This is a genomic window from Bacteroides sp. MSK.20.12 (assembly GCF_019052435.1).
GTDB lineage: Bacteria > Bacteroidota > Bacteroidia > Bacteroidales > Bacteroidaceae > Bacteroides > Bacteroides xylanisolvens.
In genome coordinates, this window is the sequence record NZ_JAHQVH010000011.1 from 57,672 (window position 1) to 115,342 (window position 57,671).

Genomic DNA, 57,671 nt, shown 5'->3' on the forward strand with positions numbered 1-57,671 from the left:
CCGTTCTTCAGCATTTTCAGTTCATTATATAATAAGGATGGATTACTGTATTTATCGGCAAACCACCACGAAGCCAATGCCGCGGTAGAGGAGGGAGCACAGTCGGAATAATTAAAGAACTTGCTGTTCAAGCCTGTCATATACAGCATATACTCTGCCGTTTTGGAGAATCCCGGTGTATCGGAAAGCCCGTTATCCGTGCCAAGCGTACTGTTGAGGGCGGCAAGCATCAATACCTGATAGAGCGTGCCGTAACACCAGTAACCGCTGCCCTCCGGATAGTTGCCGTCGGGAGAGTACATCACTTCCAATGCAGGTTTATTGGATTCCAATGCTTTTTCAATCATGTCCTTTGCTTCGGAAGGATTGTTTTCATAGGAAGCCAGTGCCGCACAGACCAGTCCACCATTACAAACCTGGTTCCAGTTGTTGGTGGCCTCGTAGAAGTTGAGGTTCCAGTTCTTATCCTGCGCCTGTTGGAAGGCAAACTTCAACAGTGCGTTGGCCGCTTTCGTACGGGTGGCTGCGCTTAGTTCGTTGTAGAGCCAATCGTAGCCGAACGCAACAGCCGTAGCCATTTCGCCCACATCGAGAAAGTGGCGTTTCGAGTTCCAGTCGGGAAAATTGCAGACAGCGTTCATATCCGTTTCCGCTTTAGTCAGGTATTTGGCATCGCCGGTCATCCGGTAGGCATAAGCACAGGTGAAAATACGCAGTAACGCGTCGCGGGACACATCGAGGATACGTTTGTTGCTGGCATCCAATTTATAAGTCAGTGCCGTGGCGTTCATCCCTTTACTGTTGCATACACTCATAATGGTATTATGGAGCAAGGTCAGATTGGCACTCGAATTGGCATCCACTTTGGCTTTCAACGCAGTGAAGGCCTCGGCGTTCATCAACAGGCGGGGATGATTGTCCGCAGTCAGTTTGGAATAATCCAGTCCGCCCTCCGGCTCCGTGGGATTCGGTTTCTCATGGGTAGATCCCGGACGGAATCTGTTCTCATCTTCATCGGAACAACTAACGGCTGTTCCTACAAAGAAAGCTATGATGATTGTTTTAAAAAGAATCGTTTTCATGGTTCAATGAATTTATTTGTATTACTACTTCAAAGGAATAAGTCGTACTTTCAGTTGCACGGCACGATTGGCAGGAATCACCGTCTCAAAGCCCACGCGGATGGTTCCCGGATTGCGGAAATCATATTCATGCGGGGGCACGTTCGACCAGGTTTTCATTTCTACTTCCGTATCGGCATCTACCGTCAATAGCATCCGTTGTCCGTCTTTGGTTAATTCCATCCGGTTCTTGCCTGTAATTTTGGCTTCTGCCGGAGTGACCATGATCCAGGATACGGCAGCTTCTTTGTCTCCCGTCTGCAACCGGTCGGTCACTTCCAGATGGTCTTTCTGATCCAATATCACGGTGCGGACGGCTTTCTTCACGCTGTTGGCAAACACACTCGACAGGTCCACTTCCGCCCCTTTCTGTTTCTTCGACTCGAAAGTACGGATGATCGGGGCATTGCTCTCTACCAAATGGCGTTCTCCGTTAATCGTCAACGTATTGTGAGCAATATTGCTTAGCCGGAATACTTCCCAGCGTTGTCCGTTCTGCGACATATTCCACAGGTCCACTCCCTTACTTTCGAGTGTGATATAACTCTGCATCCCCAAGTCCATCGCCCAACGCACTCCGTCTCTCTCGAAGATAAACGACCCGGCATCCATGTGTGCATGAGAGGTAGAGGGCGAACCTCCTTTCACTCCCAGATAGGTATCTTTCTTGCTGTCCCATCCGCCACGGTAGATAAACACAGGCGTATCTCCACGGTTAAACCAGAAGTTTTTCTTCGGCTTTCCGATCCGGTTCAGGTCGAGCTGTGAACAGAACACCATCAGGCTGGGCAGTAAACGGTCTTCGGCAAACTGCATATCCGGGCGGTCGAGATACTGACGTTCGATCCACAACAGGGAAAGGTCTTTCGCCTTGCCTGCAAACCAGAACATCATCATATTACACTCTGCCTCCACCGGAGAGTCCGAGAAACAGAAACAGTCTCCGCTCGGAGCTGTCATATACTGCATGAAACGGGCAGATTCCATGAAGCCGGGGGCTTGGGAGAGCCCATTGTCTGTGCCGAAAGCACTTTCGAGCGCAGCAATGAGCATTACCTGAAAACTTGTCCCGTACCCCCAATATCCGAACCCTTCGGGATAACCTCCGTCGGGGCCATAACCTACCATCGCTTTCGGATTTGTCTCCATGCATTTCTCTATGATGCCTTTCGATACCTCCGGAATCTCTTCAAAAAGAGCCAGCGCGCCATACGCCAATCCACTATTACATACGGAATTCCAGTTATTCTTGGCTGTATAGAACCAGGCATGACGGGTGTTCTTTGCCGCGTCGAACCCTTTCGCGATGATTGCTTCGCGCACCACCCGGCGGGTGTCGGGCTGCAAAGAGTCATACAGCCAGTCATAACCGATAGCCAATGCCATTACCATCTCACCCACATCCAGGAAATGAGTAGGGTTCCAGTCGGTGAAATGACTAACGGCCAGCATCTCCTGTTCCGCACGGAGAGCGTATTTCTGATCTCCCGTCATACGATAAGCGTATGAGAGGTAATAGATACGCTTCAATGCGATGCGCGAAATCGCCAGCAGGCGTTTGCCCTCCTTGATACGTTCCACAGGTGGTTCCGTAAGTGTCCGGTCGCAAAGTTCCATAATCCGTTGGTGAACAGTGGCCAACGGGGGATACTCCGCAATGGCTTTCCTGATGGCTTCTTCTCCTCCCGCCGGCAATAACAACCGGGGATGAGGCGCTATCTTGCCATAATCAAACTGTTGCGCAACTACACCCGTGCAACCGGATACAAAAATGAGTAATAGTAAAAGTATTTTCTTCATCCTTATTCAAATCTTTATGATTAATACGCCCAACCGCTTCGTTTAGTCAGGTTCGGGTTCTTTTGCGTTTCAACGATAGGAGCAGTCCACGGCCACATGTAATCGGTGTAATACCAGTTATACTCTACCAGTTCGCCCCACCAGGATTTGCCGCCATTGATGTCTTTCCCCTGGAATTTGGTTTCTTTGTAGGTTCCCCAACGTACTTCATCGAAGAAGTTGATTCCTTCCAGACAGAATTCCACGCGACGTTCATAGCGTATCCTTTCGAGCATGTCTTCCTTTCCGTTCACTGCGCACGGGCCGCTTCCGCCCTCTGTCAGTGCAGGCATGTGGGCACGGGTACGCACTTTATTCACCAGGCGGATGGCTTCTCCCAACTGATCGGTCTGCGCCAATGCTTCGGCATACTGCAACAGTACATCGGTATAGCGAATCAACGGCCAGTCGGTATGGCAACGGCTCCGGCTAATCAAACGGCCTTTCTCAAACTCATTGTACTTGCGATAGCAGTAGAAAGCAGAAGTACGTTTATCGAGCCAGAAGTCTCCACCATTCGTGCCCTGTTCCTTCAACGGCCAACGGAGTTGTTTACCGATTTGGTTGGCATCTCCTGCATAATTAGGTTTGTAGCAGTCCACTGGCACATAAGGAGTAACGACGGTCTGTTGCAGACGCGGGTCACGACTGTCATACGCCTTTTTGATGCGGGCTTCATTACCGCTGTTCAGGTAATATTTCTGATAGATATCTTCGCCTACCCGTTTGATAAGCGCATTCTTTTGTGAGGACATGGATTCCAGTCCGTCACGGCAGAAGAAGATTTCACGCTGTTTCGGAGTCAGCAAGTCCCAGTCTTGCAGGCCGTCTACTTCCGACCATTTGAAGTCCGATCCGTCTGCGTTCTTATAGTAATCTACAAAGTCTGCGGAAGGTTTTATTTCCGTCCAGCCATCATACGTATCGCGGGCGCCAGTCATTTGCTGAATGTTATCACAATAACCGGTTTCTTCGCTGAACTGGAGCGAGAAGATCATTTCTTTATCCTTTTCGTTTTCATATTTGAAGAAATCGGCATATTCGCCTGTCCACAAACCATAACCACACGTTTCCACTTCTTTGAAATCGTTGCCCGCTTCCTTGTATTGCTTCTTCCACATATATACCATACCACGCAGGGCATAAGCGGCACCTTTAGAAGGACGGCCGTAGTTTTCATTCAGCGTGTTATTGGGGAAGTCGGGATTGTTGATGCAATACGTCAAATCATCCAGAATCACTTGCCATACCTCATCCACCGAAGATTGGGCACGGGTACAGTCTTCGTTATTGATAGGTTCCAAATAAACGGGGACACCTTGATAAAGCATATTCAGACGATTGTACGCCCAGGCACGGAGGAAACGGGCTTCGCATTGGTAACGCGCCAGTTTATTAGCGCTCATATCCGCTTTATGCAGATTGGAAATCGCATCGTTACACGCATGGATGATGGTGTAACAGAACTTCCATTCATACCACACCTGAAAGTCATTGGCAGGTTTGGTGGCCAGCGAAAGCAGTTCCACCGGATAGTTGTTGGAATAATAATCGGTTGCAAAGCTCATAGCTTCGATTCCCTGACGGTTCAGTCCGTCGGCACGGCGAAGCTGGGTGGAGGAGAGTTGGGTGGCATAGAACGGGAAGTAGAGTCCTGCCATTCCCTTGTCGGCAAGCTCTTCCGTGGTCCACATGTTTTCACTTGCAATCTGGTCTTCCGGAGCCACATCGAGAATATCCATGCAGGAGGTAGCCGCCAGCGCCATCGTTAAAATCATTAATATCTTTTTCATATCAGATTCTGTTTTTTAGTTCTACATCATTAAAAGGTAATCTGTCCGCCAAAAGAGATCTGACGCATCAACGGATAACCGATAGCAGTTCCTATTTCCGGATCGAGTCCCGGATAACTGGTAATCGTCAGAATATTGTCCATCGACACGAAAGCACGGAGCTTATTAACAAAGAACTTGCTGGAAATCCGTTGCGGCAACGTATAGCCGATTTGGATATTCTTCAACTTGAAGTAGTCACCCTTATATTCGTTCCAGTCGCTCTGGATTCTGTTATTATAGGTAGTACCGTATGTCAGGCGGGGATATTTGCCCCACTGATTGGTACGCGGATCGTCCGGGTTGGAAGGATCGAAGAAGTAATGGTTATCGGCAATATGCTCGATAATGCCATATCCGTGGCTGACCAGTGTCGAGTTGTAGTAATCCGTATTCCAGTTGAGGTAATGCCCGAAAGCTCCCGACCATAACATGGAGAAATCAATGTTCTTGTAAGAGAAAGCACAGTTGAAACCCAGATTGAATTTCGGGACACTGGTGTGTCCGGAGAAATCCCGGTCGTTGGTATCGCCGTAGTTCATATCACCGTTGCTGTCGGCATAGAGTATATCACCATACCAAAGCTGGTCTTTGGCAACTGTCTTCATTCCTCCGAACGAATAACCGGAGTCAATCATGGCCTGCACCCATACCATATCTTCTTTCGTACGTATCATTCCGTCCTTCGGCCCCGCATGGATATCCACCGCACCTCCGGTATAGCCTTCGCCGGAACCTCTGTACACCTTATACATATAGGTTTCCCCAAGTTGGCGGCCTTCGCAGATGTAACCTCCGAAACCGGATTCAGACACATCACTAAAGTTATTGACATAGCTGACTTTGTTTCCCTGCGCATCATACGTCCAGTATTTCTGGAGTTCGCCTTTGAACTTCATTACTTTATTGGCGTTGAAAGAGAAGTTCATACCCACCCGGTATTCGAAATCTTTTCCGATGCGGTCGTTCCAGTTGAGGGTAAATTCAACACCACGGTTGCGCACTTCACCCAGATTCTCGGGAGCAGAGCCTACGACACCCATCGAAAGATAGAGTTCGGGATGGTAGAGAATGTCCGAAGTATACTTATTATAATAGTCTATCTCACCCGTCAGGCGGTTGTTGAAGAAGCCGAAATCAAGTCCGATGTCGGTGGTAGCGGTACTTTCCCAATGCAGCTTGTCGTTGCTTAGTTTCTTGCGTACCAGTCCTTTGGTTCCTTCACCGTCGATTACGACATTGCCTGTGGCGTAGTTTGCCTGCCAGTCGTAGTTGCCCGTTGAGTTGTTACCTGTCTTTCCCCAGGAAACACGCAGTTTCAGGTTAGAGAGGCAGTCCGATGCTCCCTGCATGAATGATTCTTCTGAGATACGCCATCCGCCGGAGAACGAGGGGAAATATCCCCAACGCTGGTTCACACCAAAACGGGAGGAGGCATCGGCACGAAGGTTGGCTTCGAAGAGATAACGTCCTTTATATCCGTAGTTGACACGGCCGAAATAAGAGAGCAATCCCCATTTGGCGGGTGCCGAGCTGGAAGAGCTGACGAGCGTCTCGTAAGTGCTTAATTCGTTCAGCGTCCAGTCCGTAGCGCCTTTACGGGAAACGGCAAAGCTCTTGCTGTAATATTCCTGTGCGGAATATCCGAGCAGTGCGCCCAGGTCGTGGTCTTTCTTGATGGTTGTATTGTAGCGTACCAGTATTTCGGCACTCTGACGCCAGGTGCGTGCACTCGTATTGGTGATGGAAGCGTTCTCCAACGCGCTTTCGCTGACACGCTGGTCGGTGACGTAGTCCCAATAACCATTTTGGCGGCTATAAGAAGACTTGTCGGTGAATGTCGGCGAATAGTTGAATGTACCTTCAATGTTGAGCCCTTTATAGGGAGTGATAATTCCGTAGACTGATGCGTTGAGACGCCAGACGGTATTGAAACCGGTGGCTCCTGCCATCTGACCAAAGATATTATTGGCATTGGAAGATTCTTCGCTGGCCAGTGCGGCACGTCCCCAGTAGTTCGGTTCGCCGGGGTATACACCCGGAGTGGTCTGATAGAGATACTTGAATCCGTTGCTGATATTAGCCATCCCGTAATCTTGCTTTTGTCCGTAGAGACGGGTGCCGACAGTCATCCATTTCACTATCTTGGCTTCCAGGTTGGTACGGAAATTGATTTTCTGCGTACTTGAGTCGAGGTTCCAGCGGTTCATGACTCCCTGATTGTCAAGATAGCCCAATGAAAGCATGTATTTCACTTTCTCCGAACTGCCGGAGACAGACAGGTTGTGCTCTTGCGAATATCCGGTGTCGAATACTTCGTCGAACCAATCGGTGTTGGGATAAGCTACGTAATTGGGTACTCCGTACTCGTTCAACCCGTTCGGATCGGCAGAAGCAGCCCTCCAGCGGTCAATGCTTTCCTGCGAGAAGATGCCTTTGGTATTCACATTGTCGCAAGCCTCGTTCACCAGTCCCATATAGCGGGCATAGTCGCTCACGAAAGAGAGGTTATTGTAAGGCATCTGCACAACTCCCGAATAAGAATAGGAGATTTGCGGTTTGCCTTTCCCGCTTTTGGTGGTGATAAGGATGACTCCGTTGGCGGCGCGCGTACCATAAATAGCTGTGGAGGCAGCGTCTTTCAGTACGGAGATGCTTTCGATGTCGTTGGGGTTCACATTGTCCATGCTCCATTCGATACCGTCCACCAGGACCAATGGGGAGTTGGTATTGAACGTACCGTTACCGCGGACGCGGATGGTGGCACCGTCCGAGCCGGGTTGTCCCGAAGCTTGTGTGACGTTCATACCGGCGGCGAGTCCCGAAAGGGCGGAAGAAACACTCATGATGGGCCGTCCTTCCGTCTGGTCGGCAAAGTTGATGGAAGTCACGGAGCCGGTCAGATTCACTTTCTTCTGTACACCGTAGCCCACTACCACTACTTCATCCAGCACTTTCGTCTCCACTTTCATCTGTACATCAAGTTTCGTACGTCCGTTCAGGGGAAGCGTGGTGGTCTGATAACCAATGTAACTGAAAGAAACAGAAGGTTTGGCAGAAGTTGTTTTTAAGGTGTAGTGTCCGTTCAGGTCTGTCAGGACACCGTTTGTTGTACCTACTTCGACGACGGAAACACCCGGAAGGGTTTCTCCATTCTCATCGATCACTACTCCATTTACCGTGGCAGATGTTTGTGCCCACACCACATCTGTCAGTAAAAAGAGCGAAGCCAATAAAAATAATAGATAATGCTTCTTTTTCATTTTATTAGATTTAATGAAACAATTAGGTTGTTAAATACTCACCCTGCAAAGAAATGGGATATTTAGCCAACCTAATAATACTGTTTAGGCGATTGATGCCACTAATTAAGAAAATTCGGCGGAGAATGGAAAGGAAAAACAAGCTTTTAAGATTTCGACCAGCTTTTATCAGAAAATGACTAGCTAGTTTTATTCCATATTTAAAAATAGGTTGTATTTTTGCCTGATACCTAATAATTATTCGTCGAATATCTAATAAAAACAGTATGAAAAAACATTTTCTACTTCTTATTTTATCACTTTTATTCCTGCCGATTGCACAAGGCAAAGTAAAACTCCCTGCAATGATGGGAGATCACATGGTACTTCAACAGAACAGCTCCGTTAAGTTATGGGGTTGGGCGGACGGCAAAAAAGTAACTGTCACCACTTCGTGGAACAACCGGACTTATCAGGCATCTACGGATAAAGACGGGGCCTGGCTGGTAAAAGTAGACACTCCCGAAGGAGGATATACTCCTTATTCTATTACGATCAGTGACGGCACTCCGGTCACTCTCTCGGATATACTGATAGGGGAGGTGTGGATCTGCTCCGGACAGTCGAACATGGAAATGCGTATGATGGGAAATGCAGCACAACCCATTGACCACTCACTTGAAACGCTGCTGAACTCGGGAAATTATCGCGACCGTATTCGTTTTATTACCGTACCGAGAACCAATGATACAGAACGCCGCACGGATTTCGAGAAAAGAAAATGGGAAGTATCGTCACCCGAAACGAGCATTGATTGCAGTGCCGCCGCCTATTTCTTTGCCCGCCAACTGACTGAAAGTCTCCATCTCCCGGTAGGACTGGTTATCAACAGTTGGGGAGGTTCGGCGATTGAAGCATGGATGGATGAACCGACATTGAAAACCGTGGAAGGTATGAACATTGAAGCTGCCAAAAATCCTAAAAGAGGGGTGCACCAGCGTTTGGAATGTCTGTACAACTCGATGTTATGGCCTGTTAAGAACTTCACGGCACGCGGTTTCCTTTGGTATCAGGGAGAATCGAATATATCCAACTATCAATTCTATGCTCCGATGATGACTGCTATGGTGCAGCTATGGAGAAATGTATGGGAGGCTCCCGATATGCCTTTCTATTATGTGCAGATTGCTCCTCATAAATATAAGGACAGCCGTGATACAGGGGCCGCTCTATTGCGGGAAGCACAGATGGAAGCACTGAAAACAATTCCTAATTCGGGCATGGTGCCTACTACGGATATTGGTGATGAATTCTGTATCCATCCGCCACAGAAGGATGTAGTAGGGCTTCGGTTGGCTACGCTTGCACTGACTAAAACATACGGTATTCGCCGATTGCCATCCAACGGTCCGACGATGACTAAAGTGGACTATGCGGACAAAAAGGCCATAGTGACATTCGATAACGCACCTGCGGGATTGTTCCCTACTTTCTCCGAACTGGAAGGATTCGAGATTGCGGGAGCGGACAAGAAGTTCTATCCGGCGAAAGCAAAGATTGTAGGACGTACCAACACAGTAGAAGTGTGGAGTGAAGATGTAGCCCAACCGGTTGCCGTGCGCTATGCTTTCCGCAATTATGTGGGAAATATCACGCTGCGGAATACTTTCGGATTGAGTGCTTTCCCGTTCCGCACAGATACGTGGGATGACGTGAAATAAAGGCTTCTATAAAGGGGATAATTACCCTGTTTACAGGAGCTATATATCCAATCTGTTGGGCATATAGATCCAACGTATTGGACATATAGATCCAATACGCAGGATATATAGCTCCTGCAAACAGGGGATATAAAGAAAGGAAATTATGAAACGATCCATCTTATCTATATGTATACTGCTGGCATCCGTTTCTCTGGTCTTCGCCAATATCTACAAGAAATATGACGTTAGATCGGGGTTATCGGGCAATTGTGTCCGGAGCATCCTTCAGGATAGCATCGGATATATGTGGTTTGCAACGCAGGACGGGCTGAATCGTTTCAACGGTATCGAGTTCACCAACTACGGACATTCGTCAGAAAACGGTGGAAACAGTTATATGAATATAGTAACTATCTGCCGCCATCAGGATAACAATCAGATTTGGGTGGCCAGTACGGAAAAACTGTATTTATTCGATTCGCGGGAGGAGAAATTCTCCGTATTCGATACACAGACGGAAGACGGAGTGACAGTCAACAGTGTCTTCGGAATGGCATACGACAATGACGGGCAGTTATGGATCGGAACAACCAACGGACTGTTTGTCTACAACGAGAAAAAAGGTACGTTGAGGCACTATCTACATTCTCTTTCCGATCCCCATTCATTGCCGGACAATCACGTATGGGTGATTTACAACGACTCGTTCGGGACTATCTGGATAGGTACCCGGAATGGGCTGGCGAAATACAACCAACGCACGGACAACTTCACAGGGTATATATCCGAGGACACTTCTTTCGGACGTCCTGCCTGCAACGAGATTATCTCTTTGATGGAAAGTTCGCAGGGAGTATTATGGGTGGGTACATGGTACGGGGGACTGGCACGGTTCAATAAGGAGACAGGGCAATTCCGCTATTACTTCGGAGAAGGGGACACGCTTACCATTCCGCGCATCCGCACCTTGTTTCAACGAACAGCCAACTCTTTCTATCTCGGCTCCGACGACGGACTTTATACATTCAACACCACGACAGGAGAATGTCTGCCTACCGACGACGAACAAAATAAAGAAAGTATCTATGCCTGTTATCAGGATAGGGAAGGGGGAATCTGGATCGGGACTTATTTCAGTGGAGTGAGTTACCTGTCTCCCAAGCATAAGGATATCGAGTGGTATTATCCCAATGGTACGGAAAATTCTCTTTCGGGAAATGTAATCAGCCAATTCTGCGAAGATCCCGACGGTAACATCTGGATTGCTACCGAAGACGGGGGGCTGAATCTCTTTGATCCCCGCACGAAAAAGTTCAAAAACCATCTGTTGAGAAGCAGTAACCCTAACATCGGTTATCACAATATCCATGCACTACTATACAATGAAGGAAAATTGTGGATTGGCAGTTTCTCACGGGGATTATATATCCTGGATACTCAAACGGGAAAAATGAAAAACTATCGCCATAACCGCGCAAACCCACATTCAATTCCTAACGACCATATCTACTCCATCTATCAAACGAAGGATGGCAGCATTTATCTGGGAACGCTTTCCGGATTCTGCCGGTATGACCCGGAAAGTGACTCTTTCCGAACATTGGAACCTTTAAGCCATATCTTTATCTACGATATGGTTGAAGACCAACATGGGGACATGTGGCTGGCAAGCAAAAGGGACGGCATTTGGCGTTACAACCGCCAAACCGGTAAATTGCACAACTATCGCAACGACCCAGTAAATCCTGATTCTCCTTGTAGCAACTGGGTAATCCGTGTGTATATCGATCATAAGCAGCATCTATGGTTCTGTACCGAAGGCGGTGGCATCTGCCGTTATCACTATCAGGAAGACCGTTTTGAAAACTTCTCCACCAAAGAGAATCTGCCGAACAATATCATCTATGGCATACTGGACGACCAATCGGGTAACTATTGGCTTTCTTCCAATAGGGGACTGATCCGGTATGAGCCGCAAAACAAACGGGCACAGCTCTATACCATCGAGGACGGATTACAAAGCAACCAGTTCAATTTCCGTTCTTCCCTGCAGGCCAGTGACGGGAAATTCTATTTCGGTGGAGTGAACGGGTTCAATTGTTTTTATCCGTTCAAGTTATCTATTAATAAGGTAAGACCTACGGCGTCTATCTCGGCGGTATATATGCACAGCCCCGACGACAAAGTAAGCCTTAGCAAGCGTATACCTGCTCTTAGCGGACAAGTAACGATTCCTTATCAGGTGGTATCGTTCGACATCGCATTCGAAAGTCTTAGTTATGTGGCTCCCAGCAAGAATTTATATGCCTACAAACTGGACGGTATTCACAAAGAATGGATATATACGGATAAACATAACGTATCTTTTCTCAACCTGCCTCCGGGTGAATATACTTTCCGTGTGAAAGCCAGTAACAACGATGAATATTGGAGCAATGACGACTGTTGCCTGCATATTGAAATTCTTCCTCCACTCTGGAAGACCATTTATGCCAAGATTTTCTATTTACTAATAGCGTGTGGCCTCGCATATTTCCTGATACAGCTTTATTTGCGTAAACAGCAGGCTGTGAAAGCAAGAAAGATGAAAGAGATGGAACAAATCAAGAATCAGGAATTGTTCCAGTCGAAAATTACATTCTTCACCCAAGTGGCACATGAAATCAAGACTCCGGTTAGTCTTATCAAAGCTCCGCTGGAAGCGATTTTGGAAACACATGAATGGAACAGTGAAGTGGAAAGCAACCTGTCTGTGATACAAAAGAATACCAACCGGCTGATGGAGCTTATCAAACAATTGCTCGACTTCCGCAAAGTGGACAAGGAAGGTTATACGCTTTCATTCAATGAAGTGGATATCAACCGGATGATAGAGGACATCATCGACCGTTTCCGTGCCATCTCCCTGACCGGAATCTCTTTCAGTGTCTCCCTGCCGAAAGAACATCTGCAATATAATGTAGACCAGGAGGCGCTGACTAAAATTATCAGCAACCTGCTGACGAATGCCATGAAATATGCCCGCACCCGCATTATGGTGATTTTGGACGAACATCTGTCTGCAGAAAGGCGTACGCTCTCCTTGTGTGTACGCGACGACGGTCCGGGTATTCCGCAAGAGGAATGCAGCAAGGTTTTCGAACCGTTTTATCAAGTGGGAAACACAGGAAACAACGGTTCGGGAGTAGGAATCGGATTGAGTCTCGTCAAATTGTTGGTGGAAAAGCATAAAGGAAAGGTTTATATCAATCCCGGCTATACGGAAGGATGCGAGGTATGTGTGGAAATTCCGTATTTGGAGAAAAGCATCTCTGTCAGCCCCTCCATTACTTCCATGCCCGACAAGGTTCCCGCTCTGGAGGAAGAGAGCGAACCCGCCGGTTACTCTCTTCTGGTAGTGGAAGACACGACGGATATGCTGGAGTTTCTGGCTAAGAATCTGGGAAATACCTATACCATCCATACAGCCGCCAATGGCAAGGAAGCGTTGGAATGTCTGGCGACAACGACAGTAGATCTTATTATCAGCGACATCGTCATGCCTCACATGGACGGATTCGAATTATTAAAGTCCATCCGTTCCGACAATATGCTTTGTCATATCCCGTTTATCCTGCTTTCGGCACTCGACAGCATCGATTCAAAAATTGCGGGTCTTGACTATGGTGCGGACGCTTATATAGAAAAGCCTTTCTCGCTAAGCCACATGAAAGCCACTATCAATAATCTGCTTGAAAACCGGCGCATGCTGTTCAACCACTTTACAACCGTTCCGAATATGTCATACGACCAGACATTAATGAACAAAACAGACGTGAAATGGCTGAACACGATCAATGAAATCATTACCCGCAATTTCACCAATGAAGAATTTACCATCGATAAGATGGCAGAGGAGATGGCTATCAGCCGTTCCAACTTACAGCGCAAGTTGAAAGGGCTGACCGGAATGCCACCCAATGATTATATCCGGTTGATACGGCTCAAAACAGCCGGAGAACTGCTGCGTGAAGGAGAATACCGGATCAATGAGGTTTGTTTCATTGTAGGATTTAATAATCCTTCGTACTTTGCCCGTTGCTTTCAGAAGCAGTTCGGGATATTGCCGAAAGATTATGTGAAAGGTGGTGACATAACCCATTCCCAAAAGGGAACAACTTCAATATCCCCATAAGTTTCCTTCTGGTTGTAAGTAAGCAGTATCTTCTTTTCGAGCATCACATTTTCCAGTTCGAATCCGTACAGTTCACGTTTCAGGTTCATGTCATTCAGTTCATAGCAAACCTGAAAGCCATAAGCTTTCCCGTTTTTATACGCCAAAAAATCACATTCCGTCTTACTATTGTCGAATGAAATATTCATATACCCTTTATTTCTCAGCTCATTATAAACAAGATTCTCCAAGGCACTACCACTTTGCGGAGAATAACGAAAGACATTGGCTGAAACCAAGCCATTGTCAATGAAATAACACTTATGCTGGGAACGGGAAGTCTCTTTCAAAGAATAAGAAAAGTTACGTACATCGACGCAAATATAACTGTCACACAAAAAGTTGAGATAGGACGCAACTGTATTTTCATTGCTTTTCAGTGCCTTACCCACAGCCGGTATAGAAAAACGGCTCCCCATATTGATCAAACATTTTGCCATTCCATTGGGCATTCTGGCGTATCAGAGTCTTTTCCATACCAAAATCAGTTTTTTAATAACCTTCAATTCATGCAAATATAAGAACTTTATTTTATTTACCTAACTATGTTTCGGTAAAATGAGTATTTACAGGAAACATAATTAGGTAAATAAGCCCTTTAATCTGGAAGGAGTGTTCTTTATAAAGAACGTTTTGCAGATAACACTTGGCGTAAATACCGGATCAATGAGGTTTGTTTCATTGTAGGATTCAATAATCCTTCGTACTTTGCCCGTTGCTTTCAGAAGCAGTTCGGGATATTGCTGAAAGATTATGTGAAGAAAGGAAGCATTATCAGGGAAGTACAAATTCTCAAGCATTCTCACTGCGATGAGAAAAAATACTCATAGTAATGAGAAAAAACTCTCACCGCAATGAGAACTTTTTCTCATCGCAGTGAGAATATACCCTTGTCAGAATAGGCTGAAACAGCTCATGAAGCCAATAAAAAGGCGAGCAATAGAATAGGAAGTATAAAACTTCTGAATTCTATTAGTTCGCCCTCTTATATTAACTCTCTTACGTATTATCAAGAAGAAATATATCCCTGTTTGAATTATATTTTAATAAGAAGCTGTTGCCGGAATACCTTCCTTTTCCAATAAAGCCACAATACGGTCTAACTCTTCATACGTAGCCTTTTGCAAATCGTGGTCGGGAGTCTCCCGGTCGATCGTATAAATCATCACTTGCCGGGGAGCGATTTCTTTCACTGCTTCTATCCAGGGGAGCACATACTTGTCGGATGTATTATCCATGTCTTTTCCCTGATAACCTCCTTTCAGAAACATCGTCTGTACGATGCAGTTTCCTTTGAACTCTTTCATTCTTTCGATAATCTTCTTAACAGAATATTTTCCGTTAGGACGGTCCAACAGATGAATGTATTCTTCATCCACCGTATCCAGTTTCAGGATATTATTATCTATCTTGTTCAGTGCTTCGAATACAGCAGGACGGTCGATAAATGTAGAGTTACTCAATACGCTTACTTTTGCTTTTGGGAAATACTTGTCGCGAAGCGCAAGTGTATCTTCTATGATTTCCGGGAAATAGGGATGCGCAGTCGGTTCACCGTTTCCGGCAAATGTCAGTACATCGGGAGCAGGGCCGTTTGCCTGCATGTCTTTTAGTTTCTCTTCGAGAGCCGTGCGGACTTCTTCACGGGTAGGAAGAAGTTTCTTCGTACGATGTTCGGCATTGAAACCACACTCACAATAAATGCAGTCGAATGAACAAACCTTACCGTCGTCCGGCAATAAATTGATTCCCAATGAAACGCCCAAACGGCGGGAATGAATAGGGCCGAAGATGGGTGAAGGAAAAATAATAGTCATCTTATTCTAATTATTTATTCATAAATCATAGCAAAGATAACCCAAAACTTATAGGTTATTCTATCTGTACGACCATTTTTTCATCATCCCAAACAAATTATTACTCTAACGCCACTCAAGAAACCACACGGAAATATTGCTCCATTCTTCTCAAAAGCAGAATATACATATCACGTACTTCCCTTTGGGAATGTGTCGTGCTAAGCTCCTCCAGTCTATCGTGCAGACTATGCAATTCGTTCGTTAAACGTTTCTTTATACTATTATGTTCAGTAGCTTCCTGCATAATATCCAGCCATGCTTCCAAACATATCAGCTGAATATCCATCTGTTCATAACTAACGGCTGACTGCGGATCAAAACCATTAAACAACCCCTTATAAAGATCCCGGAAAAAATCAATATCGTCATACCCCTTCCGGTCACTCTGCAACGCCTGCAATCGAAGAGCTGAAATTGTCTTTACACTCAACAATTGTTTGAACAACCTCGTCAGTTCCGGATACAGAAGATTGTTTCTTGTTTCCAACAAATTCTCTTTTACATAGGTACATTCTATCTTTTTAACAGAATGAAATAAATAGTTGTCCAAATCAAGCATTGCCTGACGCTGCGCATCTGCCGGTTGAGAACTACCCACCACCTTTGCCATTTCCATCAGATAACTCCCATACAGACGAATAGCTTTTCTGTATATATCAGTGAGCGAACTCCCTTTATCGTATTTCTTCCCCTTATACACAATCTTATCCAACCGACTCACTACAGTCTGTAAATCCGATATTTTGACCGCATAATCTTCTGGAAATGAAGAATTAGAATTCTCCTTCCCTGATGGTTGGAATAAACGAATGTGATCTGGTAAATTATGATCTATCCATTGGCGGAGCTTCTCCCGTTCATCATAACAATTTTGGTCTCCTTTGAAAGGATGATAACCAAAATAAATAGTCCGGCAATCATCATCTCCAACTTTTAAAGTCTTTCCACACGAGCTTTTCGATAAACTTCTGCGCAAACCTAAAAGATATCCAATTTCTTCCGTTATTTCATTTTGCAACAATTCTTTTTCCACTTCTTTAGAATAACGGTCAGCCAGAATACGCGAATCCGAGGCACCGCAACTTAACAGATAGTCGTCTAATTTTCCTTTTAGGAATCCATGTCCGATATTCAGACGACATGAAAGTATTTCTCCGGTACGAGGATGACAGATAAAGTCACTTTTAATCCCCGGTATTCTCAAATCATAAGATATAAAAGCACGTTGTTCCGCCGGAATTATCTTTCGGTCTGCATACCTTACTTGTAAAGCATCATGAATACCTGCTTTATGGAAGGCGGTATTCCATGCTTCCACTCCTTCCTTTACTGCCTGGAAGTATTCCTTCGGAAAAAGGGTATCTACATAGAAAGTAAGCGGTTGTGACATATCCCAACGAAGAATCAATGAATCTTCTACCATACAATAAGGATTTTGCGAGTAATCTTTGAAACTCAATGTCCGGTAAGGTATTCTGTAATCTGCCAGGCGGATCTGATCTTTTTTCAGAGGTAGCAAGCGTACTACACAAGTGACTTCCAAAGGCATACTACCTTCAGGCAATATAATGGCAGAACTGGACAGCATATATCTTTCCGCTTCAACTCCATGATAGCGCCTGACCGTAAACGACACACCTTCCTTAAAAGGATGTATTTTCATTATTTCCGACAGTTCCGGAACCAAGGAACGAATAAAACTATCATTATAGCTGAACCAGTCATCGCCAGTCATCAGATACTCTGTTATCCGAATAATAGCTCCCTGCTCTTTTGAATAGGCCACCACTGGATAACTTTTACCGGCAGGTTGCATATTTGACAACGAGAAAGATTGCTGATATGTGCTTTTTTCATCTAAAATACGCTCTGTATAAAACGGTTTTTGAAAGCAAATTGTAGCTTTATCCGGAGATATAATACGCACTACTCCCAGTCCGTCAACCGGACGATTCAACAAATCAAACCCTCGGTCTATCTGTCCACTGACTTCAATTTCCCGCCCGATATATTTTTCGGGTATTTCCAAATAGATTTCTTTTTCCGCTACATACACAGGAAACACACCGTCGATCTTATCCATCCCGGCAACAAAAAACTCGTCAAATGACTTGACGGAATCCTGTGCCTGAAGCAAAGCTGTGACACACAACAATATACCAATCACATATCTTCTTCTCTTCATGAATTTCTTTATTTACTTTTCATCATTAAAACAAAATACTATCTACAAGAAACATTGCCCGTTTTTTGGCAACCGGATCCGTAATCTTATGGCTATAATCAAGACTTTCCTCCTTTATTCTATTCAAAGCCTGCATGATGGAAACCAATAATCTCGACGAAGTTATCTTTTCTGATCTATCCAACAATTTAACAAGTTTACTCACATAAAGCAGCTGCACTTTATACTTGGCGTCACTTACAGGAATATTGTCAGCCCATTCGGTAAATAATTCTTTATGTATGCTTTCCAAAAACTCATCTACAGACAACATATCCTCACAAACATTCTCCGTTCTTTCCACTTCCCGGAGGGAACGAATCATTTCCGACATCAGCTCTTCATAAAAGCGATCGAACTCCCGACTACCATTTATTTCTAATTTAGCGGTAAGTTTTTCATCAAACATCCACACAGGCGGTTGTAATATATAAGCCTGTATAAAGCTCATAACCTTCTTATTGTAATCGGCTTTTTCAGGTATGTAAATATTCTCATCATCCGGCTCAGCAAGACGTTTCCCGCCCAAATGAGACAAAACGTGCTGTACCCACTGTTTATAATGCTCCAATACCGCTTCATAACGCCCCTGTAATACACGCAAAGACGTTTTATCCGTCACATTCCAGACATCCGGATGTTCACACAAATATTTCAAGTTCTCTATTCCCTGTGTATTAACCATAACATGGTCATTACCCAAATCTTCTGCCTGAGCCCTTACATCCATTCTGCCCGAAAAATGTAACGAGGGATCTTTCTGTTTTTCCTGATTCCAAAGGCTCCTGTTCTTTTCTCTTTCAGAAGCATCTTTACCCGGAAATATACGGTAGCCCCATTCAATAGCCCACTTATCATATTCGCCGACACGTACCCGCCTGTTTCTCAAATCAACTTTATCTTGAGGACGCAAAGCATAATTACACCGCACATAATCCATTATGGAACTACCAATACTATATTGACTTAAAAAGTCATTATCACGTAATTGATCGATGGAGTAATGAGAACTACCCAGAAAGTTATGTTCCAACCCTAATGTATGACCCACTTCATGTGTCAATACTTGTTTTATCTGTTCGTATTGCAAAGAGTCCGGCAACTCTATATTCCATGCCTGCGGATCATTCGCTCCACATTGAGCAAAATACCATTTCTGTTCCAAATTCAAGACACTGCAAAAAATACCGATGTGGCAAGCTATAATCTCACCGGACCGGGGTTCGCATGGAGTCGGTCCATAAGCGTTATTTTGTCCTGATATCTTCCATGAGATGAACGGATAAGTACTGTCATAAATACTAAAATCAGGATCTTCCTCAACGGTAGGAGCCAGTCGCGCATCAATGGCGTTCTTAAATCCAGCTTTCTCGAAAGCCGGACGCCAGTCACGCACCGCTTCAATGATACAGTCGATGTACTTTTCCGGTGTATTACGATCTATATAAAAAATAATAGGTTGTATGGGTTCTACCAGTTCCCCCCTCATGTATCTTTCTTCATCTTCCGCCCTTATTTCCAGCCGCCATCGTTTGACAACAGATTTCCGAATAGCAGGCTGATTCCCTTGAAAACACTCCTTGCTGATAGAAAAATAAGCTCCGGTATTTGCAGCAACTGCCTCCAACGGTCTTTTTGACAGTAATTTTATGCAGATACCTGTATCCCAGTCTCCAATATAAGGAGGTGCAACAGGCTTACCCGGTATTCCCATTGATGAACTTTGATAAGTTCGTGACGCATGTATCAACAAACGATTATCATATCCCTTGATTTCCTTGATACAGTCTTTTTCGCTTAGATGTGTACCTATCAACAAATCAAAAGACACAATGCCGAGAGTGAACAGAGGAAAATCTTTTAATACTTCACCAATCTCTATCAGGCTACTTCCCTGATTCCTTGCTTTAATCGGTAATATCTTATAAAGCCTTTCATTCCCACGTTGGGCAGCGATTTTTGCATACGTTCCTTCAGGATTTTCTATCACCCTTTCATATTGTGGATCCATCATCCACAACTCGTCACCCTGTTTACGGAAACTGAAAAATACCGGACCTATCATGTCACCCGCATATCCGAATTTCTTTTCCATATCCCGGTCCGGACGGGCAGGAGCTGTCAGGATAGTTGTCGTTACGGCAAACTCACGTCCAATCAATGAATCCGGGATTTCCCAATAGATATGTTTATCACTTCGATAGGTAGTAAACATACCGGGAATAACTTCCACTGGTGCTTCTTCTTTAATAAAAGTTGTAATACTTTGCTGTTGCCCGTACAGACAAGTACAGACAACAGCAAGAAATACTGCACCGATAATTCCTTTTAGCATAAAGACCGGTTTATACTATTCATAATTATAGCTAATATCAACAATCTTCCCAATAGGCTGATCGGGATCTTCGTAAACACAAATGCTGTTTTCTTCACGAGCTACATCGCCCGCCACTGTCAATTGCAATTCTACAACTACACCTTTGTCAGCAGTATTGATACCCAACCCGAGAGACATACCTAGTTTCTCCTTATATTCGCCCGTTTCCTCATCGTCATCTTCCTCTCTCACACTTTCAGGGTCCTTAAATTTTAAACTAACTATCTGTGCTGACGGATCAGTTTCATAAGTATAAAGTTCAATTGCTCTTCCGCGGTCAAGATCAATGCGATATAATTTATTACCCGATGTCATAAATATAAGGTTTGCCGTATACGCGTAAGAAGCTGCAAATTTTGCTGTTTCTACATTTACTTCGGACGGTAAAGCAATCGCATACCGGGCAGCACAAATCGGATCTTCATCTTGCGCACTGAATTTAAACACAGTCAGCTCTTTTCCGTTATGGGGAGCAGCAATTGCATAAGCAAAATTTCCCCCGTTTCCTCCCGTAACAATGTCATGCACTTCTAAAGACGGATCAATCTTATTTGGATCAAAGACATTTGATTCATCAGACGACATTAAATATGTCCTGACAGGTTTCTGATCAGTCCATTTAGTTCCATAATTACGTATATCTTGAGTAGCCGAATTCGGTACCATATAATCGCTAAAACCCAGAATAGAGGAAGCAAGAAAACGATGATTTTCAGAATCAAAAAACAAATAGCCTCCTCCATACGAACCATAAGCGGAAATGGCGGGAAACTCACTTTCCTTTTTTACTGAGAATGGTACACAAAATCCATCCATAGGAGCACAATATGCTTTTCCACTATTCACAAACAATTCACCATGAGTACTCATCTTATAGAGCTCGATATTCAACGGTTCCCCTTTTCCAGTCGGTTCAAAAAGTATTTTATTCGATGGATATCTCGTTATTAAAGTACTTGGAGTCAACAAGGCCAAGTCCCGATCGGTTACCACCATTAACGCCGGACTTACTTTAAAACCAAAAAAACCCAGCATACTACTTAAAAACGAATCTCCATAGTTTTTTCTTGCACTTACCGCCAAAGGTTTTCCTTCTAACGGAAATGACTGATTCAATTCTGATTTAAAAACATCCGGATAAACATAATATCCTTCCGGAGTACCCTCTATCGCTCCTAATACTCCCTTTCCTTCTTTTTCCTGCAATACAAACCAGCAAGGATTTAAAGGACGAATAATTGCAACTTCACCTATCTGATACCAGGTTGTTCCATTCTTTTTATCCGTAATGACCAACATCAAACCTATATTTTCGGATTCATAAGGCTCGACTGTTACTTTACATTCTTTGCCTACGGAATAATCTTTATAATCACTAAGTCTGTCCGACCCCGCTTTCTTTCCTTCGATTGTTTTCTTCCATTGAAATACAAGGTTTTTCTCATTTTGCTCCAAAGTCTGAGAAATCTCGGGTATAATTGAAACTTCGACTGCTTCCTCTTTAGGCATACGTACCTTCGTTTCAGGTATTACGATATCCATCGTATTTACATCATGATAATCGTAATCTCCCTTGTCATCGTAACAGCCTGTTTGCAATAAAGCCGCTCCGATAAAACTTACTATACAGATGATATATTTCCTCATAACGTTTCTTTTTAATCTTATTCATATTCTATTTCATCACCCTCTTCACCTAAAATCGGTGGATTTCCCTCCTCCTTATATTCTCTATAAGCTTGCTTGATTACATCAATATCTTCATCTTCCAAATCATCCCATACACGTTGACATACATCCATAATAAACATATATTTAGCATCGCTATAACTGCCAAATCCCACATAATCACTCCATTCGGTCGGTTTCAACTCCCATCTGACATTTAAAACGATTTGATTCTTTTCTACCAGACCTTTATCAAACTGATGAAGAGGGTTATTCAAATCAAACTCCAGATAACAACCATAAACATTTCTACCTGCCTCTACTTTCGGACGATTTATTTTATAATAGAATATCTGGCAAACTGTATCAAGGTCAGTATATGTATACTTGCTTTCCAATAATACATCCACTGAATTCTGATAATCATTATTCGGAGTTACTTTCACACAGAAATCACGATTCTCTTTCAAAAAATCTCCTTGTATTCTTACCTCGAAACTGTCTACAGCATAAGGTTCTTTCTTCACATAATCCGTATCAACCAAAGTACGGACATGCGTAGTGCTACCATAGAAATTGATACGAGGTGTCTGGTCATATAAGTCTATCTCGTTTTCACTGCATCCTACATAAATGCCGCAAACAAGAATAGCTAAAACAAAATATATAATACGTTTCATAATGCTTCATCATTTAGAGTTGTTTCCAAAAATATACTCGTCATCCGGCAACGTCATCTGATAATGGGCTTCAGTCATCGTTTCAATCCCACAACCATAATAAGTGCTATAATTATGCGCTTTCAAGAAATAGAAAAGTTGACCTTCCGCGAAATATTCTTTTCTATATTCTTTCATTATCTCATTAATACGTTTAGTCTGGTTTTTGTCTTCTTCCGAAGTATTATCAAGGTCATCATATCCGGTAGTCGGTATTTCATCACTATAAGAGATACCACGTGCAAAACGTACGGTATTTAACGCGTCAGCACTTTCCGATGCAGAAGGAACACATTCTGCTACAATATAATACATTTCGGGTAAGCGTATCAAAGGGATAGCGTCAGCACCGGAATAAGCATATCCGCCATTCAAAGGTTTCTGATTATATTTTCTACAAAAAACATCTGTCCGACTTGCCCCATTAATAACCTCAAACATTTCCGTATTTTTTCTCCAGTCAGTATTCCCTGCATCGGCAGTTTCATAGAAGAATTTAAATTTATCTCCATCCAGATAGAAATGTTGCTGAGTATTGGTATTCTCCATATCCATATAATTTCCAATAAGCAAATTGGAGAATTCATTGACTGTTATTCCAAAGATTTGCTCTGCGTAGCGTATGGAATTGTAATTGGAAGCAGTCTGCGATTTATACAATGTAAAATACTTAGAGGCAGCAATCACTTGTTTAGCGTACTCTGTGGCCAATCCTTTACTTTCCGCATCACCTTTGTAACAATATACACGAGCCAGCATAGCTTTAACCGCATATAGATTCATACGAAACTCACGATTGACAAGAAAATGATTTTTATCTATAAAATCTTCATCCGTCTGATCGGTAAAGAAATCAAGAGGATCACTCTCTTTCAGTAATTTTTCAGCGTCATTCAAATCTTTGAGAATAGCGTCAACCACTTCGCTGGCTGGTAAAACAGGAGTGGCATCCTTATCAAAAGCAATACGGTAGGGTATAGCTTTGGATGCAGGATGTTCTTTATAAACAGGACCGAACATACGCAACAAATCAAAGTGAAGAAAAGCGCGAAGCCCGAGTGCCTCTCCCTTCATAGTTTCATAATAGCGTTCGGTAACTAAAACATCTTTATTTTTGTCTACGTACTCCAAGAAGTTATTAATATTGGCTATGATGTTATACATCGTTGAGTAAATCCCATTCTTCTTACTCAAAAACATGTTCTCATAATCGAACACGATACTTTGGTCGAAAACAGCATTTGTATTATACCCCGGATAATCGGAATATAATCCTGCCAACTCATCCAAATAAGCATAAGTCAAGTCTCCGGCATATAATGTCGTGGTTCCCAACTTCAAATAAATACCTGTAAGCGCATCCTTAAATCCTGATTCCGACTCAAATTGCTTGTCGGTAGGAATAGAAGTCTTCGGAGATACATCCAACCAGTCGCTGCAAGACATAAGTCCCAGCATTGTTGTTGTTAATAGTATATATATTATCTGTTTCATACAAATAGGTTTTTAATTAGAAAGCAACATTCAGAGCAAATGTAAACTGACGGGAATACGGATAGTACAAACCTCTTTCGCGTTTCACTGTAGACCAATAGAAAAAGTCTTCCATATTAAACGTCACTTTAGCGGAACTCAATCCCCAATGACTAATAAATTTTGTATTAGTACGATCCATACGATAGTAAACAGACAACGAACTTCCCTGGAATATATTTTCATCCATTATAAACCGGGAAGTGGCTTTCGTTTCCAAACCGTTAGGATTAAGAATACGGAACTGTGCCTTATCACCCGGTTTCGCCCAACGTAGCTGAGTTACCCGTCGATCTACATTATATTTCAAATTAGCATTTTCCACCTTGTCAAGCAAGGTCTGATTATATACCTGACCGCCAAACTGATACCTGAAGCTGACATCTGCTCCCCAACCTCTGTATGTAAAGGAAGAATTAATATATCCTTGCCATTTAGGTTCTGTATTACCAATAGGTACTACATCATTCGCACTCCAGTTAACGGCACTCGTCATCTCCCCGTTACGTTTCAATAATATTTCATCTCCGGAAGCCGGATCAATACCTAATGAACGTACTACCCAGATACGGGAAAGAGATTCACCTTCTTCATAACGTGGCAACGGCGTATCTTTTAAATCTGATGCACTTTTATCATTTCTGTATTTCATCGCTTCCGATATTTTCAATAGTTTGTCAGTATTATGAGAACCGTTTACTGTAATTGTCCAATAAGCTTGTTTAGCAGTGTTTTTATAAGGAATAGCCGAGAGAGAAATTTCCCAACCCTTATTCTCTATCTTTCCCAGATTTTCCGGATAACTGCTGAAACCAAGAGAAGGAGCAAGACTTATATTGGCAACCATATTATCTGTTATTTTCCGATAATATTCCACACGTGCAGTAAAACGCTGATCGAAAAACCCGAGTTCCAAGGCAAGATTAGTACTTTTTGTAGTCTGCCATTTTAAACTTTCATTATGCATAGCCAAGATTTCCGAACCTGTTGCATCCGACGAGTAATAAGGAAGCAGTAAATTGGAATATGTATAATAACCATGTGCCTGATAAGGATCAAAACCTTGGGAACCGGTCGTACCGTATGTACCCCTCAAAATGAAATCGGAAATAAAAGATACATCTTTCAAAAAGTTCTCTTTTTTCAAATCCCAACGTAATCCGGTTGACCAGAAAGGAGCCCAACGGTTATTTTTTCCAAACTGTGATGAACCGTCCAAGCGTATATTAAAGTCGAACGAATACTTATATTTATAAGAATAGCCTCCCGCAGCCACCCAACCAATGGAGCGTGTTGTCCTCTCATCTCCTGTCACTTTTTCATTATATTTCTTACCAAATAGCAAGTTATCCATATTATCATTCGGAAAACCGGTTACATAGTTTCCATAGGTTTCCGAGTTATTCTCCAATACACTCATACGTGCATTAGCAGTCAGGTAGTGATCTTCCAGTTGCTTATTCCAGCTTCCTGTTAAATCTATGCCCCAATTGACAGCTTCACTCTGACTTCTGCGATAATCACCTCTTAAGGTAGGATCAGTCACATTATCAAAAAGCGTATGTTGTGCAGGACGAAAAATATCACGATGTCCTACGCTCTTGGACAGATTAAAAGCTCCTTCAAACCGTAATTCATTAGTAGGATTATATTCCACCTTGAAAAGTTCACGTACTGTAAAGTTTTTACTTTGGTCTTTACTGTTGAATGTTGTATTATACATCGGATTCAGGTAGCTCGACTCACCACCCACTCCTTCGAAATTATCAAGCCGTTTTTGTATTTCTCCGTTCTCTCCATACGGACGCAGATAAGGATTCAAGCGGGTATATTCACTAAAACTTCCCCACGGAGACTCATTAGCCACCGAATTATCCAACGTAATACTATTCTTTAACAACACCTTTTTCAGACGATACTGAAAATCAAGTGAACCGGTCAGTACATCACGTTTGCTGTCTTTCATCACACCCGGAGAACTATTATATCCGACATACATCCGATAGCGTAAGGCTTCATCACCACCTTCCAGCGTAACTGTATGTCGTTGTTGGAAAGCTGTTTGCAAAGGCTTGTCCAGCCAATAAGTATTTACTCCTGCCAGCACTTCACGCAATTTAGATTGATAGAGCTGCCATTTTTCAACTGTTTCGCCGCCGTATGTATAAAGTCCGCTTTGCAACTCTGCATCTATCTTCTCTCTTGCATTCATCAAGTTATACCCGGTCATATCCGGAGCTTCAATACGAAGTTCCCCACCATAAGTCACCCAAATCCGTCCCGGTTTGGGAGTCTTGCTTTCGATAACAATTACTCCATTTGCCGCACGCGAACCATAAATAGCCGTAGCTGCCGCATCTTTCAACACAACGATGGAAGCAACACGGTCGGGATCCATATCAGCAAGTGTCTGTATACTGATTTCAAATCCGTCCATGATAAGCAGCGGTTGATTGGCATAGGTCTCATATTCGCCCTGAACTGCCAGCACATCATTACTGGCAGAATTTAAATCTACCGTAGCCTGTGCATTCAAATCCATATTTGCACCGCCACGCATACGCATATCAGGCAGATTATTCGGATTAGACCCCATATTGATATTATCCATGATACGAAGCCCGGGAGCGACAGCAGCTATCGCTTTAGCCACATTATTCGTACTATACTTTTTCAGTTCTTCACCCTTGATAGTAACAGCAGAACCAGTGAATCCCTCTTTCTTTCTATTAAACATACCTGTCACCACCACTTCATCGAGTGCTTTTGTATCAGACTTCATCACTACCGACATATAGGATGAAGGATTCAAGAACTGAGTCTCCAAACCTACATACGATATTCTAACCCGACTATCTTTCGAAACATTAGAAAGCTGAAAATTACCATTATTGTCCGTGATAGCCCTAATATTATTGGCATCTTCTACGATAATAGTGGCACCGATAACAGGAAGTCCGTCTTCCTCGGAAAAAACTTTTCCTTTTACTTGTGAAAAAAACTTTTTAGAATCCTCTTTTGTGATATTGATGAATTGTCCGTCAATGTGGTATTTCAACGGATTTTTCCCGATAATCACTTTCAATGCTTCATCGACTGTAGCTTTTTCTACTTTTCCGGTAGAAGTATAAGAACTGATTTCATCGTAGATAAAAAGAACTTTATATCCCGATACTTTTTCAAAACGTTTAAAAATAGAGGGTAATCCTTCATTTTTAAACTCCATTGTTATTTGCTTTTCCTTACCTGTTTGCGCTTCAACACGCCATGAATAGGCAAAAAGGAAAAACAAGAACAAGACAATGAACTTTTGTGCTTGATTCTTTTTCATAAGCCCGAATAGTTAAATAATATTTCATTCTTTTAATTATATACGAAGTTTAAAAAAGAATGGTTACCCTTAAAAGAATTTATTTTTCAGAAATATATATTTCTATTCAGATTTATGACTTTTTGCTCGTTTTTTATTCAATAATTAGTTTTCCTGTTTCAAAATGAGCATGTATCCTCTCCATTCGATTCAATAATTCAATCAAGTGAAAGATGTCTTGGTGACGATTTGCAAAGAAATGCATACGAAGATCCATAATTTTGCTATTGCGGAACTCAATATCTATATTATACCAACGCCCTATTTCTTTCATCATGTCAACCAGGGCAACATCGTCAAAATAGAAAAATCCTTCCTTCCAATATAAAAATGATTCAATGTCCACCTCGTTCACAGCAAACGTTCCGTCAGAAGAAAGCTGTGCACTTTGTCCCGGCATCATTTCAACACTATGAATTCCACAAGTATCGCTAACAGCCACTTTTCCTGTAATGAGCGTAACACGGACATCAATAGGAGAGTAGCTACGCACATTAAATTCCGTTCCTAATACGCGAACCTGTAGATTTCCACTTTTCACAATAAAAGGATGTTTTGCATCTTTAGTAACTTTAAAATAAGCTTCACCTTCCAAAGAGACGACTCTTTCTTTTCCTTTAAAAACCGTAGGGTAAGCCAGACGACTATCCGAATTCAAGAAAACTTCAGTCCCATCAGATAAAACGACTTTGAATGTCTCTCCCCTAGGAATACTTAATCTATGTATCTGTACTTTCTGCTTTCCTACTTCCTTGGTTTCTGTCTGAAGAAGAGCACGACTATAATCTATTTCTTTAGAAGACAACTGTGCAGTAGAGGAACGAAAGAGATTCTACCACTTCTTTTAGTGGTTTTATTTCCTTCTCATCATTCACTTGTAAAGTGACTTCTTGGGCAACATGATTGGCTTGAAACACTTGAATGATTTCCGGTTGCGACGAAATCATCATTGCACGCAAAACTAAAATTATGACAACAGTCGCCGCTACACCCGTGGCACTGGCCCACAACAGTATCCGCGTATTTTTTCTTCGATCGTTTTTAGAATGTTTATTATGAAAATCTGCCAATTCATTCCGGACATCAATTGCCAGCATATTTTGTTTTTTCTGCATTTCTATCACAATTTCTGCCAAATCAGAATATGCCTGCAAGCACTCCTCATCTTCTTTCAAATTATGCAATTGATCAGTAGTTATATGAGAACGATTCTCCATAATTTCCAGGAGTTCTTCTTCCGACTTACTTATATTTATATTCTTTTCATCCATAAATAATGTATTCAATATATATATTTACGTTTTAAAGTCTATTCCGGTTACCCTCTTGACCCAATTCTTCGCGAAGAATACGCAAAGCCTTTACTATATTCTTATGAATAGCCGCAACACTTACATTCAATTCTTCGGCCACTTCTTTATATTTCTTATTATGAATATAGCATGCTTCCAATATATGATAATTATAAGGAGTCAACTTTTCCATAGCTTTACGAATACGCAAAACACGAGAATCAGAATGTTGCGAATCGCTTTCTATCATTTTATCAGTTAATTGCGAAGTAAACTCTACATATTCTTCATGGATATTTTGCTTGCGAAGATAGTCAATGCAACGTGTACGAATGATTGTATAAAGATAAGTTTTAGCCGTCGCCTCTTCTATCTTTTCATAATTACGCCACAAATACTCAAAAGCATCACTTACGATATCTCTGCATACCTCAGCGTCATTTATAAAATAATATGCAAAATATACAAACTGTGCATACCATTCATTAAACATTTTGTCAAAAGTAGCCCTGTCATCCATTTAATATCGTATTCTTCTATTATTTTTGGCAGACAAATATACATTAAAACTTAATACGCAGTTGCATTTGCACATCTGCTTTTTTATTTCCACAGATCAAATCATTGCCCGAACCGATCTCATTCCGATCTAAATAGACTGTTTCGCCAAACTTGGTTATGAACAACCAGTGCTTATTCAGTTCATATCTGAGACGGACGCTACAGCGAAATCCACGACCTTGGAAGGACGGTGTGTAGAACGTATAAAGCAATCCGCTTTCCGAAGCATATACGCGCGAATCATAATCCTCTGTAAAAAAGTAACTGCCCTGAACGTCAGCAAACAGCCTGGCCCAAGGCAGTTGGGAGGATATCATTTGTGTAACCTGATATCCTATATTAGCAGCTCTGTCCTGAGAATGAAAATGATTATAATCTAAAGTTGTACGACTGCTTAACACATCTCCTAAAGAATAGTTCAAACGATAACGAAGTTGATGGTGAAAAATAGGAAGTGTTAGTGATCCTTTACTACCTGTCCAATCCCGTTCTTTGCGTTTATAGCGGTACTTCAGATACATGGATAGATAGCTGCGTGGAGTGAAAGTGGCTTGAAGCAATCCGTCTGTTCCGCGAGAGGGTTTATTTACTCTGTATTTTTTCCACGGAAAAGAAAATAAATCGAATGAGGCGAAGAATTTCCAATAGGCAAAAGGAGAAGTCTCCATGCCGATATAATATCCCTGTTCATTTTGTGTCGTACTTCCTTCACCAAAAGAATGGGCAAACATGGCCCAATAGTTATAAGAATAAAACCGGTGTATCAACATGATTTGAGTGTTTTGAACCGGTGAATATTGCAAACGGTTCAAAGAGGCCCAACCTTGTTTTCCGATGGCCGTCTCTCCTTGAAAAGAAAAACGATGCCAGCGGTAAGCATAATCAATCCCCAGATTATAGAAGTTGTTTCCATGAAGATTGTATTTGGAATAGCCTGTTAATTCCGGTTCGTATGGTCGGTTGAAAAGGTAGTAAATACCGGTGATACCCAGTCGAATACGGTTGTGTTGATAACTCACGTGTCCACCTGTTAATTGCATGGTGAATAGGTTCTTTTTATCCGCTTCTTTTTGACTTCGGTGCAGTCCGGTTTTATAGATAGAGGTGATTTCTCCGTCAGTGATTACTCCATCTAATGAACGGTGTGAATAGAAACCGGAAAGATCCCAATCTTTTGCTAAAGAAACAGTGGCAGCTACTCCTCGGAAATAGTTGTATTCGTCGGTAGAAGAATGTTTCTTTATCCCGCTACTACGGCTGTTGAAAGAAGAGGCGTAGATTGTTTTTCCCATCAGATAATCAGTGCTAATCACTAATCCTTGTCCGAAACTAAGCCGATAGTTACCAACAGCTAATGCTTTTAATCGTCCACAATTTTTTAATAACAGATAAAAGGAATAATAATCGTAGCCGTAGCGATTGTGTAAAGCTCCAAAAGGTTCTCCGGCATCTTTTTCAGCAACGACTCCTGCATAGAGTCGGTCACTGTATCGGAAACTGTATTTCACAGAGTTATAAACAGAAGGTCCTAAATAGGTATGTTCATAACCTTTTCGCCTATAAAATGGTATATCAAAGCGAGTTAACAGCTCATTCTTTCCATACTTTGCTGCGCTTTTCAACAGACTTTTCCACCGAAAAGCAGGTTCATTGTTAATAGCTTTTATACAGACAAAAGGTAGTAAATACTGGATTGTTTGCCTATCTATCTCTTCTACCAGTTGAAGTTCATAGATGGTTTTCATCTGTCCGTGTATATAGATGTAGGCCAGCAGATGTTCAATCTGAATATCACTAAGGAAAGGAAACTGTTCGAGTTGTTCACGGGTAGCAACATTCAAATTAACTGGTTCCTGCATACGATTGGAAAGTTCTTCCAATTCATTTTCCCAATTAGGAGTATTAACAGAGTTATCAGTTCCGTTATTAACAGATAAATCTTCAAGAACATCTTCTAAAAGACTTTCGGAAGGGTTTTGAGCACTACAAGCAGGAATTATTAACAGGCTGTTTATAATACTTATCAACCGTAAAAGTTGAATAGTTTTCATCAATAAAATGGTTTATTCTTCCTGCTTTTTAACAGATAAGGCCGCAAAGATACTTTAAATAGGTTAACATCGAAGAGAAATGTCTGAATAATAAAATTTTAATTCTATTTTTGTATCGTGAAAAGAAGGCTTAACATAGTAGTAATGACGCTGTTTGCTATTGTTTGTTGTTCGTTGCGCCTGCAAGCTCAAGATAAACAAAGCATCAATGGATATTTGGTTCCGATGTGTATCTACAATGGAGATACCATTCCATGTGTCCAGTTAAGAACTGTGTATATTTTCCGTCCGTTGAAATTCAAAAATGAAAAGGAACGTCAGGAATATTACCGACTGATTCGCAATGTGAAAAAGGTATATCCTATCTCCAGAGAAATTAACCAGGCCATCATTGAAACTTACGAATATCTTCAGACTTTGCCCAATGAGAAAGCCCGCCAAAAACATATCAAACGGGTTGAAAAAGGCTTGAAAGATCAATATACTCCCCGAATGAAAAAACTCTCGTTTGCACAGGGGAAACTATTGATTAAATTAATAGACCGCCAAAGCAATTCAACCAGTTATGAACTAGTGAAAGCATTTATGGGACCTTTCAAAGCGGGATTCTATCAGACTTTTGCTGCATTGTTCGGTGCCAGCCTGAAAAAAGAATATGATCCGCAAGGGGAAGACAAACTAACGGAACGTGTAGTGTTGATGGTGGAGAACGGACAGATCTAAAATCAATCAGCTTATAAGTTTATAAACTTTATAAACTAATTGATCACTACTCAACCATACTAGTTATCATTTCAAGAATTAACAAGCTTCCTGCAAGGTATTAATTTCCGGTTTCTCAGAAGTTAATACTTGAGTTCCCAGCTATTAATACATATCATATAGGCTGTTAATACCTGACAACTCAAGTATTAACAGCCTGAAAACGAACTATCAACAACTATAATAATAATTACCCAACACCCATAGAATCAACATGGCTCCATATAGTTATAAACAGAACATAGTTATTGATTATGAATGAATTAACTAAGCTATTAACTCGTTATAAACAACTTATTAACCAATCCTGTATTATGACTATTAGTGTAACTTTTTGAATAAATCCCAAATTACAATACCAGTAGTTACGGAAACATTCAACGAATGTTTTGTACCATATTGAGGAATCTCTATACAGCCATCCGAATGGTTAATAACCTCCTGCTGTACCCCTTTCACTTCGTTTCCCATAACGATAGCATACTTCTTAGTTTTATCCAGCTGGAGTTCATCAAGCATGATGCTTCCTTCCGCCTGTTCTACAGAATAAACGATATACCCTTCGTTTTTGAGGTTATCAACAGCATCAACAGCGTTATTAACATACTTCCAGTCGACAGTGAATTCTGCACCCAGCGCAGTCTTATGTATTTCAGGGTGCGGTGGGGTAGCTGTTATACCACACAGATAGATACATTCAATACGGAAAGCATCCGAAGTACGGAACACAGAACCTATATTGTGCAAACTACGAATATCATCCAGCACTACTACCAGAGGCAGTTTTTCAACTTGTTTAAACTCTTCGGCACTGATACGGTTCAGTTCTGTTATTTTCAGTTTACGCATACGTCTTTTATTTTATTATGTTCTTGTCCACAAAGGTAATTCTTTTCAGTTAACAAGGTGTTGATAACGGTTTAAAACCTGTCAAAACTATCGGCAAAGATTTTGAAAAATAATTCTTGCATTATTCAAAAGAAGATATAAGAGGCCTTCATTATGAACATTCCAAAAAACTAACCCAAAACTTTCTACACAGACATAAACATATTTTTCAGCACTTATCTGCCTGTTTATATCCATAAAGTTTTTAACTTTGCACTTTATCAACAGGGAGTTAATAGCAAACTTCCATTTGACGGCATTTAACGATGCTTTCATTGATAATGAAGCAAGTAGGATAGGATATCTTGCCCTTTATATCAGTTCATAACCGACTCATAAAGCAGAAGTATGGACTAATAACTTATCCGGCAAGAAAAATCGTATTTATTTGCTAACATTATTAACAGGCTATCATCACTAACAAAGGATTTTTTTTAAAAGGAAAGAAATAAGAATATTATTATGAATGAACTCATAAAGGCTATTAACGAGCTAAAGAAAGAAAAGAATGCAATCATTCTGGGACACTACTACCAGAAGGGGGAAATACAAGACATCGCCGATTACGTTGGCGACAGTTTGGCATTGGCTCAATGGGCAGCCAAAACGGAAGCGGACATTATTGTGATGTGTGGCGTTCACTTTATGGGGGAAACGGCAAAAGTGCTTTGTCCGGACAAGAAAGTGTTGGTACCCGACATGGCGGCAGGTTGTTCGTTGGCGGACAGTTGTCCGGCAGATCAGTTTGCACAGTTTGTCGAAGAACACCCGGGATACACCGTTATTTCGTACGTCAACACAACAGCTGCCGTGAAAGCAGTGACAGATGTGGTGGTGACTTCCACCAATGCGAAGCAGATCGTGGAAAGCTTCCCCAAAGATGAGAAAATAATCTTTGGTCCGGATAGGAATTTGGGTAATTATATCAACTCTGTTACGAACAGGAATATGCTTCTTTGGGACGGAGCCTGTCACGTGCATGAACAGTTCTCGGTTGAAAAGATTGTGGAATTGAAAGCGCAGCATCCGGAAGCGTTGGTCTTGGCACATCCCGAATGTAAGAGTACAGTATTGAAACTGGCTGATGTGGTAGGATCTACAGCTGCTTTGTTGAAGTATGCCGTGAACCACCCGGGAAACATGTATATTGTGGCTACTGAATCGGGAATCTTGCATGAGATGCAAAAGAAGTGTCCGCAGACAACGTTTATCCCTGCTCCTCCGAACGATAGTACGTGTGGATGTAATGAGTGTAGCTTCATGCGGTTGAATACGTTAGAGAAGCTCTATGAGTGTCTGAAGAATGAAGCACCGGAAATTACGGTAGATCCGGAGGTGGCTAAGAAGGCAGTGAAGCCGATTCAACGAATGTTGGAGATTTCGGCTAAGTTGGGATTATAAAGAAATTTGGTTTTTATTATTGTTCTTGAATGAATAACAGTTAGAAACTGTCTTAAAATAATTCAATTCTTTAAAGATAAAAAAATCCTCCCAGTTTATTAACCGAGAGGATTTTTTATTGTTGATTATTGAATCAATTATTTTTTATTTGGATTCTTCCGAACTTTGAAGCATCTGGAACAACTTATCCAGTTTCGGAGCCATGATAATCTCCGTACGGCGATTCTTGCTTCTTCCTTCTATTGTTTCGTTATCATCAACAGGCATATATTCACCGCGGCCGCTAGGCTGAATCTGTAAAGGATTTACATTGTAATTCTTGATGAGGATACGAACTACGGAAGTGGCACGGATCACACTCAAATCCCAGTTATCTTTGAATTGTACAGTATTGATCGGTTTGTTGTCCGTATGTCCTTCGATAAATACGTCGATGTCCGTCTGTTTGTTCAATACTTCGGCCAGTTTGCCGAGAGCTTCCTCTCCACGTTTATCTAGGCGGGCACTTCCTGACTGGAATAATAATTTGTCGGACATCGCTACATATACTTTTCCGTCTTTCTCGCGGACGGTCAGCTCGTCAGTACTAAAACCAAGTAATGCATCTTTTACATTACTCAAGAGATTTTGTACCTTATCATTCTGTGCCTTAATCATGTCCTGCAATTCATTGATCGTGCGTTCTCTTTCGTTCAGCTCATTTTTCTTCTGGCTCAACAGCGCATTCAGTTTTTCCTGTTCGGTCATGTTGACATTCAACATACTCTGATACTGACGGATACTGTTCCCCATCTTGGTCGTATCACGCAAGAGGTTTTTGACTTGTGCCGATAGCTGGTTACCAACTTCGCGGGAGTTATTCAACAACCCTTGCAGACTGTCTTTGCTTGCGGTGGCTGCCATTTCTGCAAGCATGAACTTCTTTTTTGTTACACACGAAGTACACAATAGGAGCGTAAGTAAAGTAAATAAAGTAATTTTCTTCATTGTGTTTTATATTTTAAGTGGGTATGTATAATCAGCTTTGCAGAAACTCACAAAGTTTCTGTACAGCCAGTGCACGATGGCTGATTTGGTTCTTGATATCATTTCCCAATTCGGCAAAAGTCCGGTCGTAACCTTCAGGCATGAATACAGGATCGTAGCCAAATCCGGAATCACCACGTTTTTCTTTGATTATTTCGCCTTTTATCACTCCTTCAAAGAGATACTCCTTTCCGTCCAGTATCAACGAAATAGCGGTGCGAAATTGCGCTTTACGGTTTTCCTTTCCGTCCAGTTCGTGAAGAAGTTTGAGCATATTTGCCTGGGCGTCGTGTCCTTCACCTCCTGCATAGCGGGCGGAATAGACTCCGGGAGCTCCGTTCAAGGCTTCCACTTCCAATCCCGTATCATCGGCAAAACAATCCAGATGATAGTTTTTGTAGATATAGGAAGATTTTAATAACGCATTTCCTTCCAGTGTTTCAGCAGTTTCGGGAATATCCGTTTGGCAACCGATATCATTGAGACTTAATAATTCTACTTGATCTCCCAGGATAGCGGCCACTTCTTCCAGTTTATGAGCATTATTGGTAGCAAATACAAGTTTGCGTTTCATCATCTTATTTTTTGTTTTAACAGGGTTGTTCACTACTTATCAACCGGTTCTTATTTCACTTTTAGCTTATCGAATCCTTCGCCATACACACCGATAACGGAACTTTGAGAGATAAAAGCATTCGGATCAATGCGTTTTACCAAACGGAAAATTTCGAGTGACTGACGTTTCTTGGCAAGTACTACTAATACTTTCACATTGTTTTTACTGTACCATCCCGTACCGTCGAGTACCGTTACTCCCCGGTCGGCGTCTTTAATGATACGGTCGGCTATTTCATCATATTTCTTGGAGAAGATGAAGAATTGAACCGATTGACGAGCACTGTTGATAATCCAGTCGAGCACAACACCAATAATAAACAGGGTGACAAAACCGAAAATAACCCGGCGCCAATCATGAAATATAAAGTAACAGGAGCTGATAATGAATACATCACATATCATAATCATTCGTCCAAGTGATACATCTTTGTATTTATTGACGATGGCCGCGATAATATCTGTTCCGCCCGTACTTCCATTGTAGTTGAAAGTGATACCGAGGCCTACACCACACATGGCTGCACCGATAATACAAGCCATGAAGTCCTGTCCTGTACCAAGCAATAGCGGCTTGCCGTCCGGCGTCATATCCGGTGCTTCTACGTAATTGTTCACCACCAACTGGAATAACCAAAGCAGAAAAGTCAGCGTAAAAATAGCATAAGTGGTTTTTATACTAAATTTTGGACCTAATACCCGGATTGCGAAGGTCATCAGAACTGCATTAATGATGAAGTATGACCATTGGATTGGGAATCCTGTTGCATAATAGATAATAGCCCCGATACCGGTAGTTCCTCCGGTAGTTATCTGATAAGGTAACAGGAATGCTGCCCATCCCAAAGAATAGCTTATCAATCCGAGAGTGATGTAGATATAATCTTTCACTTCTCTCATTATTTCCGCTTTTGTCAGTTTATGCATGGATTTTAAGTTCAAGTATTAAGTAATAAGTGTTAAGTATTAACCTGGCGGATATATTTGGAAAACGACTACGGATAATACTTAATACTTATTACTTAATACTTATTGTTTTATACTTATTGTTTTATACTTAATACTTTAAATTACAACGTTTACAATCTTTTTCGGAACGACAATGATCTTTTTCGGAGTCTTGCCGTCAATCCACTTCTGTGAACGTTCGTCGGCCAATACTGCCGCCTGGATAGCGTCCGAAGCTTCATCTGCTGCAAATTCCATATTGAAACGTGCCTTTCCGTTGAAAGAGATGGTATAGTTGATAGTATCTTCTTTCAGATATTCTTCGTTGTATGCAGGCCATTGGGCGTCGCATACGGAAGTTTCGTGTCCCAATACATCCCACAACTCTTCGCAGACATGCGGAGCGAAAGGAACGAGAGTGATAACGAGCTGTTCCAGAATCTCTTTTTTGCTGCATTTCAGGTTGAAGAGTTCGTTTACACAAATCATGAATGCGCTGATAGATGTATTGTAAGAGAACTGTTCAATATCACCAGTCACCTTCTTGATTAATTTATGAAGGCTCTTCAATTCTTCTTTTGTTGCAGGTTCGTCCGTTACCAGATATTCGTCCGTACGGCTGTAGAACAACGACCAGAATTTACGGATAAAACGGTGTACACCGTCGATTCCGTTTGTATCCCACGGTTTAGACTGTTCTACCGGACCGAGGAACATTTCGTACATACGAAGTGTATCTGCACCGTATTTCTCAACAATCATATCCGGATTGACTACATTGAACATAGATTTACTCATCTTTTCAACTGCCCATCCGCAGACATATTTTCCGTCTTCGAGGATAAATTCGGCTGTTTTATATTCAGGACGCCATGCTTTGAATGCTTCCAAATCCAAAATATCATTAGATACGATATTTACGTCTACGTGAATAGGGGTAACTTCGTACTGATCTTTCAAGTTCAGTGAAACGAAAGTATTGGTGTCTTTGATACGATATACAAAGTTGCTGCGGCCTTGAATCATTCCTTGGTTTACTAACTTTTGGAATGGCTCTTCCATTACAGACACACCCATGTCATACAGGAATTTATTCCAGAAACGAGAATAAATCAAGTGACCTGTTGCATGTTCGGTACCACCTACATATAGGTCTACATTTTTCCAGTACTGGTCAATTTTCGGATCAACTAATGCCTGATGATTATGCGGGTCCATGTAGCGGAGATAGTAAGCCGAAGAACCGGCGAATCCCGGCATGGTGTTCAGTTCTAGCGGGAAGACGGTTACATGGTCAATCTTCTCATTTTCTACGACACATTTGTTTACTGTATCCCAAGCCCATTTAGTTGCGTGTCCCAATGGAGGCTCACCTGTTTCGGTAGGCAGGAATTTAGCGACTTCCGGAAGTTCCAGCGGCAGACTGGCTTCGTCAATCATATAGGGCATTCCGTCTTTGTAGTAAACAGGGAACGGCTCACCCCAGTAACGTTGGCGAGAGAAAATAGCGTCACGCAGACGGTAGTTCACTTTCACACGGCCCAGATTGTGCTCTTTTACATATTTCTTGGTTGTCTCTATCGCTTCTTTGATGGTCAGTCCGTTCAATGAAAGATCACAGTAAGGAGTGACATCAAGACGCGGAGAGTTGCAAACAATGCCTTCTTTTGCATCGAAACTTTCTTCGCTTACATCACAGCCTTCTACCAACGGACGGATTTCCAATCCGAAATGTTTGGCAAATGCATAGTCGCGGCTATCATGAGCAGGTACAGCCATAATAGCTCCTGTTCCGTATCCGGCTAGTACGTAATCGCTGATCCATACAGGCACTGCTTCACCTGTGAACGGATTAATAGCATACGAACCACTGAACACACCGGTAACACTACGGTCGGCAATACGTTCGCGTTCCGTACGTTTTTTGGTACGATCGAGGTAGGCGTCTACTTCTGCTTTTTGTTCAGGAGTCGTTAACTGTGCCACCAATTCACTTTCCGGAGCCAATACCATAAAGGTAACACCGAACATGGTATCTGCACGAGTGGTAAAAATAGTGAATTCGGGGTCACTGTCTTTTACTTTGAATTGCACTTCGGCACCTTCCGAACGTCCGATCCAGTTTCTTTGGGTTTCTTTCAGAGAATCTGTCCATTCGATCGTGTCCAATCCATCAAGCAAGCGTTGTGCATACGCAGATACACGCAGACACCATTGGCGCATTTTCTTCTGGATAACAGGAAAACCGCCACGTTCGCTGACTCCGTCTACTACCTCGTCGTTAGCCAGTACAGTTCCTAATTCGGCACACCAGTTTACCATTGTTTCACCCAGATAAGCGATACGATAGTTCATCAGGATTTCCTGCTTTTCTTTTTCGCTTTTGGCGTTCCACTCTTCGGCAGTAAAGCTGATATCTTCGCTGCAAGCGGCATTGAGTCCTTCGTTTCCGTAGATGGCGAAGGCTTTTTCCAGTTCTTCGATAGGACGGGCTTCCTGTTCATCGTTACAATAATAGCTGTTGAACATTTTTTGGAAGGCCCATTGGGTCCAATGATAATATTCCGGGTCGCAAGTACGGATTTCACGGTTCCAGTCGAAAGAGAAACCTATTTTGTCCAACTGCTCGCGGTAGCGGTTGATATTGTTGACGGTAGTGATAGCAGGATGCTGTCCGGTCTGGATAGCATATTGTTCTGCCGGCAAACCGTAAGCGTCATATCCCATTGGGTTGAGTACATTGAAGCCCTGCAGTCGTTTGTAACGGGCGTAAATATCCGAAGCAATGTATCCCAGCGGATGACCTACGTGTAGACCAGCTCCTGATGGGTAAGGAAACATGTTTAGTACATAAAATTTTTGCTTCGAATCATCTTCCGTAACTTGGTAGGTTTTCTCTTCTACCCACCTTTTCTGCCACTTCTTTTCAATTTCTCTGAAATTGTACTCCATAGTGATAAAGTTTTTATTTATAGTGATTTATACTGTTATTTCTAATTCGAGGCACAAATTTACGTGTTTATTTTCAGATAACCACGCTTTCCCTATTGACTTTCTTCTTTTTATTTTGTATATTTGAGGTCAATAATGATAAAGAAATAACAATGAAATATATAAATTTTATTACATAAAGTTCAATAGGTTAATATGCGAATTGCATAACGAGGATAACGAATGGGCAAGAAACTGTGAAGGTTCTTGCCCATTTTTGTTGCAATAATTCTATTTTAGGTATTGAAAGTGTCAAAAAAGAGTTTATAATAAACTTGGATACCGTTTATAATAAACCTCTTTGTTATTTATTAAAAACTTGAATAGAGTTTATTCGATTTCGAGGCTTTCGTGTAAAGAAGAAAGAATGATTGCAATGAATAACCGGCATCTTCTTTTCTTCTTTAATAAATAATTTCTACAATATACTGAATGAGTGTATTGATTATATTATTTTACAATATGTCATTGTTTTGCCCGATAATCGATCATTCAACGTAAAAAGCTCCTGCTGTCTGTTCAATCAGTTCGGACTTATGAGTCAGTTCTCCGGATTGAATAGAAACCATCATTGAGTCAAAAAAAATGCAGAAATCGTCTGTCATATCATATAATTCTGTAATTTTGTTGTGCAAGCCCTGTAAAACTAAAACAGCATTTCCAAGTTAATCTTTTAATACTAAAAATACATATAAGTATGAAAATGAATCTTCATTGTTTTGCGAATCTTATCCCGATAATGATTCTCGCGCTTTTCTCGAATAGCGGACTGATAAACGCAACCGAAGTCGGAAAACGTACTGACGCATTGGAAGCATCAGCCTGGAACGAATCCAAATGGATTTCCGCAGTAGACGCTCCTGTAGTGAAAGGACATAATGACGGTCGCGCAGCCGATGGCGCGAGTTGGTTCGTGTCCACCGTGAAAAACGAACAGAAAATTGTCTCTGCCAAGTGGATGACCGCTGGACTGGGAGTTTATGAGTTGTATGTGAATGGGAAACCCGTAGGCGAGGAATTTCTGAAACCGGGCTTCACACACTATGCCAAGACCAAACGTTCTTTCACCTATGATATTACAGACATCATCCGTACCAAGCCAAACGCCGAGAATATGCTCTCCGTACAGGTGACGCCGGGATGGTGGGCTGACAAAATCATAACCCCTGGAGGATATGACGGCATGATAGGCAAGAAATGTGCCTTCCGTGGTGTACTGGAACTGACTTTTTCTGACGGAAGCAAAAAGCGTTACGGTACTGATCTTAAAAATTGGAAAGCCGGAATTGCCGGCCCAGTGAAACATGCTGGTATCTTTGACGGAGAAGAGTATGATGCACGCGAGTCGATGGGCTACGAATGCGTGGAGAAACTCTCCACGCCCGAAGAGAACACCGAATTCTCTGGCGATATCCTGCCTTCGGACGGAGCGGAAGTCTATCTGCGTACTGATCTCGCCCTCGCTCCTGTCAAAGCATACGTTTGGAAGAATGTAGAAGGAGCAAAGGAGAATGAGTTCGGTAAGGTAATTATTGCCCGTGAGTTCGCATCGGGTACGGAGATGACCGTAAGTCCGGGAGAGACGTTAGTGGTGGACTTCGGACAAAATTGTGCCGGCGTACCTTCTTTCGTATTCAAAGCTGCCGAGGGAACGGTGCTGACTTGCCTTCCTGCAGAGCTGCTCAATGACGGCAATGGTGCCAAGATTCGTGGGATGGACGGTCCGGAAGGAAGCTGCCATCGCGAAAACCTGCGCATCCCCCACACCGGTATCCGTCTGGATTACACCTTTGCTGGCGGAGATAACTATGTGGCCTATTATCCTCACTGCACCTTCTTTGGTTACCGCTACGTCTCCATAATTGCCACTGGGAATGTTGCCATCAAGTCGTTGAAGTCCATCCCCGTTACTTCCATCGCAAAGGAACTGGAGACCGGCACTATCACCACAGGCAACGACCTTGTGAACAAGCTCATCTCCAACACTTATTGGGGACAGCTATCCAACTACCTGTCCATACCCACCGACTGTCCGCAACGCGACGAGCGTCTGGGCTGGACAGCAGACACACAAGTGTTTGCAGAAACCGGTACGTTCTTTGCTAACACCATGAAGTTTTTCCATAAGTGGATGCGTGACATGCGCGACACTCAAAACAGTTTGGGCGGATTCCCCGGAGTGGCTCCCTTGGCACAATACGGTGATGAGAAAATGCGTTTGGGTTGGGCCGATGCCGGAATCATCGTGCCTTGGACGGTATGGAAGCAATTCGGTGATACGCAAATCATCGAGGAGAGCTGGAACGCCATGGACCTGTTTATGAATCACATCAACGACACCAAGTATAACCACGAGACTCTCTGCGGTGAGAACGGCAACTACCAATGGGCCGACTGGTTGAGCTACGAACCACTGGAAAGTTGTAGCGGACTGGCTTTCTCTCCCCAAGGTCCGCTTCCTGATGCCGTCAGCTATTGGAACTATTTGAGCGCTTCCTACTGGGTGATAGATGCTTTCATGATGCGGGATATGGCTGCCGCCACCGGTCGCGATGCCGCCAAGTACCAGCAAATGGCCGATTCGGCAAAGGCATACATCAAAAAGAACTTCCTCAACGAGGACGGCACCTTCAAAACCGCCATCCTCAACACCATGCAAACTCCTGCCTTGTTTGCCTTGAAGAACCAGCTTGTGGAAGGCGAAGCCAAAGCGAAGATGATAGACCGCCTGCGTGAAAACTTCGCACAGCACGATCTTTGCTTGCAGACCGGATTCTTGGGCACATCCATTCTCATGGCCACCCTCACGGAGAATGGCATGGAAGACATTGCCTATGAACTCCTCTTTCAACGTAAGAACCCAAGCTGGCTGTATTCTGTGGACAATGGAGCCACCACCATCTGGGAACGGTGGAACAGCTATATGATAGACAAAGGAATGGGACCGCGCGGCATGAACAGCTTCAATCATTATGCCTATGGATGCGTATGTGAATGGATTTGGGAAACCGTTGCCGGCATCGCAGCCGATCCTGCCACCCCCGGCTTCAAACATATCATTATGAAGCCCATTCCAGACAAGCGGTTAGGACACGTGACTGCCGAATACCGTTCCGCCGCCGGACTCATCAAGAGTGCCTGGAAATACGAAGGAGATACCTGGATTTGGGAATTCACCATTCCTAAGGGTGTTACCGCTACCGTAACCCTTCCCGGAGAGATGAAGTCAAAGGAGTATGGAAGTGGAACTTACAAGGTGACCAAATAGTTCTTCATGTAAGAATTTGATAGTAAGGAGATGTATCGAAACTCTCTTTTAACGTGATTACCCTCATTACAGCTATTTGTGATGAGGGTAATTCTTCATTTTTACAATATATGGTTATATCTTGTCTTTCTCTTCTTTTTCTATCATCTCGTCGTAATATGTTATGCGTGCAGCACATTCTCGGATAGTCACTTCGCGCAGTACCTCTGTTCGTGCCAGCATATACTCGTATTCCTCTTTGTTGACGGTGAACAGCCGGTTGTATCGCGCTTCGATATATGCCCTGCATAATTTATCAAATGCTTTATTATCTTCGAAAGTATTGGTAGGAAACACATTAGCAAATCCTCGTGAACAGCTTCTGACCATCGCTCCCAGTACTTTTAATTCATGAGATTTAGGGCGAATTCCGTTATACACAAGCGTAAATGATTTGTAGAAGCGCTCGCAGGCTTGATGTAATAAGAAAGAACCTAATTTATAGTCTCCATCTTCATAGGCTAGTTCGCCATGTCTTAAGAATCCTTCTGCTAAAGGAAAACATTCTTCATATTCTTCCTCTGCATATTGCTTAATCTCCCGATACGGCAACTTTTCAGGTTTGCCAATATGAAACGTACCATTGTCATACAACAGAATTCCGTCTTTTATAATTTCATAAAAGAAATAATGCTTCCTTCTTATAGCTCTATTAATGGTCACTGGAGTTTCTACAATAATATTAGGCGGTGCCGGATGCCGCTTTCCTTCCATTCTTGTATCATATTTAGGAACGATCACCTCGCGCGCATGCCTCTCTGCTTTATTTGCGTCTCTCGTATCACATATCACCAGAATATCCAAATCACTTTGGTAGTAAGTAGTTACTCCACGTTCGTCGTATGTTTCATCCCAGATGACATATTTTCCCCGCGCATAACTTCCATACAAGATAATCATACGCACATTCGTAAGATTCGACAATATCAGCTCTTGCAACACCGCCAACTCTTCTTGCGTGCGTTTGGGCAAACGTTTTATTGATCTTTTCATATTGTTAGCCTATCTGTTAAACCTCTTCACATATCGGCATATCCATTCCTTTGTATACAACCACAATCTTATGAAGCTGTGTAGTGCCGACTGCTCTCTTTACCGTATCAGTGTCAGCATAGCGATTCGCTTGGGCAATAGCTTCCTGTCGCAGTTCTTCCACGCGGCTTTCGGGATCTTTATACTTGGCATACTTTAGTTCCACAATGTAGCTGTGCTTCATGTCTGAATAGATATCCAGTAGCGGACAGAGGAAAATGTCGACATAGCCTGCCTGTGTGTCCTGTTCGGAAATGGGACGGTAGAAACGGTTTTGTGCCGTCATGGCAAGCGTAAAGCCGTGGACAAAAAATTCACCTTTCTGCTTGTCACGCTGGGAGGTGTAGCGTTTCAGGCAGTCAGCAATATAACCGAAATAGGCTTTCCAGTCGCCATCGTAGGCAAGAGCGCTGGCAAGTTCGTTCTTTTCGTAACTACTGAAATTGAGTTCGGCTTCGTTATAGGTACTTAGCAGATAAGTGTAGATTTGTTCGCGGACTACCTGATTAGGGATGGTGAGTTTGGTCTTTCCTTTATACGTGCCGCTAATGGTGAGCATACCGAAATAGTAGAGCAGGCTCACAAAGTTGTCGGGATTGGTGATATTGATGGCAGGAAAACCTTTTTTCAGTTCTCCGGTGACGTAACCTTCGCTCACCAATGTTTGTATGATGGAGGCATCATGGGCAAACTCTTTGTCCTTCCGGATGAGCATACGTAATTTTTCGTAGTCGATACGGATATTGTCTTCTACCATATCCCGGGGGGCTTTGCCTCGTTGGATATAATTCTTGACGAAGTAGAGCACCATATTGGAGTTGTACATAGTGGTTTCACCATAACATTCTTCCGCAAAGCAGTAGTTGTCATACCAGGGTTTCATTATTTCTATCAGTTCGTCCACACTGTGGTTGAACGGACTGGTAGTGGAATAGTAAGTGAGCATTTGGCGCACTTCTTCTTCCGTGAAACCTATCATCTCGTTGAATTCCGGCGTGAGCGAGTAGTTGGTTCCGATGTTGAAACCGCTTGTGAGGTCGTCCATTGTCACGGGGCTTACACCGGTAATGAAACAACGCTCGATACTGGAATAAGTTCCAGCTTTAATTTTATTGAAGAAGGCGCGCAGATAACCTTCGCCATGTGTTTCGTCCGTATAGCGGTGCAGGCTTTCTATATCCGAGAGGATGGCATTGGTGAAATGGTCGTATTCGTCAATAAAAAGGTAAATACGTTGGTTGGTCTTATTACATTCTGTGAACAGGTATTCAAATTGTTCGACAGCTCCTTCTTTTTTGTCGAGTTCTTCCTTGATGCCTTTGGGGAGATAGTCGGCGTAAATATCACAGAAATAGTCGAACATTGTTTGGCAATGCGCGTCCAGTCCTTTGCGGTAGTTGTGTAGTTCGCCTACTATTCCGGAGAAGTTGAGGTATAGTACCAGATAGCTGTTCCGATCGCGCGTAGGGTGCTTTCCGATATAAAGGTCGCCAAACAGGGCATCGAACTTATCTTTGGCAAGTATATCATAATAGTGCTGCAACATATTTACTGTGAGGCTTTTGCCGAAACGGCGCGGACGAATAAAGAAGAAAAACTTGTCCGCCTCTTCTATCATGGGTATAAACCGGGTTTTGTCTACATAATAACAGTCGTCGCGGCGGATTACTGCAAAGTTCATCATGCCGTATGGGATACGTTTCCTGTCCGGTGCTATATATTTTTCCATAACTTATACCTTATTTTAGGAACTTTCTTTGAACATAAACAAAGGTACGGGCTTTTTGTTACTTCTCCAAACAAACATTCCATAACTTCTCGCTATCTTTGCACTCTATTAAACAAACATCACCACCATTATGGAATTGAAGCATGGATATTACCATCTGATTGCGATACTTGTAGTTGCTATCTGGGGATTGACTTTCATATCAACCAAAGTATTGATTAATCACGGACTGACCCCACAGGAGATATTCTTCTATCGTTTTCTTATTGCCTATCTGGGCATTTGGGTGATTTCTCCCAAACGTCTGTTTACGAGTAATTGGAAAGACGAACTTTGGTTGATGGCAGGAGGTTTTTTCGGTGGTTCACTCTATTTCTTTACAGAGAATACAGCTTTGGGAATTACGCAAGCATCCAATGTCGCTTTCATCATTTGCACAGCTCCCTTGCTTACTACCATTCTTTCCCTTCTCTTTTATAAGAGTGAAAAAGCCACCAAAGGTTTGATTTATGGTTCCATATTAGCTTTAATTGGGGTGGGACTGGTGGTCTTCAACGGTAGTTTTGTACTCAAATTATCTCCAGTAGGGGATTTGCTCACTTTACTTGCCGCCCTGTCGTGGGCATTTTATAGTTTGGTGATAAAGAAAATGACAGGGCGTTACCCCACTGTATTTATCACCCGCAAAATATTCTTTTATGGAGTATTGACCATACTTCCCGCCTTTCTTCTTCATCCGCTGCAACCGGATTTCGATGTACTTTTAAAACCGGTTGTATTATCTAATCTCTTATTTTTGGCCGTCCTGGCATCCTTGGTTTGTTATGTCCTCTGGAATGTGGTATTGAAACAGCTGGGAACCGTTAGAGCCTCCAATTATATCTATCTCAATCCGTTGGTGACTATGGTAGCTTCGGTTATCATTCTCCACGAAAAAATCACGTGGATTACATTATTGGGAGCAGGTTGCATTATTTTTGGAGTCTATCAGGCAGAAAAGAAATAAGAAAGAATTTTTTCTATATGCAAATAAGAAATTCTTTCTTATTTCAGTTTGAATGACAGATCTGTTTTATATCTTATTTAGCGAGTAATTGGAGAATTTTATTACTAACATCGCTGTTTTCCTGAACACCGCCAAAAAGCTTGGATTGTGGACCGTATGCAAACAGTGGAACCATGATTGGTGTATGTCCTTTAGATACAAACATTGCTTTCATTTTGCCTTCTTTTATGTTTCCGTCACGTAAAGCTAATGCTCCGGTTTCATGATCAGCTGAAATAATCACTAATGTATTTCCATCTTTTTCTGCAAATCTGATGGCAGCTTCTACCGCCTTATCAAAGTCCAATACTTCACGGACAACTGCCGAATAATCATTGCTGTGCGCACTTTTATCTATTCGGGCACCTTCTACCATTAAGAAGAAACCGTTAGTACTCCTGCTCGAAAGATAGTCAATAGCCATTTGGGTGGTAGACGGAAGGAAATCTCCCCGGTTTTCGTTTACAGAAGCTGTTTTGCTCTTTGTGGGTAAGTATCCCAGTTTTTTAGATTTCTTGATAGCTTTGTCATTCGGTTCCTCTATGATGGTAAACTCTTTTTTGATTTCCTTTTGAACGTTTGGTGCTTGTTTTTCAAATAGTTCATAACTACCGGCAGAAAAGAATGTCAGCTTACTGTTAGGAAGATCTGCCCAAATTTCTTTAGACATTCCACGTTCCGGTTGGTGAGCAAAGAAAGCAGCAGGAGTAGCTCCGTCGAGATTGTCAGTGGTAACGATTCCTGAAATGTAGCCATAGCCGGATAACTTCTCCGGTAAGTTTGGAATAACTTGGTTATTTTCATCCATTCCGAGCGCTCCGTTTTTAGTTTTTTTTCCGGTTGAGTAAGCAGTTCCGGAAGCAGCTGAATCTGTTGTAAACTTGTTGGCAGATTGCGTTCTGACGAAACCGCATGTTTTTAAATTAGTGATAGTAAGCTGTCCTTGATTGGCATACATTCCTGAACAGATATGTGCCAGTCCCATGCCGTCACCTATCATTAAGATGACATTCTTCACCGGTTTGTCGGTAGCATCCATGTCAAATGAAGGAACATACGAACTTTGTGGATTTTCGTTCTTAAAATCTCCTTTGACGATTTCTTGTGCTGATAGATTATAGCAAAAGAATAAGGAGAAAATAAATAAATGAGCTTTAAATTTTACATTCATGGCTAATATGTTTTTAATTAGAAGTAAGTAATTCGGATATGTTAACTGTATCGTATGGCTTTTCTCCAAATGCGGCATAATATTCTAATTGCATCCTCTTGGCATTATCTTGTCGGAATACATGCCAGCATCTTTCGTTTACCGGAATCACAAGCTCGTGTAACATGACAAACTTGTAAGTTGCTTTCGAACCGGCTAGTGACTTTTCTAATTGTTGTAGCCCTTCCGGATTCCGATCCCATGGATCATAACACACAAATAATACATCATCAAGAGTAGTAGTGTAATTGGCTGACTGTAAGGATGGATGTCCTGCCAACCTTGCCATATTGGGTAAGTATACTTTTTCAAAAGCTTCTTTAGCCCCTGGCCCTGTGATATCATGATTACCTTTAGTCATAATGAAAGGTACTTTCAGATTCATTTTGTTGACAGCTTTAAAGGCACTGTTAGCCATCTGTATTGCTTTTTGTGGAGAACCGGCCAATCCTTCTGACAAGTCCCCCATTTGCAGAACGGCTTTTATTGACGGCTGGTGTTTTTGAACTTGCCCGCTGATTATCCGGGAGAATTCCGGCCATGTATTTTTCGTGAATACTGAATATTCTTTGGTAACTTGGCGCAGATCATCCGGTTTGGTGGATAACCATTCCATATCGTGATCTTCCAATAAATCATAGTGTATATCTCCCAACAAGAGAAATGAAACTTCTTTTTCATTTTGCTCTTGGGAGTATGATTGCAGAGAAATCAAAAGCGATAAAAGGACAAATAATATTTTATTCATATTCTGTTATTTATTCATTTCAAAAGAAGGGGGCACACTGTCTGCCGCCCAATTCTTATTGGGAGTGTTTCCCATTGTAAATTCCAGTTTGCCGCCATTCATCAGTTCTTTATGTTCGAACCAGGACTGGTTCCAATCTTTGCCATTTAATTTGGCTGATTGGATATATTTATTTGTCGGCGAATAGTTGTGTGCAATGACTTCGAATGATTTGCCGGCTCCTGTTTCAATAACTGCTCTTTCGAACATAGGAGTTCCGATGACATAAATAGGCAAACCAGGAGTAATAGGATAGAAACCTAGCATGGAGAAGACTACAAATGCTGACATTCCTCCGCCATCTTCGTCGCCCGGGAGTCCCATCAGGTCATTTCTAAACCATTCATCGAGCAATGTCCTTACTCTTTTTTGAGTTCTCCAGGGCTCTCCTATATAGTTGTACAGATAAGGAATGTGCATACTGGGTTCATTAGCCATTGAAAATTGACCTACATTACCCGTATGATCCGGTAATTGTGCATAAAATACATATTTGGCTTCGCCCAATGGGGTGTTATACATCGTTTCAAGATTATTTCTGAATGCTTCTTTCCCTCCCATCAGTTCAATTAAATCAGCAATATTATGGGGAACATCCCATCGGTATATCCAACCGTTATTCTCGCCGTATGCTTCACGAGCACCTAATCCACCGGCAGTGGCATAATCAAAGGGTTCTATGAATTCGCCTTTTGCATTTTTGGGATGGAAGAATTTTGTTTCAGGATTGAAAATATTCCGATAGTTTTTACTCCCTTGTAGAAAGTAGTTATAGTCTTTCTCATACCCAAGTTGTTTGGCTATTTGTGCCAGACACCATTCATCGTAAGACGTACCTAGAGTGACGGCTACCGGTTGGCGTTTTTCAAATGGGTGTACTTCGTCAGCTGTTTCTTGTTCTCCCGGTGCCAATGCCGGTAAATATCCGTTTTCCCAATAGAATTTTGTGATTTCACCTCCCTTTATGCCTGACCACGGGGCTAACGTTTTTTCTGTAATACCAAGTTTGCAGGCTTCGTAAGCAGCTGATAAATCAAAGTTACGGATTCCTTTTATATATGAATCAATAACAGTGGCTACACCGTGATTGGAATTCATTCTACGGCTGTCTCCCGTAACTTCAGGAAATGTAGGCATCCAGTTATGTTCCATTTGCTGTGCCATTCTGATAAAAGACTGAATCATGTCAGCTTCCATTTGTGGTTCGATGATAACACGTAAGGGGTGGACTGCTCTATACGTGTCCCAAATCCAATCGTCGGTATAAAATGGGACAGAATCTTTGTGGATACTATTGTCGAAAGCACTGTAATAGCGGTTGTCTTCCGAAAGGCAAATCATCCGTTCGTAAGTCCGGTAGAGGGAAGTATAGAATATTGCTTTTGCATTTTCGTCTATTCCTTCCACTTTGATTTTATTTAATGTTTGATTCCAGATGTTTTTGGCAATGTTCATCTGGTTTTCCACATCATAATCTTTTATTTCCCGCTGTAGGTTGGCTTTTGCTTGCTTTTCATCAATGAAGGAAATACCGTAGCGAACTTTGATTGTTTTTATATCTGTTGAATATAAGAGAGCGATACCCACGTTCTTGCCTTTTATGGCAGTGTGGCTGTGATTTATTTCTTCTTTGCTGACAGTCATCGTTTTTTCCGGCAGTGCGGAAGTCTCCATATAAACATATACTTTGGTTTGATGATCTATGTTCTGATAACCGGAAATGGTATTCTCCGTAGTTTTAAGCTCACCATTGGTGGTACTAAGTATTAAATATGGAGCATTGTTTTTCCGGAAACTTAGTTCATAGATTCCTGCCTGGTGGGAAGGAGCGAATTTAGTGGAAACCTCTTCTTCTTCAAAATAGGAAGAATAGGAATAGGGTTTTATCACTTCATTATCATAACAATAGTAATATACCGGTTGTAATCCGATCTCTGCTCCCTGATAGAAAGACAGGCTGAATGCAGACTTTCCCCGATGCGAGGTGACAATGACCGGTAAGCCTTTTATTTTATCAGAAGTGTAATCTGTTCTTTCCGGATAGATGCGGAGCATACTATTGGGAAGATGAACAGTTGGGTAAGTAGGAACTAACAAATGACTGATATTCCCCATATAAGGATTTACATAGTCAACCGGAGTTGACACTACCTCTTGCTTGTTGCTGCATCCATTGACGATTAAAATCATTAACAGTACTAACGGAATGAATTTTCTCTTGTACATAAACAGATTTTTTTATTTTTCGATGGTTTTAATTAGATTTGCTGTAAATATAGGATAGTTTGATTAATGAAAACTTAATGTAACCTTAAAATCTATCTTCTACAAATATTTTTTTTGTAAAGTCTCGCCATTAAGAGAATATTAATCTAATATTAATCACCATAAAATATCTTTGGTTCATCTTTAATGCATTAATCAATACTGTATTCTTTAATTTAATAATTAAGTATTATGAAAAACTACTTCCTATTCTTATTCTTTTTAGTAATAAGTGTATCGGGTTATGCGCAAGGAAAGCGTATAACGGGTAAAGTGACAGATGCTGCGGATGGAATGCCTATCATAGGAGCTACGGTGGTAGCTGTTGATCCGGATGGTAAGACGAACGCTAAATCGGTAGGCACAATTACCGATATAAATGGTACGTTTACACTTCATGTGCCTAATGGATGTCAAGAATTGAAATTTTCGTATGTCGGAATGGAGACGAAAACGGCTAAAATTACCGGTTTGACTCATATCAATGTATCTTTGGCCAGCACGGCGAAGGCTCTTGATGAAGTGGTTGTTACCGCTCTCGGAGTGACGCGTGAAGCTAAGAGTCTTAATTATTCACGGCAGAGTGTAAATGCGGAAGCCTTGGCAGAAAATAGTAGTGGCAATCTGATATCTTCTCTTTCCGGTAAGGTGGCGGGGGTTACCATTACTCCTCCGGGAACGAGCAATGGTAGTGCGCGTATTGTCATTCGCGGAACAAGCTCACTGACTGAAAACTCACAGCCCGTATTTGTGATTGATGGTATGATTATTGAAAACGAACCGGGTGATACAAGTGTGACCGTTGATGGTGGTACAGGTTCTACCGACCTTGGTAATCCGGTGGCGGATATCAATCCGGATGATATTGAAAGCATTGAAATCCTGAAAGGACCGAATGCAGCTGCACTTTATGGTTCGCGTGCAGCACAGGGAGTTGTATTGGTAACCACTAAACGTTCGAGCACATTCGAAAAAACAAAAGTTTCTTATAGCGGAAATTTCCAATTTGAAAAAGTGAACCAGTTTTTAGATTATCAGAATGGTTGGGGAACGGGAGAAAACTCTTATTTGCTTGACCACAAACTGACGCTTCAACCTAATGGTAACAGATTACCAACAGATTTACCGAATTTCAGTGGTTATAATTCTTCTGCAGGTGCTAAATTGCGTAGCTGGGGAGCGCCTTTGTGGGATCAGGTTATCTATGGACATGACGGTGTACTTACTACTCATTCTTCACATCCGGACAATGTGAAGGATTTCTACGAAACCGCCCATCGGTACACACATACATTGGCTGTGGAAGGTGGTTCGAAAAAGAATAATTATCGCGTATCGTATACGAGAAGTAAGGGTAATAGTGTAGTACACGGTATCAATGAAAGCTTTAAAGATATATTCAATCTCCGGTTGATGAATACGATTACCAAATGGATGACTTTAGATTCTAAAATGACTTACTCACATGAAAAGGTAGACAACCGTCAATATATGAATGGTTCGGATAAGAATCCTATATATGCGTTTGTTACTCTTCCCCGTTCGCTTTCTATTGATGTATTGAAACATTATAAGGATGAAAATGGAAATGAAATGATTCCGATTGGTGAACGTGGTTATAATCCGTATTGGAATATTTATGAAAATACGAACTCTGACACGCGTGACAGGGTGAGCGGATCGATGAATCTGGAAGTAAAATTACTTCCGGGCTTGAAGGCGGTAGGTAAAGCCGGACTGGATGCTTATTGGTGGAAAGGAATGGAGTTCTTTAATCTGGGGGCACGTAGTGATGTGGACGGTGGTATGAAGAACTGGATCAATAACAGTACTTCTACTAACTTTGAAGCTTTATTGATGTATAATAAAACATTTCATAAAATATCAGTCAATGCCATTGCCGGTATTAGCCGATATGAACGCAACTCGGAGAAAAGAACGGAAAGCGTGAATAGCATATTGGTTCCTGATTTCAAGAATATTTCTAACTCGAATGAGTATCCTAGTGCTACTCAACTGCAATCTAAGAAGATAATCCGTTCTGCCTACGGCTCGGTGTCATTAGGTTACAATAGTTATGTTTATTTAGATGTAACGGCCCGCAATGACTGGTCGTCTACTTTACCACTGGATAATTGCTCTTATTTTTATCCTTCTTTTGGTGCTACGTTTATTTTTACCGATGCATTTAAGATCAAATCACCTATCTTGTCGTTCGGTAAGATTCGTGCTTCTTTTGCTTATGCCGGTTCTGACACAGACCCCTATCGGATTAATCAAACCTATAAGTTGGGTAGCATTTATAATGGTTCACCTTTGCAAACCATTAGTACAACTTTAAATAATGATCAACTTTTGCCGGAACGTAACCGTTCTTTGGAACTTGGAGCTGATCTCCGCTTTTTCCATAATCGTTTGGGTGTAGATGTAACTTATTATCGTTCTGATGCCTATGACTTGATAACGAAAGTCGCTTTGCCGGTGCCTAGCGGTTATAGTTTTAAATTCTTGAATACAGGTCATGTACGTAATCAAGGATGGGAAGTTGTGTTGTCTGCTACTCCCGTCAAGACCAAATTGTTTGAATGGAATGCGAATATCAACTGGGCGCGTAATCGGTCGAAAGTGATTAAGGTAGTGGACGGAAATCCTAATGTGCAATTATTGAAATCAAGCAATGTCAGTATCATGTTGGAAGAAGGCATGCCTTATGGAGTCATTCGGGGACGTGCCTGGAAACGTGATGACCAGGGACGTAAATTAGTCGATTCTTCAGGTAAAATATTGGTAACGGATAATACGCAATATTTAGGCTGTGCCGAGCCGAAATGGACGGGAAGTTTTGGAAGCAATTTCAGAATCCAGAATTTTACAGTTAGTTTCCTGTTTGATGCACGTATTGGAGGAACTCTTTATTCGGGAACATGGAATAGAGCGACAACAGCCGGTGTTGTTGCCGAATCTGCCGAAGGACGTGAAGGATATTATTTGAGTAATGTGATTTATGGTGAGAGTAGCGCGAAGGCAACTTCCGGTTATCAATATCCGGACGCTTATTTTGAAGACGGAACGCCTTGTCTCTTGTTTGTCAAACCTAATAACCGCTATGCTAGTTTTGATGAAAGATCTGTATTTGATGCTTCCTATATTAAATTCCGTGAACTCTCTGTTGCCTACAGTCTTCCGAAGTCTATCCTAAAGAAATTGCCGATTAGTGGTCTACGACTGGCTGTGGTAGGACGTAATTTGGCTATTCTTCATCAAAACACTCCTAAAGGCATAGATCCGGAGGCTTCTTCTTCATCAGGAAATGCTCAAGGTATAGAATATGGAGGAATGCCGCCCGTATCTTCTGTCGGATTTGATATTAAACTAACCTTCTAAAGATAGAATATTATGAAACAGATTAAAATATTATTAGCCGGTTTTGCTGCAATGGCCATTTCTTTCGTTTCGTGTACGAATGACTTTGAATCTGCCAATGCCAATCCCAATGAACTGAATGAAATTAACCCTGAATATTTGTTCAATACGAGTTCTTATTATACGCTGAATGCTTTTTGCGGAAGCATGAAAAAAGTGTTGTTGGCCAACTATAGCCATTATTATGGTGGAGCTACCGGTGGACAGGTACAAAGGTATGGAAATCAAGGTTCAACCAATGATTCATATTGGAAGAATGTATATAATTATGCTATTTTTCCTGTTCACTTTATACAAACGCAAATGGAAAATGACGAGCAATATCACAATCGTGTACTTATTGCTAAAATATGGGAAAACTATCTTTTCTCACAAGCAGTTTCTATTTGGGGAGGTATTCCTAAAAGTCAGGCATTTAATGCCGGTGAGAGAGTGCCTTACGATAAGGAATCGGATATTTATTATGCTATGCTGAATGATTTGAAAGCATGTGCCGACGGGTTGAAGATGGATGGAGATGTTTATAAAGCAGACCCTATTTTTCCTTCAGGACAGAAATCCAGCGACTTATTGAAATGGAAGAAGTTTGCCAATTCACTACGTTTGCGTTTGGCCGTTCGTATTTGTAATGCTGACCGTTCGAAAGCGACTGAAGTGATTGATGAACTTATGGAAAATGAACAGAACTTGATGACAAGTAATGAAGATAATTGTCTGTTGCAATGGGGGGATAACGCAGATACAAGAAATTATTTTTATGATTATCTGGTCATCAACCGTGAAAGTAATTTGGATAAGCTTCACTCTGCCGGCGAATCGATTCTGATGTATATGGCTCCCTATGCTGATCCGCGGTTGGAGAAATTTTTCACTCCTGCCAATGCTGCTTCTATGCCTGATAATTTCCATTGGGCACCTTATTGGGGACAACCGAAAGTTTCTAATTTGCCTTCGGGAGTCAGCTTGTCTCCCAACCCGCACAGTGGAAAGACGGCAGATGATTACTCTCAATTACAGGATAAATTCACGGAGCAGAGTTATGCAGAAGTAATTATGAATTATGCAGAAGTGTGCCTGTTGAAAAGTGAATTGGTTCATAAAGGTTTGGGAAGTGGTTCGCAAACAGCCGAGGCTTATTACAATGCGGGTGTGAACGCTTCGATGGCTCAATATGGCGTAGACGGTGGAAAAGTAAATAATTATCTTCAGACTCCGGGAATTAAATGGAATACATTGACAGATCTCACAGTCACAGAAGAAGGTGAAGATTATTATAAAGATTTTATCGGCATTGTATCTTCTGCTATTACATCTGATGAACCTGATCCTATTTATCGTCAGATTATCATGCAGCAATATATAGCTATGTTTTATCAATCGTTGGATGCGTGGACACTGATTCGCCGTAGCCAAGTATTGGAATTTCCGCCACATTTCCAGCCGGAAACCGGATATGGTGCTGTGAATGCCGGCACCAAGGATAATCCTTATGCTTATATTCCACAGCGATTGGTATATCCCGATAGCGAGAAAACAAACAATGAATATGAATTGACGAAAGGTATTGCAAATCTCGATGGTGGACAAGATGCAATGTCGACTAAGTTATGGTTTGCATTGCCCACTAAGACTAACCCTTATTTGACGAATAATTAAAAAATGAAGGATATGAAAAAGATAACTATTATATTGCTCGGATTCATCGCTTTGTTAGCTGTATCTTGTGATAAAGACGATCATTTGGCTCCTGATAAGAGCAAATATGTGTATGATATACCACAGACGGATTTACCTGTGGATGCGATAGTCGGTGCTTATTATACCAATATAACTTCCTCTTCCAGCTGGTTAAAGTCCGGTAAGAAAATATATGCCGGTACTCCTTTGTTGGGTGAATATTTGTCTACAACCAGTGGCGTGTTACAGCAACAGCTTGCTTGGGCGGATGAGGCTGCCTTGGACTTTCTGATAGTTACTTGGGATGCTGCTTCAGCAGATAATACATTGATTACCAACTTTAAGTCTGTACGTACGGCAACCAATGCAAAAGTCCGCTTAGTGATCAATTATAACACCAAACATCTGAAAGTATCTAATGACAAACCGCTTCAAGAGGAAGAGAATTTGAATAAGATGATCAATGACTTTACGAATACTTTAGTGCCTTTATTTAATGATGAGGCCTATTATAAAATGAACGGAAGACCGGTTATTCTAATAACTCCGTCTAACCTTTCTTCTTCTGCATTGAAGAGTATTGATTATTCTTTGGTCATCCCGGCATTAAAGAAGGCTGTATCAGAATTGGGGTATGATCTTTATACGATTGGAGAATTTACTACCGGTTGGGTAGCTCCGGTGAATTATGAGGAACATCAGATTGCTTCTTTTGATGGAGTGACAGTGAACGACTGGTCAACGAATATGTATGACCGTTATTATGCCTTTTTCAGTTTTGTTGATTTGAATTGGGCCAATTGGAAGACTACAATATCCAAATGGAATACAGACTTTGTTCCTTGTATCTTTCCTTCTTATAATGACCGTATCAATTCAACTTCAAGTTATAAATATACTTTCGGGCAAGATGGAGAGACTACTGATTATATTAATTTCTGTAATGTAGCTAAACGGAATA

At 42.0% G+C, this 57,671-nt stretch carries 33 protein-coding genes and 2 pseudogenes (2 of these 35 cut by a window edge); 10 read left to right on the forward strand and 25 right to left on the reverse strand.

Annotated elements, in window-relative coordinates; genetic code table 11:
• The 4 genes in view from KTR06_RS08125 to KTR06_RS08140 are tightly spaced (at most 29 nt apart) and all read right to left on the reverse strand, a layout consistent with a single transcriptional unit that may run on beyond the window.
• A protein-coding gene (locus KTR06_RS08125) for a heparinase II/III family protein (RefSeq protein ID WP_118219851.1) crosses the window boundary here: on the reverse strand, window positions 1–1,082 show its 5' portion. Its footprint begins 850 nt before the window's first position; the window shows 1,082 of its 1,932 coding nt (coding positions 1–1,082); it begins with the start codon at window positions 1,080–1,082; the stop codon falls past the left edge of the window.
• Between the two features lie 24 nt (window positions 1,083–1,106).
• Window positions 1,107–2,921 (reverse strand): heparinase II/III family protein, encoded by a 1,815-nt coding sequence (locus KTR06_RS08130; protein ID WP_004322634.1) that lies wholly within the window; start codon window positions 2,919–2,921, stop codon window positions 1,107–1,109.
• 20 nt (window positions 2,922–2,941) lie between these two features.
• Window positions 2,942–4,753, reverse strand: coding sequence for a RagB/SusD family nutrient uptake outer membrane protein (locus KTR06_RS08135; protein WP_217290185.1), 1,812 nt, complete (start codon window positions 4,751–4,753; stop codon window positions 2,942–2,944).
• Window positions 4,754–4,782: 29 nt separating this feature from the next.
• Entirely contained in the window at window positions 4,783–8,055 is a 3,273-nt protein-coding gene (locus tag KTR06_RS08140; protein WP_217290186.1) for a TonB-dependent receptor, read from the reverse strand.
• Between the two features lie 266 nt (window positions 8,056–8,321).
• Between KTR06_RS08140 and KTR06_RS08145 the strand changes: the two genes are divergently transcribed.
• Window positions 8,322–9,755 carry a sialate O-acetylesterase gene (locus tag KTR06_RS08145; RefSeq protein ID WP_217290187.1) on the forward strand — a complete coding sequence of 478 codons (1,434 nt, stop codon included), beginning with the start codon at window positions 8,322–8,324 and terminating at the stop codon, window positions 9,753–9,755.
• Window positions 9,756–9,900: 145 nt separating this feature from the next.
• Window positions 9,901–13,911 (forward strand): hybrid sensor histidine kinase/response regulator transcription factor, encoded by a 4,011-nt coding sequence (locus KTR06_RS08150; protein ID WP_217290188.1) that lies wholly within the window; start codon window positions 9,901–9,903, stop codon window positions 13,909–13,911.
• Here the strand turns inward: KTR06_RS08150 and KTR06_RS08155 are convergent.
• Window positions 13,851–14,390, reverse strand: coding sequence for a DUF4143 domain-containing protein (locus KTR06_RS08155; RefSeq protein ID WP_254306407.1), 540 nt, complete (start codon window positions 14,388–14,390; stop codon window positions 13,851–13,853). The two genes, KTR06_RS08150 and KTR06_RS08155, sit on opposite strands and share 61 nt — an antisense overlap.
• Window positions 14,391–14,603: 213 nt before the next feature.
• Here KTR06_RS08155 and KTR06_RS24735 point away from each other — a divergent pair.
• Window positions 14,604–14,780: pseudogene (locus KTR06_RS24735) on the forward strand (helix-turn-helix domain-containing protein); the annotation flags it as partial.
• Window positions 14,781–14,993: 213 nt separating this feature from the next.
• Here KTR06_RS24735 and KTR06_RS08165 read toward each other — a convergent pair.
• The 10 genes and pseudogenes from KTR06_RS08165 to KTR06_RS08210 all read right to left on the reverse strand — a co-directional run bounded on the left by KTR06_RS08165 (window position 14,994) and on the right by KTR06_RS08210 (window position 31,604).
• Window positions 14,994–15,767, reverse strand: coding sequence for a radical SAM protein (locus tag KTR06_RS08165; RefSeq protein ID WP_217290189.1), 774 nt, complete (start codon window positions 15,765–15,767; stop codon window positions 14,994–14,996).
• Window positions 15,768–15,882: 115 nt separating this feature from the next.
• Window positions 15,883–17,994, reverse strand: coding sequence for a DUF5117 domain-containing protein (locus KTR06_RS08170; RefSeq protein ID WP_217290190.1), 2,112 nt, complete (start codon window positions 17,992–17,994; stop codon window positions 15,883–15,885).
• Window positions 17,995–18,019: 25 nt separating this feature from the next.
• Window positions 18,020–20,368 (reverse strand): zinc-dependent metalloprotease, encoded by a 2,349-nt coding sequence (locus KTR06_RS08175; RefSeq protein WP_217290191.1) that lies wholly within the window; start codon window positions 20,366–20,368, stop codon window positions 18,020–18,022.
• 15 nt (window positions 20,369–20,383) lie between these two features.
• Window positions 20,384–22,057 carry a PKD-like family lipoprotein gene (locus KTR06_RS08180; RefSeq protein ID WP_217290192.1) on the reverse strand — a complete coding sequence of 558 codons (1,674 nt, stop codon included), beginning with the start codon at window positions 22,055–22,057 and terminating at the stop codon, window positions 20,384–20,386.
• A 17-nt stretch (window positions 22,058–22,074) separates the two neighbouring features.
• Entirely contained in the window at window positions 22,075–22,758 is a 684-nt protein-coding gene (locus KTR06_RS08185) for a DUF4843 domain-containing protein (protein ID WP_004316104.1), read from the reverse strand.
• A gap of 9 nt (window positions 22,759–22,767) precedes the next feature.
• Window positions 22,768–24,291 (reverse strand): RagB/SusD family nutrient uptake outer membrane protein, encoded by a 1,524-nt coding sequence (locus KTR06_RS08190; RefSeq protein ID WP_004316103.1) that lies wholly within the window; start codon window positions 24,289–24,291, stop codon window positions 22,768–22,770.
• Between the two features lie 16 nt (window positions 24,292–24,307).
• Entirely contained in the window at window positions 24,308–27,661 is a 3,354-nt protein-coding gene (locus KTR06_RS08195; RefSeq protein ID WP_074637961.1) for a SusC/RagA family TonB-linked outer membrane protein, read from the reverse strand.
• A 133-nt stretch (window positions 27,662–27,794) separates the two neighbouring features.
• Window positions 27,795–28,971: pseudogene (locus KTR06_RS08200) on the reverse strand (FecR family protein).
• A 31-nt stretch (window positions 28,972–29,002) separates the two neighbouring features.
• Complete coding sequence (locus tag KTR06_RS08205) at window positions 29,003–29,512, reverse strand: sigma-70 family RNA polymerase sigma factor (RefSeq protein ID WP_004316100.1); 510 nt, start codon at window positions 29,510–29,512, stop codon at window positions 29,003–29,005.
• Window positions 29,513–29,555: 43 nt separating this feature from the next.
• The gene (locus tag KTR06_RS08210) at window positions 29,556–31,604 is read right to left on the reverse strand and encodes a helix-hairpin-helix domain-containing protein (protein WP_151923896.1); all 2,049 of its coding nucleotides are present in this window, start codon (window positions 31,602–31,604) and stop codon (window positions 29,556–29,558) included.
• A 144-nt stretch (window positions 31,605–31,748) separates the two neighbouring features.
• Here KTR06_RS08210 and KTR06_RS08215 point away from each other — a divergent pair, with 144 nt between their 5' ends.
• Window positions 31,749–32,327 (forward strand): DUF4294 domain-containing protein, encoded by a 579-nt coding sequence (locus KTR06_RS08215; protein WP_004308443.1) that lies wholly within the window; start codon window positions 31,749–31,751, stop codon window positions 32,325–32,327.
• A 360-nt stretch (window positions 32,328–32,687) separates the two neighbouring features.
• On the opposite strand, the gene KTR06_RS08220 is transcribed toward KTR06_RS08215, so the two are convergent.
• Window positions 32,688–33,215: an RNA methyltransferase gene (locus KTR06_RS08220; protein ID WP_195402011.1), complete on the reverse strand. Its 528-nt coding sequence runs from the start codon at window positions 33,213–33,215 to the stop codon at window positions 32,688–32,690.
• A 501-nt stretch (window positions 33,216–33,716) separates the two neighbouring features.
• Here KTR06_RS08220 and nadA point away from each other — a divergent pair.
• Window positions 33,717–34,655: a quinolinate synthase NadA gene (gene nadA, locus KTR06_RS08225; protein ID WP_217290193.1), complete on the forward strand. Its 939-nt coding sequence runs from the start codon at window positions 33,717–33,719 to the stop codon at window positions 34,653–34,655.
• Window positions 34,656–34,799: 144 nt separating this feature from the next.
• On the opposite strand, the gene KTR06_RS08230 is transcribed toward nadA, so the two are convergent.
• The 4 genes from KTR06_RS08230 to leuS form a co-directional block, all read right to left on the reverse strand.
• Window positions 34,800–35,642, reverse strand: coding sequence for an OmpA family protein (locus KTR06_RS08230; protein ID WP_008641420.1), 843 nt, complete (start codon window positions 35,640–35,642; stop codon window positions 34,800–34,802).
• Between the two features lie 31 nt (window positions 35,643–35,673).
• Window positions 35,674–36,255, reverse strand: a complete 582-nt coding sequence (locus KTR06_RS08235; RefSeq protein ID WP_004314157.1) for a non-canonical purine NTP diphosphatase — start codon at window positions 36,253–36,255, stop codon at window positions 35,674–35,676.
• Between the two features lie 50 nt (window positions 36,256–36,305).
• Entirely contained in the window at window positions 36,306–37,223 is a 918-nt protein-coding gene (locus tag KTR06_RS08240; protein WP_004314158.1) for a YitT family protein, read from the reverse strand.
• A gap of 138 nt (window positions 37,224–37,361) precedes the next feature.
• Entirely contained in the window at window positions 37,362–40,196 is a 2,835-nt protein-coding gene (leuS, locus tag KTR06_RS08245; RefSeq protein WP_217290194.1) for a leucine--tRNA ligase, read from the reverse strand.
• A gap of 736 nt (window positions 40,197–40,932) precedes the next feature.
• On the opposite strand from leuS, the gene KTR06_RS08250 reads away from it, so the two are divergent.
• Complete coding sequence (locus KTR06_RS08250; protein WP_217290195.1) at window positions 40,933–43,503, forward strand: family 78 glycoside hydrolase catalytic domain; 2,571 nt, start codon at window positions 40,933–40,935, stop codon at window positions 43,501–43,503.
• Window positions 43,504–43,617: 114 nt separating this feature from the next.
• On the opposite strand, the gene KTR06_RS08255 is transcribed toward KTR06_RS08250, so the two are convergent.
• Both KTR06_RS08255 and KTR06_RS08260 read right to left on the reverse strand, forming a co-directional pair.
• Window positions 43,618–44,535: a HEPN domain-containing protein gene (locus tag KTR06_RS08255; protein ID WP_008775344.1), complete on the reverse strand. Its 918-nt coding sequence runs from the start codon at window positions 44,533–44,535 to the stop codon at window positions 43,618–43,620.
• Between the two features lie 16 nt (window positions 44,536–44,551).
• Window positions 44,552–46,303 (reverse strand): AAA family ATPase, encoded by a 1,752-nt coding sequence (locus KTR06_RS08260; RefSeq protein WP_217290196.1) that lies wholly within the window; start codon window positions 46,301–46,303, stop codon window positions 44,552–44,554.
• 130 nt (window positions 46,304–46,433) lie between these two features.
• Here KTR06_RS08260 and KTR06_RS08265 point away from each other — a divergent pair, with 130 nt between their 5' ends.
• Window positions 46,434–47,309 carry a DMT family transporter gene (locus KTR06_RS08265; protein WP_004298693.1) on the forward strand — a complete coding sequence of 292 codons (876 nt, stop codon included), beginning with the start codon at window positions 46,434–46,436 and terminating at the stop codon, window positions 47,307–47,309.
• 73 nt (window positions 47,310–47,382) lie between these two features.
• Here KTR06_RS08265 and KTR06_RS08270 read toward each other — a convergent pair whose 3' ends face one another.
• From KTR06_RS08270 to KTR06_RS08280, 3 genes are read right to left on the reverse strand one after another with little or no spacing between them, the layout of a single operon-like run.
• Window positions 47,383–48,519, reverse strand: a complete 1,137-nt coding sequence (locus tag KTR06_RS08270) for an alkaline phosphatase (protein ID WP_004298690.1) — start codon at window positions 48,517–48,519, stop codon at window positions 47,383–47,385.
• A gap of 13 nt (window positions 48,520–48,532) precedes the next feature.
• Window positions 48,533–49,306 (reverse strand): metallophosphoesterase, encoded by a 774-nt coding sequence (locus KTR06_RS08275; RefSeq protein WP_118219873.1) that lies wholly within the window; start codon window positions 49,304–49,306, stop codon window positions 48,533–48,535.
• 6 nt (window positions 49,307–49,312) lie between these two features.
• The gene (locus KTR06_RS08280) at window positions 49,313–51,571 is read right to left on the reverse strand and encodes a GH92 family glycosyl hydrolase (protein WP_009040290.1); all 2,259 of its coding nucleotides are present in this window, start codon (window positions 51,569–51,571) and stop codon (window positions 49,313–49,315) included.
• 231 nt (window positions 51,572–51,802) lie between these two features.
• Between KTR06_RS08280 and KTR06_RS08285 the strand changes: the two genes are divergently transcribed.
• The 3 genes in view from KTR06_RS08285 to KTR06_RS08295 are tightly spaced (at most 12 nt apart) and all read left to right on the forward strand, a layout consistent with a single transcriptional unit that may run on beyond the window.
• The gene (locus tag KTR06_RS08285) at window positions 51,803–54,994 is read left to right on the forward strand and encodes a SusC/RagA family TonB-linked outer membrane protein (RefSeq protein ID WP_151935093.1); all 3,192 of its coding nucleotides are present in this window, start codon (window positions 51,803–51,805) and stop codon (window positions 54,992–54,994) included.
• 12 nt (window positions 54,995–55,006) lie between these two features.
• The gene (locus KTR06_RS08290; protein ID WP_061447930.1) at window positions 55,007–56,689 is read left to right on the forward strand and encodes a SusD/RagB family nutrient-binding outer membrane lipoprotein; all 1,683 of its coding nucleotides are present in this window, start codon (window positions 55,007–55,009) and stop codon (window positions 56,687–56,689) included.
• Between the two features lie 12 nt (window positions 56,690–56,701).
• Window positions 56,702–57,671, forward strand: partial view of a glycoside hydrolase family 99-like domain-containing protein gene (locus tag KTR06_RS08295; RefSeq protein ID WP_195436328.1) — the 5' portion only. It continues 125 nt past the right edge of the window; the window shows 970 of its 1,095 coding nt (coding positions 1–970); its start codon is at window positions 56,702–56,704; its stop codon lies beyond the right edge, outside the window.

Excerpts from the sequence above, each read along its gene's own strand:
- KTR06_RS08130 (WP_004322634.1), bottom strand. The coding sequence starts at position 2,921 with ATGAAGAAAATACTTTTACTATTACTCATTTTTGTATCCGGTTGCACG.
- KTR06_RS08135 (WP_217290185.1), bottom strand. The coding sequence starts at position 4,753 with ATGAAAAAGATATTAATGATTTTAACGATGGCGCTGGCGGCTACCTCC.
- KTR06_RS08140 (WP_217290186.1), bottom strand. The coding sequence starts at position 8,055 with ATGAAAAAGAAGCATTATCTATTATTTTTATTGGCTTCGCTCTTTTTA.
- KTR06_RS08145 (WP_217290187.1), top strand. The coding sequence starts at position 8,322 with ATGAAAAAACATTTTCTACTTCTTATTTTATCACTTTTATTCCTGCCG.
- KTR06_RS08150 (WP_217290188.1), top strand. The coding sequence starts at position 9,901 with ATGAAACGATCCATCTTATCTATATGTATACTGCTGGCATCCGTTTCT.
- KTR06_RS08155 (WP_254306407.1), bottom strand. The coding sequence starts at position 14,390 with ATGGCAAAATGTTTGATCAATATGGGGAGCCGTTTTTCTATACCGGCT.
- KTR06_RS08165 (WP_217290189.1), bottom strand. The coding sequence starts at position 15,767 with ATGACTATTATTTTTCCTTCACCCATCTTCGGCCCTATTCATTCCCGC.
- KTR06_RS08170 (WP_217290190.1), bottom strand. The coding sequence starts at position 17,994 with ATGAAGAGAAGAAGATATGTGATTGGTATATTGTTGTGTGTCACAGCT.
- KTR06_RS08175 (WP_217290191.1), bottom strand. The coding sequence starts at position 20,368 with ATGCTAAAAGGAATTATCGGTGCAGTATTTCTTGCTGTTGTCTGTACT.
- KTR06_RS08180 (WP_217290192.1), bottom strand. The coding sequence starts at position 22,057 with ATGAGGAAATATATCATCTGTATAGTAAGTTTTATCGGAGCGGCTTTA.
- KTR06_RS08185 (WP_004316104.1), bottom strand. The coding sequence starts at position 22,758 with ATGAAACGTATTATATATTTTGTTTTAGCTATTCTTGTTTGCGGCATT.
- KTR06_RS08190 (WP_004316103.1), bottom strand. The coding sequence starts at position 24,291 with ATGAAACAGATAATATATATACTATTAACAACAACAATGCTGGGACTT.
- KTR06_RS08195 (WP_074637961.1), bottom strand. The coding sequence starts at position 27,661 with ATGAAAAAGAATCAAGCACAAAAGTTCATTGTCTTGTTCTTGTTTTTC.
- KTR06_RS08205 (WP_004316100.1), bottom strand. The coding sequence starts at position 29,512 with ATGGATGACAGGGCTACTTTTGACAAAATGTTTAATGAATGGTATGCA.
- KTR06_RS08210 (WP_151923896.1), bottom strand. The coding sequence starts at position 31,604 with ATGAAAACTATTCAACTTTTACGGTTGATAAGTATTATAAACAGCCTG.
- KTR06_RS08215 (WP_004308443.1), top strand. The coding sequence starts at position 31,749 with ATGACGCTGTTTGCTATTGTTTGTTGTTCGTTGCGCCTGCAAGCTCAA.
- KTR06_RS08220 (WP_195402011.1), bottom strand. The coding sequence starts at position 33,215 with ATGCGTAAACTGAAAATAACAGAACTGAACCGTATCAGTGCCGAAGAG.
- nadA (WP_217290193.1), top strand. The coding sequence starts at position 33,717 with ATGAATGAACTCATAAAGGCTATTAACGAGCTAAAGAAAGAAAAGAAT.
- KTR06_RS08230 (WP_008641420.1), bottom strand. The coding sequence starts at position 35,642 with ATGAAGAAAATTACTTTATTTACTTTACTTACGCTCCTATTGTGTACT.
- KTR06_RS08235 (WP_004314157.1), bottom strand. The coding sequence starts at position 36,255 with ATGAAACGCAAACTTGTATTTGCTACCAATAATGCTCATAAACTGGAA.
- KTR06_RS08240 (WP_004314158.1), bottom strand. The coding sequence starts at position 37,223 with ATGCATAAACTGACAAAAGCGGAAATAATGAGAGAAGTGAAAGATTAT.
- leuS (WP_217290194.1), bottom strand. The coding sequence starts at position 40,196 with ATGGAGTACAATTTCAGAGAAATTGAAAAGAAGTGGCAGAAAAGGTGG.
- KTR06_RS08250 (WP_217290195.1), top strand. The coding sequence starts at position 40,933 with ATGAAAATGAATCTTCATTGTTTTGCGAATCTTATCCCGATAATGATT.
- KTR06_RS08255 (WP_008775344.1), bottom strand. The coding sequence starts at position 44,535 with ATGAAAAGATCAATAAAACGTTTGCCCAAACGCACGCAAGAAGAGTTG.
- KTR06_RS08260 (WP_217290196.1), bottom strand. The coding sequence starts at position 46,303 with ATGGAAAAATATATAGCACCGGACAGGAAACGTATCCCATACGGCATG.
- KTR06_RS08265 (WP_004298693.1), top strand. The coding sequence starts at position 46,434 with ATGGAATTGAAGCATGGATATTACCATCTGATTGCGATACTTGTAGTT.
- KTR06_RS08270 (WP_004298690.1), bottom strand. The coding sequence starts at position 48,519 with ATGAATGTAAAATTTAAAGCTCATTTATTTATTTTCTCCTTATTCTTT.
- KTR06_RS08275 (WP_118219873.1), bottom strand. The coding sequence starts at position 49,306 with ATGAATAAAATATTATTTGTCCTTTTATCGCTTTTGATTTCTCTGCAA.
- KTR06_RS08280 (WP_009040290.1), bottom strand. The coding sequence starts at position 51,571 with ATGTACAAGAGAAAATTCATTCCGTTAGTACTGTTAATGATTTTAATC.
- KTR06_RS08285 (WP_151935093.1), top strand. The coding sequence starts at position 51,803 with ATGAAAAACTACTTCCTATTCTTATTCTTTTTAGTAATAAGTGTATCG.
- KTR06_RS08290 (WP_061447930.1), top strand. The coding sequence starts at position 55,007 with ATGAAACAGATTAAAATATTATTAGCCGGTTTTGCTGCAATGGCCATT.